Source organism: Streptomyces sp. NPDC000345 (genome assembly GCF_042898825.1).
Lineage (GTDB): Bacteria > Actinomycetota > Actinomycetes > Streptomycetales > Streptomycetaceae > Streptomyces.
The window spans coordinates 677814-735107 of record NZ_JBIAZE010000001.1 but is presented as its reverse complement, the minus strand read 5'-3'; the positions used below and the strand labels follow the sequence as shown (position 1 = coordinate 735107).

At 71.9% G+C, this 57294-nt stretch carries 49 protein-coding genes and 2 pseudogenes (2 of these 51 running past the window's edge); 32 read left to right on the top strand and 19 right to left on the bottom strand.

The genetic code is table 11. The features are described 5' to 3' along the window. On the top strand, positions 1 to 1253 hold the final stretch of the coding sequence (locus tag ACFY30_RS03370; protein ID WP_390843478.1) for an SDR family NAD(P)-dependent oxidoreductase. 5419 nt of this gene lie to the left of the window's left edge; 1253 of the gene's 6672 nt are visible here — the last part of the coding sequence; the start codon falls outside the window, past its left edge; its stop codon occupies positions 1251 to 1253. A gap of 28 nt (positions 1254 to 1281) precedes the next feature. Here the strand turns inward: ACFY30_RS03370 and ccrA are convergent, their stop codons facing one another. Next, the gene (ccrA, locus tag ACFY30_RS03365) at positions 1282 to 2604 is read right to left on the bottom strand and encodes a crotonyl-CoA carboxylase/reductase (RefSeq protein WP_390843477.1); all 1323 of its coding nucleotides are present in this window, start codon (positions 2602 to 2604) and stop codon (positions 1282 to 1284) included. Positions 2605 to 2919: 315 nt separating this feature from the next. Between ccrA and ACFY30_RS03360 the strand changes: the two genes are divergently transcribed. Both ACFY30_RS03360 and ACFY30_RS03355 read left to right on the top strand, forming a co-directional pair. Further along, entirely contained in the window at positions 2920 to 3801 is an 882-nt protein-coding gene (locus ACFY30_RS03360) for an alpha/beta hydrolase (protein ID WP_390843476.1), read from the top strand. Positions 3802 to 3834: 33 nt separating this feature from the next. Next, positions 3835 to 5085 (top strand): glycosyltransferase, encoded by a 1251-nt coding sequence (locus tag ACFY30_RS03355; RefSeq protein WP_390843475.1) that lies wholly within the window; start codon positions 3835 to 3837, stop codon positions 5083 to 5085. Here ACFY30_RS03355 and ACFY30_RS03350 read toward each other — a convergent pair whose 3' ends face one another. The 5 genes from ACFY30_RS03350 to ACFY30_RS03330 form a co-directional block, all read right to left on the bottom strand. Then, complete coding sequence (locus ACFY30_RS03350) at positions 5086 to 6024, bottom strand: DUF389 domain-containing protein (protein WP_390843474.1); 939 nt, start codon at positions 6022 to 6024, stop codon at positions 5086 to 5088. It abuts the gene before it with no gap. Between the two features lie 16 nt (positions 6025 to 6040). Further along, entirely contained in the window at positions 6041 to 7009 is a 969-nt protein-coding gene (gene coaA, locus ACFY30_RS03345; RefSeq protein WP_390843688.1) for a type I pantothenate kinase, read from the bottom strand. Between the two features lie 205 nt (positions 7010 to 7214). Continuing rightward, a complete protein-coding gene (locus tag ACFY30_RS03340) occupies positions 7215 to 7622 on the bottom strand; it encodes a hypothetical protein (RefSeq protein ID WP_390843473.1) in 408 nt (135 codons plus the stop codon). Between the two features lie 338 nt (positions 7623 to 7960). Next, a complete protein-coding gene (locus tag ACFY30_RS03335) occupies positions 7961 to 8671 on the bottom strand; it encodes a DUF6193 family natural product biosynthesis protein (RefSeq protein ID WP_390843472.1) in 711 nt (236 codons plus the stop codon). Between the two features lie 4 nt (positions 8672 to 8675). Beyond that, on the bottom strand, positions 8676 to 13319 hold the full coding sequence (locus ACFY30_RS03330) for a ricin-type beta-trefoil lectin domain protein (RefSeq protein WP_390843471.1): 4644 nt from the start codon (positions 13317 to 13319) through the stop codon (positions 8676 to 8678). A 768-nt stretch (positions 13320 to 14087) separates the two neighbouring features. Here ACFY30_RS03330 and glmS point away from each other — a divergent pair. Then, a complete protein-coding gene (glmS, locus tag ACFY30_RS03325; RefSeq protein WP_390843470.1) occupies positions 14088 to 15935 on the top strand; it encodes a glutamine--fructose-6-phosphate transaminase (isomerizing) in 1848 nt (615 codons plus the stop codon). Here the strand turns inward: glmS and ACFY30_RS03320 are convergent. After that, positions 15909 to 16097, bottom strand: a complete 189-nt coding sequence (locus tag ACFY30_RS03320; RefSeq protein ID WP_390843469.1) for a DUF397 domain-containing protein — start codon at positions 16095 to 16097, stop codon at positions 15909 to 15911. The genes glmS and ACFY30_RS03320 overlap by 27 nt on opposite strands. An 8-nt stretch (positions 16098 to 16105) precedes the next feature. Beyond that, positions 16106 to 16282, bottom strand: a pseudogene (locus ACFY30_RS03315) (Scr1 family TA system antitoxin-like transcriptional regulator); the annotation flags it as partial. A gap of 12 nt (positions 16283 to 16294) precedes the next feature. On the opposite strand from ACFY30_RS03315, the gene ACFY30_RS03310 reads away from it, so the two are divergent. The 3 genes from ACFY30_RS03310 (at position 16295) to ACFY30_RS03300 (ending at position 17679) form a co-directional block, all read left to right on the top strand. After that, a complete protein-coding gene (locus tag ACFY30_RS03310) occupies positions 16295 to 16672 on the top strand; it encodes an ATP-binding protein (protein ID WP_390843687.1) in 378 nt (125 codons plus the stop codon). A gap of 80 nt (positions 16673 to 16752) precedes the next feature. Then, a complete protein-coding gene (locus ACFY30_RS03305) occupies positions 16753 to 17016 on the top strand; it encodes a hypothetical protein (RefSeq protein WP_390843468.1) in 264 nt (87 codons plus the stop codon). A 279-nt stretch (positions 17017 to 17295) separates the two neighbouring features. After that, positions 17296 to 17679: a hypothetical protein gene (locus tag ACFY30_RS03300; RefSeq protein ID WP_390843467.1), complete on the top strand. Its 384-nt coding sequence runs from the start codon at positions 17296 to 17298 to the stop codon at positions 17677 to 17679. 46 nt (positions 17680 to 17725) lie between these two features. Here ACFY30_RS03300 and ACFY30_RS03295 read toward each other — a convergent pair whose 3' ends face one another. Both ACFY30_RS03295 and ACFY30_RS03290 read right to left on the bottom strand, forming a co-directional pair. Continuing rightward, the gene (locus ACFY30_RS03295; protein WP_390843466.1) at positions 17726 to 18235 is read right to left on the bottom strand and encodes a lamin tail domain-containing protein; all 510 of its coding nucleotides are present in this window, start codon (positions 18233 to 18235) and stop codon (positions 17726 to 17728) included. Positions 18236 to 18303: 68 nt separating this feature from the next. Further along, positions 18304 to 19041, bottom strand: coding sequence for a TioE family transcriptional regulator (locus ACFY30_RS03290; protein WP_390843465.1), 738 nt, complete (start codon positions 19039 to 19041; stop codon positions 18304 to 18306). Between the two features lie 104 nt (positions 19042 to 19145). Here ACFY30_RS03290 and ACFY30_RS03285 point away from each other — a divergent pair, with 104 nt between their 5' ends. The 5 genes from ACFY30_RS03285 to ACFY30_RS03265 all read left to right on the top strand — a co-directional run bounded on the left by ACFY30_RS03285 (position 19146) and on the right by ACFY30_RS03265 (position 24467). Continuing rightward, complete coding sequence (locus ACFY30_RS03285) at positions 19146 to 20321, top strand: erythromycin esterase family protein (protein ID WP_390843464.1); 1176 nt, start codon at positions 19146 to 19148, stop codon at positions 20319 to 20321. 141 nt (positions 20322 to 20462) lie between these two features. Next, on the top strand, positions 20463 to 20993 hold the full coding sequence (locus tag ACFY30_RS03280) for a transposase (RefSeq protein ID WP_390843463.1): 531 nt from the start codon (positions 20463 to 20465) through the stop codon (positions 20991 to 20993). Between the two features lie 106 nt (positions 20994 to 21099). Continuing rightward, complete coding sequence (locus tag ACFY30_RS03275; protein ID WP_390843462.1) at positions 21100 to 21456, top strand: hypothetical protein; 357 nt, start codon at positions 21100 to 21102, stop codon at positions 21454 to 21456. A 108-nt stretch (positions 21457 to 21564) separates the two neighbouring features. Then, a complete protein-coding gene (locus tag ACFY30_RS03270; protein ID WP_390843461.1) occupies positions 21565 to 22263 on the top strand; it encodes an ABC transporter ATP-binding protein in 699 nt (232 codons plus the stop codon). Beyond that, positions 22260 to 24467 (top strand): hypothetical protein, encoded by a 2208-nt coding sequence (locus tag ACFY30_RS03265; protein WP_390843460.1) that lies wholly within the window; start codon positions 22260 to 22262, stop codon positions 24465 to 24467. The genes ACFY30_RS03270 and ACFY30_RS03265 overlap by 4 nt, the downstream gene beginning before the upstream one ends. Positions 24468 to 24886: 419 nt before the next feature. Here the strand turns inward: ACFY30_RS03265 and ACFY30_RS03260 are convergent, their stop codons facing one another. Together ACFY30_RS03260 and ACFY30_RS03255 are read right to left on the bottom strand one after the other, a co-directional pair. Beyond that, entirely contained in the window at positions 24887 to 26617 is a 1731-nt protein-coding gene (locus tag ACFY30_RS03260; protein WP_390843459.1) for a M16 family metallopeptidase, read from the bottom strand. A 6-nt stretch (positions 26618 to 26623) separates the two neighbouring features. Next, positions 26624 to 27580 carry a hypothetical protein gene (locus ACFY30_RS03255; RefSeq protein ID WP_390843457.1) on the bottom strand — a complete coding sequence of 319 codons (957 nt, stop codon included), beginning with the start codon at positions 27578 to 27580 and terminating at the stop codon, positions 26624 to 26626. A 93-nt stretch (positions 27581 to 27673) separates the two neighbouring features. Between ACFY30_RS03255 and ACFY30_RS03250 the strand changes: the two genes are divergently transcribed. The 6 genes from ACFY30_RS03250 to ACFY30_RS03225 all read left to right on the top strand — a co-directional run bounded on the left by ACFY30_RS03250 (position 27674) and on the right by ACFY30_RS03225 (position 33433). Beyond that, positions 27674 to 28045, top strand: a complete 372-nt coding sequence (locus ACFY30_RS03250; RefSeq protein ID WP_390843456.1) for a holo-ACP synthase — start codon at positions 27674 to 27676, stop codon at positions 28043 to 28045. A gap of 25 nt (positions 28046 to 28070) precedes the next feature. Beyond that, the gene (locus ACFY30_RS03245; protein ID WP_390843455.1) at positions 28071 to 29507 is read left to right on the top strand and encodes an NAD(P)H-hydrate dehydratase; all 1437 of its coding nucleotides are present in this window, start codon (positions 28071 to 28073) and stop codon (positions 29505 to 29507) included. Between the two features lie 610 nt (positions 29508 to 30117). Next, on the top strand, positions 30118 to 31284 hold the full coding sequence (gene alr / locus ACFY30_RS03240; protein ID WP_390843454.1) for an alanine racemase: 1167 nt from the start codon (positions 30118 to 30120) through the stop codon (positions 31282 to 31284). 92 nt (positions 31285 to 31376) lie between these two features. Then, the gene (locus ACFY30_RS03235) at positions 31377 to 32633 is read left to right on the top strand and encodes an alpha/beta fold hydrolase (RefSeq protein WP_390843453.1); all 1257 of its coding nucleotides are present in this window, start codon (positions 31377 to 31379) and stop codon (positions 32631 to 32633) included. Further along, positions 32599 to 33111, top strand: coding sequence for a tRNA (adenosine(37)-N6)-threonylcarbamoyltransferase complex ATPase subunit type 1 TsaE (tsaE, locus tag ACFY30_RS03230; protein WP_390843452.1), 513 nt, complete (start codon positions 32599 to 32601; stop codon positions 33109 to 33111). The genes ACFY30_RS03235 and tsaE overlap by 35 nt, the downstream gene beginning before the upstream one ends. Positions 33112 to 33253: 142 nt before the next feature. Further along, positions 33254 to 33433, top strand: a complete 180-nt coding sequence (locus ACFY30_RS03225; protein ID WP_390658171.1) for a hypothetical protein — start codon at positions 33254 to 33256, stop codon at positions 33431 to 33433. 210 nt (positions 33434 to 33643) lie between these two features. On the opposite strand, the gene ACFY30_RS03220 is transcribed toward ACFY30_RS03225, so the two are convergent. Beyond that, entirely contained in the window at positions 33644 to 34192 is a 549-nt protein-coding gene (locus tag ACFY30_RS03220; protein ID WP_390843451.1) for a hypothetical protein, read from the bottom strand. A gap of 166 nt (positions 34193 to 34358) precedes the next feature. On the opposite strand from ACFY30_RS03220, the gene tsaB reads away from it, so the two are divergent. From tsaB to ACFY30_RS03200, 4 genes and pseudogenes are all read left to right on the top strand, one after another. Beyond that, positions 34359 to 35012 carry a tRNA (adenosine(37)-N6)-threonylcarbamoyltransferase complex dimerization subunit type 1 TsaB gene (tsaB, locus tag ACFY30_RS03215; RefSeq protein WP_390843450.1) on the top strand — a complete coding sequence of 218 codons (654 nt, stop codon included), beginning with the start codon at positions 34359 to 34361 and terminating at the stop codon, positions 35010 to 35012. Beyond that, positions 35009 to 35548 carry a ribosomal protein S18-alanine N-acetyltransferase gene (gene rimI, locus ACFY30_RS03210; RefSeq protein ID WP_390658174.1) on the top strand — a complete coding sequence of 180 codons (540 nt, stop codon included), beginning with the start codon at positions 35009 to 35011 and terminating at the stop codon, positions 35546 to 35548. The genes tsaB and rimI overlap by 4 nt, the downstream gene beginning before the upstream one ends. Beyond that, the gene (gene tsaD / locus ACFY30_RS03205) at positions 35541 to 36632 is read left to right on the top strand and encodes a tRNA (adenosine(37)-N6)-threonylcarbamoyltransferase complex transferase subunit TsaD (RefSeq protein ID WP_390658175.1); all 1092 of its coding nucleotides are present in this window, start codon (positions 35541 to 35543) and stop codon (positions 36630 to 36632) included. The genes rimI and tsaD overlap by 8 nt, the downstream gene beginning before the upstream one ends. Next, a pseudogene (locus tag ACFY30_RS03200) lies at positions 36629 to 36880 on the top strand (hypothetical protein); the annotation flags it as partial. The gene tsaD and the pseudogene ACFY30_RS03200, both read left to right, overlap by 4 nt. A gap of 351 nt (positions 36881 to 37231) precedes the next feature. Here ACFY30_RS03200 and ACFY30_RS03195 read toward each other — a convergent pair. The 3 genes from ACFY30_RS03195 to ACFY30_RS03185 all read right to left on the bottom strand — a co-directional run bounded on the left by ACFY30_RS03195 (position 37232) and on the right by ACFY30_RS03185 (position 42386). Beyond that, positions 37232 to 38191, bottom strand: coding sequence for a hypothetical protein (locus tag ACFY30_RS03195; protein WP_390843449.1), 960 nt, complete (start codon positions 38189 to 38191; stop codon positions 37232 to 37234). 358 nt (positions 38192 to 38549) lie between these two features. Further along, positions 38550 to 40004, bottom strand: a complete 1455-nt coding sequence (locus ACFY30_RS03190) for a M48 family metalloprotease (RefSeq protein WP_390843448.1) — start codon at positions 40002 to 40004, stop codon at positions 38550 to 38552. Between the two features lie 69 nt (positions 40005 to 40073). Next, the gene (locus ACFY30_RS03185; RefSeq protein ID WP_390843447.1) at positions 40074 to 42386 is read right to left on the bottom strand and encodes a glycoside hydrolase family 3 N-terminal domain-containing protein; all 2313 of its coding nucleotides are present in this window, start codon (positions 42384 to 42386) and stop codon (positions 40074 to 40076) included. A 161-nt stretch (positions 42387 to 42547) separates the two neighbouring features. On the opposite strand from ACFY30_RS03185, the gene ACFY30_RS03180 reads away from it, so the two are divergent. The 6 genes from ACFY30_RS03180 (at position 42548) to ACFY30_RS03155 (ending at position 50371) form a co-directional block, all read left to right on the top strand. Next, complete coding sequence (locus ACFY30_RS03180; RefSeq protein ID WP_390843446.1) at positions 42548 to 43606, top strand: LacI family DNA-binding transcriptional regulator; 1059 nt, start codon at positions 42548 to 42550, stop codon at positions 43604 to 43606. Positions 43607 to 43719: 113 nt separating this feature from the next. Continuing rightward, positions 43720 to 45093, top strand: coding sequence for an endo-1,4-beta-xylanase (locus ACFY30_RS03175; protein WP_390843445.1), 1374 nt, complete (start codon positions 43720 to 43722; stop codon positions 45091 to 45093). A 115-nt stretch (positions 45094 to 45208) separates the two neighbouring features. Then, positions 45209 to 46270 (top strand): LCP family protein, encoded by a 1062-nt coding sequence (locus ACFY30_RS03170; RefSeq protein WP_390843444.1) that lies wholly within the window; start codon positions 45209 to 45211, stop codon positions 46268 to 46270. A 220-nt stretch (positions 46271 to 46490) separates the two neighbouring features. Then, entirely contained in the window at positions 46491 to 46847 is a 357-nt protein-coding gene (locus ACFY30_RS03165) for a YciI family protein (protein ID WP_390843443.1), read from the top strand. A gap of 46 nt (positions 46848 to 46893) precedes the next feature. Next, positions 46894 to 48162, top strand: a complete 1269-nt coding sequence (locus tag ACFY30_RS03160; RefSeq protein ID WP_390843442.1) for an RNA polymerase sigma factor — start codon at positions 46894 to 46896, stop codon at positions 48160 to 48162. A 163-nt stretch (positions 48163 to 48325) separates the two neighbouring features. Further along, on the top strand, positions 48326 to 50371 hold the full coding sequence (locus ACFY30_RS03155) for a cell wall-binding repeat-containing protein (protein ID WP_390843441.1): 2046 nt from the start codon (positions 48326 to 48328) through the stop codon (positions 50369 to 50371). On the opposite strand, the gene ACFY30_RS03150 is transcribed toward ACFY30_RS03155, so the two are convergent. Continuing rightward, on the bottom strand, positions 50349 to 51545 hold the full coding sequence (locus tag ACFY30_RS03150; protein WP_390843440.1) for a methyltransferase domain-containing protein: 1197 nt from the start codon (positions 51543 to 51545) through the stop codon (positions 50349 to 50351). The genes ACFY30_RS03155 and ACFY30_RS03150 overlap by 23 nt on opposite strands. A gap of 419 nt (positions 51546 to 51964) precedes the next feature. Here ACFY30_RS03150 and ACFY30_RS03145 point away from each other — a divergent pair, with 419 nt between their 5' ends. The 4 genes from ACFY30_RS03145 (at position 51965) to groL (ending at position 55995) form a co-directional block, all read left to right on the top strand. After that, entirely contained in the window at positions 51965 to 52861 is an 897-nt protein-coding gene (locus tag ACFY30_RS03145) for a polysaccharide deacetylase family protein (protein ID WP_390843439.1), read from the top strand. 14 nt (positions 52862 to 52875) lie between these two features. Continuing rightward, positions 52876 to 53769, top strand: coding sequence for a polysaccharide deacetylase family protein (locus ACFY30_RS03140; RefSeq protein ID WP_390843438.1), 894 nt, complete (start codon positions 52876 to 52878; stop codon positions 53767 to 53769). Between the two features lie 169 nt (positions 53770 to 53938). After that, positions 53939 to 54247 carry a co-chaperone GroES gene (gene groES / locus ACFY30_RS03135; RefSeq protein WP_039652762.1) on the top strand — a complete coding sequence of 103 codons (309 nt, stop codon included), beginning with the start codon at positions 53939 to 53941 and terminating at the stop codon, positions 54245 to 54247. A gap of 122 nt (positions 54248 to 54369) precedes the next feature. Beyond that, on the top strand, positions 54370 to 55995 hold the full coding sequence (gene groL / locus ACFY30_RS03130; RefSeq protein ID WP_390843437.1) for a chaperonin GroEL: 1626 nt from the start codon (positions 54370 to 54372) through the stop codon (positions 55993 to 55995). A gap of 132 nt (positions 55996 to 56127) precedes the next feature. On the opposite strand, the gene ACFY30_RS03125 is transcribed toward groL, so the two are convergent. Both ACFY30_RS03125 and ACFY30_RS03120 read right to left on the bottom strand, forming a co-directional pair. Next, a complete protein-coding gene (locus ACFY30_RS03125; protein WP_390843436.1) occupies positions 56128 to 56835 on the bottom strand; it encodes an ester cyclase in 708 nt (235 codons plus the stop codon). A gap of 196 nt (positions 56836 to 57031) precedes the next feature. Beyond that, positions 57032 to 57294, bottom strand: the final stretch of a protein-coding gene (locus tag ACFY30_RS03120) for an SDR family NAD(P)-dependent oxidoreductase (protein WP_390658194.1). 511 nt of this gene lie beyond the right edge of the window; 263 of the gene's 774 nt are visible here — the last part of the coding sequence; its start codon lies beyond the right edge, outside the window; its stop codon occupies positions 57032 to 57034.

The following is a 57294-nucleotide window of genomic DNA, read 5'->3' as shown; positions in this document are numbered from 1 at the left end:
TCGGCGTCGACCTCGCCGCCCCCCGCCTGCTGCGCGGCGCCAGTCTGCGCGAACTCGGCCGGGCGGTGCTGGAACAGCTCGGACTCGACTCCGCGGAACCCACGGCTGCCTCCGCACCCGCGAGGGACGACACGCCGGCGGCCCGGCGGTCCGCCCCCGCGCTGCCCAGCTCCCTGGGGGCCAGGGACGCCGCGGAACGGCTGGTCGCGAGCGCCTGGGCGGAGGTCCTGCCCGAGGGGCCCAAGGACATCCGTGAGGACTTCACCACCGCCGGCGGGGACCGGCGTGCCGCCGCGGCCATGGCGGACGTCATCCACCGGCGCCTGGGCAACGACACCCAGCTGAGCCTCACGGCCGACGCCGTCCTCGCCCACCGCACCGTCGCGGCCATCGCCGAACTGATCCGGCCGGTGGTGAACCGGACCGGCCCGTCCGCCGTCACCACCCTGCGCCCCGCGGGCACGGGGTCACCGCGGCCCCCGCTGTTCACCTTCCACCCCGCCGGCGGGCCGACCTCGGTCTATCTGCCCCTGACGGGCCTGCTGCCGGAAGGGCAGCCGGTGTACGGGATGGAGCGGATCGACGAGCTGAGCACGATGGAGGAGAAGGCGGCCCACTACCGCACGCTCATCCGGGACATCCAGCCGGAAGGGCCCTACCACCTGCTCGGCTGGTCCTTCGGAGGCTGTCTCGCCTACGAGGTGGCCCGCCAGCTGACCCAGGAGGGGCAGGGCATCGGATACCTCGGGCTGATCGACACCATCCTGCCCGCCGCCCTGCAGCAGCGGGAGTCACCGGAGTTCCTGCTCGAACGCTTCGGCCGTTTCGCCGAGTACATCGAGAAGACGTACGGTCACCGCCTCGACCTGCCCTACGAGGAGCTGGCGGCCACCCCGGACGACCAGCAGATCGACGTCATCATGCGGCTCGTCGCCGACGCCGGCCTCGACATGAGCCCGGGGATCATGGAGCACCAGCGGACCTCGTACGTCGATGCCCGCGTCGGCGAGCGGTACGCTCCGCGTCCTTACGACGGGCATGTGGTGCTCTACCGCGCCCAGCAGCCGCAGAAGCTCACCACCGCGCTGGATCCGCGCTACCTGCGCCAGGACGCCGACCTCGGCTGGGCGCCCCTGTGCCCGTCCCTGGAGATCGTCCCCGTGGGCGGCGACCATCTGTCGGTGATCGACCCGCCCCACGTGCAGACCATCGCGCGGCACCTCATCCGCGCCCTGGGGTGGCCGGCCGAGTGATCGGCGCACCGCGCCTGTTCCGCGGGGCTCACCTGCGGAACAGGCGCAAGCGCTCCTCACCGATGCGGGCCCGCGCCTGCGGGTCGGTGACGCCGAGGCCCGGGCGCGGAGCCAGACACAGCACCCCGACCTTGCCGATGTGCTCGTTGGCCTGGACGGTCCGGGTGGCCGCCCCGACCTCCGCCAGCGGATACGTCGTCGACAGCGCGGGAACCACGCCGCCCAGCGCGATGAGCCGGTTGACCTCGCACTGCTCGTGCAGGTTCGCGCCGTGGCTGCCGATGATCCGCTTCAGCCGCATCCACAGGTACCGGTTGTCGTAGGTGTGCTCGTAGCCGGTGCTGGAGCCGCAGGTGACGACCGTCCCGCCGCGCCTGGCCAGGAACACGGACGCCGCGAAGGTCTTCCTGCCGACGTGCTCGAACACGATGTGGGGGTCGTCGCCGACCGCCTCGCGGATCGCCCTGCCCATCCGCTTCCAGCCCTCGGGCCGCTCCAGGAGCGTGTCGTCCCCGCCGAGCACCTCCTGGCGGTTGATGACGGCCTCGCAGCCCAGCGACCTGAGCAGGCGCGCCTTCTCGTCGGAATTCACCACGCCGACCGGGATACCGCCGCCGTTGCGCACCAGTTGGACGGCGTAGGAGCCCAGCCCGCCGGTCGCGCCCCAGACGAGCACGATGTCGCCCTGCTTCATCCGCGCCCCGCGGTCGCTGACCAGCATGCGGTAGGCCGTACTGGCGCACAGCGGGTTGACGGCCGCTTCCTCCCAGGTCAGCGCGGGAGGCTTCGGCATCAGCTGACTCGCCCGGACGACGGCGTAGTGAGCCAGGCCGCCGAAGTTCGTCTCGAACCCCCAGGCCTTCTGCCCGAGGCCGAGCATGCCGTCGCGGTGGGTGTCGGGATCCTGCTCGTCGACGTAGGCCGGCGAGATCGAGACGTGGTCACCGACCTTCCATTTCCGTACGGACGATCCCGTGCGGACGACGACGCCCGCGGCGTCGGACCCCACGATGTGGTACGGCAGATCGTGCCGCGCCTCCCATCCCCCGGCCTGTCCCATGGCCTTGAGGAACTGGAAGGTGGGCAGCGGCTCGAACATGGCCGTCCAGACCGTGTTGTAGTTGATCGCGCTCGCCATCACGGCGATCAGAGCCTCGTCCGGGGCGAGTTCCGGCATGGGAACGTCCCCGACGCTCAGGGACTTGCGTACGTCCTTGTCCTCGACGCCCTCGAACATGTTGACGTCGGCGGCGCGCACACAGGCCGCCGGGAAGTGGTCCGGGAGAGGGAGGGATTCGAGGGCCGCTGCGTCCGCACCCGCGATGACCGCTTCGGACAGGGGCGATGTCATTTCGGCTCCAATCTCGCTGACGTCTTGCGTCTGTTCCACGAGAACCGCTGACCTGCCGCCCCGCAACCGTGGCTGTGCCGTATGGGCGATTGCCCTGCCGGCGCCCGGTGAACGGTGTGTCCGCTGGTGATGACCAGCATATTTCCGACATGCTCTGGCGAGCTTATTCCCTCCTGAGGAGTTCCGCAGCCCATGAAATTCTTCGTGGTGTGCCTCGGGCTCGTCGCCGCATTGTTCTCCACCGAGGCGAATGCGGCTGAGCTGAGGCCGGACGGCACGCCTGGGCCTGCTGGTGCAGGCGCTCGTATCACTGCCGTGAAAAAGATCGACGACCGCGTGCGCGACCTCACGGTCAGTTCACCGGCCATGGGGAGGTCCATCCCCGTCCGCGTCATTCTCCCCGAGAGCTGGAGAAGGGAACCGCACGCCACCTACCCCGTTCTGTACATGCTCCACGGCGGTGACGACGACTACACGTCGTGGACACGAGAGACGGACGTGGAAAAGCTGTCGCAGAACTCCGACGTGCTCATCGTCATGCCCGACGCCGGAAAAGCCGGTTACTACAGCGACTGGTTCGACGGTACGCACCGCTGGGAGACATTCCACACCAGCGAACTCGTACGGCTCATGGAGAAGAAATACCGGGCCGGCTCCTCACGAGCCGTCGTGGGACTTTCCATGGGCGGATTCGGCGCACTCAATTACTCGGCACACCACCGCGGACTGTTCCGGTACGCGGCGGCGATGAGTTCCTACGTGGATCTCAACGACCCCGGTGTGCGTCTGGCCATCGGACTCGGCTCCGGGCGGGACGGCGTCGACGTCAAGAAGGTCTGGGGCGACCCGGTGCGGAACTTCCGCGTCTGGCAGGCCCACAACCCCGCCGCCATGCCGGGTGCCTTCCGCGGGACGCACGTCCATCTGTCCGTGGGCAACAGCGTGCCCGGACCGCTGGACCGGGGCCGCCCGATGGATGTGCTGCTGGCGAGCGTCCTGGGCGAGGCGGCCCTGCCGAAGCAGACCGTGAGATTCGCGTCGTCGCTCCGTGCGGCGGGCGTCGACGTCTCGACGCATCTGTACGCGCCGGGGACGCATTCCTGGCCGTACTGGCAGAAGGAACTGCACCGCATCTGGCCCGTGGTCATGACGTCGCTCGGACAGCGCGCGCACACCGGTGCCGGGCACGGCGGCTGAGCGGAAACGAGCGCGGAGAGGAGAGGCGTCGGCATGGGGCGGACCGTGGTGATCTTCGCCGCCGGATCCCGGGGTGACGTCCAGCCCTGCCTGGCGCTGGGCCGGGCCCTGACCCGTGGGGGCGACACGGTCAGGGTCCTCGCCAGCGGGCGCTACCGGCCGCTTGTCGCCGGGGCGGGACTGGACTTCCACGCCCTCCCCGCCGACCCGGCGGAGATCATCGAGTCCGCCGAGGGCCAGGAGCTCCTCGCCGGCCGCAGCAACCCGGTGGCCTTCGTCCGCCGGATCGACCGGGTCCTGCGTCCGCACATGATGCCGATCCTCGACGAGACGCGGGCCGGCGCCCGGGGAGCCGACCTGGTGCTGGCACCCACCTTCAGCTTCCTCGGCGTTCACCTGAGCGAGTACCTCCACGTCCCGCACGCCGTCGTCCACTTCCAGCCGAGCCAGCCCACCAGGGCCTTCCCGCACCCGTTCGCACCGGCCGCCCGGAGGCTGGGCTCGTTGGGCAACCGGTTCAGTTTCGACGCGGTCGACCTCGGGTCCTGGTTCGTGTGCCGGAAGTACGTCAACGTGTGGCGCCGCAAGAGCCTCGGCCTCCCGGAGCTGTCCCTGGCGGCCCCTTTCCGGCAGGCCCGGCGGGCCCCCGTGCTCTGCGCGTTCAGCCCGGCGGTCGTGCCGAGGCCGCCCGACTGGGGGCCGAACGTCCATGTGACCGGCTTCTGGCACCACGACCAGCCCGAGTGGGAGCCGCCACGGCACCTGCTCGACTTCCTCGCCGACGGGCCCCCGCCCGTCTACATCGGATTCGGCAGCATGCGCACCGGCGACCCCGCGGCGACCGACACCCTCCTGCGGACGGCCCTGCGGCGCGCGAAACTGCGCGGGGTGCTGGCCGGGGATCCCGCCACCAGCGAGGACGACATCCTGGTGGTCGGCGACACGCCTCACGACTGGCTGTTCCCGAGGATGGCCGCCGTCGTGCACCACGGCGGGGCCGGCACGACGGCCTCGGCCCTGCGGGCCGGAAAGCCCTCGCTGGTCTGCCCGTTCTTCGGCGACCAGGCCTACTGGGCCGCACGGGTGCGCGGGCTCGGCGCCGGGCCCGCACCGCTGCCGGTCCGTGATCTCGCCGTCCCCGAACTCACCCGGCGCCTGCGCGCCCTCACCCGGCACACGCCCTACGCCGACGCCGCGCGCCGGATCGGCCGGGTGCTGCGGGCCGAGAACGGCACCGCCCGCGCCTGCCAGGTCCTGAACCGGTACGGGGCCCGCACCGGTTGATCAGGAAGCCCTCGAACGGCCCCGCTGCCTCGACCAGAGCCACTTCTGGGTCAGGAGTGTCAGGGTGCCGGCCAGCATGATGCCCAGCAGGTTCAGGAGCAGTTGCTCCGAGGAGCGCAGGGTCTGGTTGGTGTCCCCGTAGATCAGGGCGACGGCCGCGTTGGCGGCGGCCGGGACCGTGGTCACCGAGATGGCCACGCCGACCAGGGCGCCCGACTTCGAGGACGTGAGCGAGAGCGTGCCGGCGGCTCCCGCCAGGAGGGCCACGACGAAGGAGAACCAGTCCGGGGCGTAGATGAACCCGGTGTTGGGGCGGTCGGCCTCCAGCTGCCCCTCGGTGAACAGACCCACGGCGTCCATGAAGAGGCTGAACCCGGCCGTCGCCAGCATCGCCACGGCGAAGCCCACCAGCAGGGCGACCAGGGAACGCAGCGCCAGCCGCGGGGCGCGCTGCACGATCGCCGTGCAGACACCGGCCAGGGGGCCGAACTCCGGGCCGACGGCCATCGCGCCCACGATCAGGATCGCGTTGTCGAGGACCACACCGCAGGCCGCGATCATCGTGGCCAACGTGATGAAGGACAAGTAGGTGACGGAGAGCGTCGACTCCTCGTGGGTGGCGTCGGTGAGGTGCTCCCACAGGACCGCGTCCGCGCCCTCGCCCGGTGCCTCCGCCTCCGCGTGGTCGGCGCGCCGGGAGAGGGACAGGTCGATGTTCTCGACGGCGATCGATCCGCTCTCGTCCAGGCCCAGCGCCTGCAGCCCGGAGAGGAGTTCGTCGCCGGCCTCGCGGGCCACGTCGCACAGGACGACGTCCCCCGCGGGGTTGCGGGCGGCGCCCTCCATCACCACCAGGTGGGTGGTGCCGACGGTCTTGTCGATCAGGCGGACCACGTCGTCGGTCCTGTCCGACGGTGTGATCAGGCGCAGATGCAGCATGGGGGCAGGGTAGCCGTCAGAGTTTGCGCAGTCTCAGGCGCTGCACCTTGTGGTCGGGGCCCTTGCGCAGGACCAGGGCGGCCCGGCCGCGGGTGGGGGCGATGTTCTCGACGAGGTTGGGCTTGTTGATGGTGCGCCAGAGGGTGCGGGCGTAGTCGAGGGCCTCCTCCTCGGAGACCTGGGTGTACTTCCTGAAGTACGAGTCCGGGTTCTGGAAGGCGGTCTGGCGCAGTTTCCTGAAGCGGCTGAGGTACCAGCGCTCGATGTCCTCGACGCTCGCGTCGACGTACACGCTGAAGTCGAAGTAGTCGGCGAGGCCGACGCGGGTGCGGCCGTCCTTGCCGGGGAGTGCCGGCTGGAGGACGTTCAGGCCCTCGACGATGAGGATGTCGGGGCGGCGGACCGTGAGCTTCCGGTCGGGGACGATGTCGTAGATCAGGTGCGAGTAGACGGGGGCGGTGACCTCGTCCTTGCCCGCCTTGATGTCGGCCACGAAGCGGGTCAGGGCCCGGCGGTCGTAGGACTCGGGGAAACCCTTGCGTGACATCAGGCCGCGGGCCTCCAGCTCCCTGGTGGGCAGGAGGAAGCCGTCGGTGGTCACCAGTTCCACCCGGGGGTGTTCGGGCCAGCGCGAGAGCAGGGCCTGCAGCAGACGGGCGACGGTCGACTTGCCCACGGCCACGGAACCGGCGACTCCTATGACGAACGGGGTGCCGGACTGGGAGCCCCGTTCGCCGAGGAAGGTGTTCAGCGCACCTCTCAGGCCGTCCGTGGCGCCCACGTAGAGATTGAGCAGCCGGGACAGCGGGAGGTAGATGTCCCGCACCTCGTCCAGGTCGATGACGTCACCGAGGCCGCGCAGCTTCTCGACCTCCTCGGCGGTGAGCGGCAGCGGCGTCTTGTCGCGCAGCGCGCTCCACTCGCGACGGGTGAGGTCGACGAAGGGAGTCGCCTCCGGCCTGGGCCGGTGGGCGCTCCGGGGCATCGGGGAGACCGGTGAGATCACAGTCCATTGTTAACGGAGTTTGAACGGGGTGGCGGGGTGGGGTGCGTCACGCCGGGCGGCGGTGCCGCGCCCCTCCGAGGGCCTGACCAGCCCGGATGTCCCTTTTGTGTCGCAGGCCGGGTGCTGCGGCCCCGGTCCCGGGGGTGCCCCTGTGGCAGGGGGCACCCTCAGCGCGTCCTCCCCGTCAGTCGACTTCGCCGTACTCCATGGGGAAGTCCGGGGGCCAGGGCTGGGAGAAGTCGAACAGGGACGGGTCCTCGAACTCGCGGTCCGCCTCGCGCCACGAGGGGTTGCCGGAGACGACGAAGCTGTCCCCGTCCGGTTCGATCATCCAGGTGAAGCACGCATCGTCCGCGGGGAGGTCATGACGCTCCTTCAGCACCGCGAACTCCGCCTCCGACGCCCTGCGGACGTGGATCCCCTTCTCATAAATGGGCTTGAGCAGCATGAGTTCCACATGCCCGAAGTACACCTCGACGCGGGTGTCCGTGTTGTCGACGGCGGTGGCGTCGCTGCGCAGCAGCAGTTGCCGGTGTGACGCCGAGAAGCTGACCACCCGGAACAGACGTCCCTCTCGTACGAAATCTGGCATTCTCCGTGCTCTTCCTGTCCTCGGGGTCTTCGGGTCACTGGGCCCGGTCCGGCCGCGGCCGGCGGGGTGAGGCCCTGTCCGGCGGTGCTGGCCGCGACGGTCCGTGCTGGGCCTCGGTCACTGTGCAGATCCACCCGCAGGCGAACCCCTGACGCACGCACGGCAACGGCGGCGAACACCCCCAGTGTCCGCCGCCGTTGCCGTCAACTACTGCCGTCAAGCCCCTCAGAAGCCTCGACGGGACGCACCTGATTGGGCTTCCGATTTGCTGGAGCGTTGGGAAAATCGCGGGCGGATGCCCATGCCCGCGAAAGATCGCTGCAACAAAGGATGCCACCTCATTTCAAATCTGGGCCTCTATCAAGAAATTCGGCGGCGGCTACGACCGCCTCCGTCAACGTGCCAGCGTCGAAAGACGAACCAGATACTGAAGTATCTTCGACGCGATAGCGGCCGGCATCCAGAGGCTTGATGTGAATCTCGCGCGATCCCTGCACTCCAAGATTCGTACTGAGCCGCAAAGTCCCATGACTCAGATTCGGGAACAGTCGACGGAAGCGATACTCGCCGTGAGCGGCCTCTACAAGAGGTCGCTCCTCTTCGAATATCTTCGAGTTCAGGAGCCAGTCCCACTGGGCCGGGACCGGATCACCCGCCTCCCGCGCCTTGGCGAGTCGCGTCAGCGTCATGAAAGGAAAGTTCTCTGCGAACTCGCCTACCGACATCCCATCACGCCACGCCACCGACCCGGCAACCAGATCAGCGAGATCATCGGTGGCACCTTCCGCCCAGACGAACCGGCCCTCTTGGATACCGACGAAGAATGTTCTTGTGGACTCGCCGAGCCACACCAAGACCTTTCCACGACTTGAATCCACCTGCGCGGTGGAGATCACGCCCGACCCAACCTCGGATTGACTGCGCACTCCGGCCAAATCGAGGCCGACCTCATCTGCCGCTTCGGCCATGGCCGAAGATAGCGAGCCAGCATTTTGAATCTCCGGATAGAGATCGAAGTTGATCATTCCCATCAGTGCTACACCGTCCACAAGCTCAATCTATGTAGGGGCGAATTCTGCCGAACGAACCCCAGTCAGGCTCCGGCACTGAGAATTCAACGAGAGAACCGCCCTTGCCCGGCCGGTAGAACTTTATACTGTCCCACGAACGTCCACCATGAACCACAGACCTTGCAATCATGCCCATCTCGACATCTGTGGCATATGGGTGCCCCGGGGTAAGCCCGTCCCTCGCAGCGTCAACGAAAGACCCAACTCCCTTCATGTTTACGTGAAGGATGTTTCTGGTATCCCTGATCGCCGCCTCTACCGGCCCTTGCCAGCCTTCCAGTTTCCCGAAATGCTTGTAGCCCAGTTTTTCGGCCCACTCGTAAGTGCCTTCAGCCTTCTGGCCCAGCGCAACGTTGCAATTGTGAACGAGTACTGGAGTCTGTCCAGCCAGCACATAGTACGTGTGCAGGTCGTCGACGGTGAGGTCGTAGACCGTACGCGGGGTCAGGCCCGAGCGGTCGTGCAGCGCGGTCACCGAGCGGACGGAGCCGTCCGGGGTGCGCAGGCGGTCGCCGACGCGCAGGTCGGAGACCAGCGTCCATCCGCGGTCCACCACGTAGAACTTGTGGCCGACGGTGCTGGCAAGCCTCTCCCCGTCGGCGACGGTGATGTCCACCAGCCGTCGGGTGTCGTGCTTGAAGGTGCCGATGACCTGCCGGGTCCGCATCTGGCCGGTAGCCGGATCCGTGGCCTTGACGAGGTCCCCCACGCCCACCTGGCTGACGGGCCGGCGTGAGCCGTCCGCCATCAGCACCTGGGTGGTCCCGGGGAAGCTGTTCGCCCGGCAGGCGGTGTACAGGTCTTCGTAGGCGTTGATGGTGTTGTTGAGCTTGGCGAGGGTCCCGGGGTCCAGGTTGAGGGCCTTGAGGGCCTTGAACGCATCACGGACCCCGACGCCGGTCTTCATGGCGGCGTCGAGAGCCCGGATCCCTTCGAAGACCTTTCCCAACGCCTTACCCGGGATGAAGTTGCTCAGTGCCCAGGCGCAGCCGCTGGCGCTGCCGTGCCAGCAGTCGACGAAGTCCTGGACCAGGACTGCCTTGATGAGCTGGTAGGTGAGGGTCTGCTGGATGAGTTCCAGCTTGGAGAAGTAGCGGGTGACGTCCTTCTTCAGCCCTGGGATGCGCTTGCTCTCGATGAGCAGCGTGTCCTGCGACGGGCAGCCGTCGGCGCTGGCCGCGGTGTCGGGATTAATACAGAGGAAGAAGTCGACCGTCGCGGTGAAGGTGACCGTGAACGTGGTGGTGCAGCCTTCGAAGCCGACCGTGATCTCACAGGGTTCGTGCTGCTTGGCGTCAGTGATCTCGATGCTGTCCTCGTCGACCACGTACCACGTGCCGCCGACTCCGGTTCCCGCGCCGGTCGAGACCTGCTTGTTCGCTGCGTTACGCGCTGCTTCCTCAGCTGCCTGCTCTGCCTCCTTGGCATACTTCACTGCGTCCTTGGCCGCTTGTTCGGCTTCGGTGGCTGCGGCGTCGGCGCGTTCGGCTGCTGCGCGGGCGTCCTTTGCGGCCTGTTCGGCTTCCGCGGCGGCCGCGTGGGCGGCTTCGGCGTCCAGGGCTGCCTGGTCGGCGCTGGCGCGGGCCTCCTTGGCGTATCCCTCGGCGCGGCCCGCAGCCTTGTCGGCGGCGGCTGCGTCCTCGGTGGCCTGGCGGTCGTACTCGACCGTGCGGGCAAGGGAGGCTGACGCCTTCGACGCCGCTGCCGCGGCCCCGGCCGCGTAGCCGAGGGCCTCCTTGGCGTAGCCGCGGGCCTCGGCAGCGTGTGCGGCGGCGTCCGCGGCGTACTGGTACGCGATCTTCGCGTCGCCCTTCGCCTGTTCGGCGAGGTTCTTGGCCGCGTCGGCCTCCGCCTGCGCGTTCTTGGCGTGGGCGTCCGCTACGGCCTTCTGCTGGTCGGCGATCGACTTCGACGCCTGGCCCGTCAGCACCACCAAACTCGCAGCCGAGTCGGTGTCGACGTACGGCGAGCCGAGCTGAATCGCGTCGTTGGCCGGCTTGGCGACCTGCGCCGCCGCCTTCCCGGCGTCGACGGCGGCCTGGGCGGTGACGTGGGCGAAGCCGGCGGCCTTCGCTGCCGCCGCCGTGGCCTTGGCGGCCTCCGCCTTCGCGCCGTCCGCCTCGGATCTGGCGGTCTTGGCGTGCGCCTTCGCCGCATCGGCCAGCTCGACCGCGGTCTTGGCCTCGGACGAGGCGTGCTCGGACGCCTTGATGGCATCCGCCACGGCACTGGTCGCGGTCCTCACCGCGGCGTCGGCCTTCAGCTTCGCGGCCTGGGCGGCATCGGCGTCGGAGCGGGCGCGCTTGGCGGCCGCTTCGGCCCGGGTGGCCGCGGCGTCCGCCGCTTCGGCCGCCTTCGTGGCGGCGTCGGCCTCGGAACGGGCCCGGCCGGCGGCCGCTTCGGCGTCGTCCGCGTGCTTGTCCGCCTCCCCGGCGGCGGCACGGGCGGCCTGGGCCGCGTCGCCTGATTCCAGAGAGTCGGCGTAGGCCTCCTTGGCATCCGCCTTGGCGCGGGCGGCGTCGGCCTTCTGTTCGGCGTCCCAGGCGTCGTCGCGTTTGGCCTTGGCGTCGTCGCGGGCCTTGACCGCGTCATCGCGCCTGCTCTCGGCGGTCTTCTCGGCCGCTTCGGCTTTTTCCTTGGCGTCCTTGGCGTTCGCCGCCTCGGCTTGGGCGTTCTGCTTGTGCTGATTGGCCTCGGCCTGCTTGGCGGCGGCGTTCTGCTTCTCCGCCTGGGCCGTCTTCTCCTCGGCCTCGGCCGCGAGCCGCTTGGCGTGAGCGTCGGCGGCAGCCGCCTTCGCGTCGGCTTCCGCCTTCACCGCGACGGCCAGCTTGGCCTCGGCGGTCTCCTTGTCCTTCTTGGCGTTGTCCCGGTGCAGCCTGGCCGCGTCCGCCGCGGCCTTCGCCTGCAGCTCGGCCTGGTGCGCGGCCTCCTTGCGGAACTCGGCTTTCGACTGCGCGGCCTGGGCCAGCGCCCGCTGTGTGATCGTCGCGCTGTCCCCGCCGGAGGCGCGGGTGGCGGCCTCGGCGGTTTCAGCCGCCTTCACCAGAGCCTGCAGACCGGCCACAGCACCCTTGGTGACCTGGGCCTTCTGCTGGCCGACCAGCAGACCCCGGCCACGCGGGGCACCGTTGGCGTCCGCGATCCTGTAGGCGGCCTGCTCAGCGGTGTCGCTCGCGGCGGCGGCCTTCTGGGCGACCGCCAACTGCGCCTTCACGGCCGCCAACTGCTTCGCCGCCTGCGTCCGAGCGGCCGCGGCACCCGCCTTGGCCTTGTCGAACTGGGCCTTGTCCGGATAGCTCAGGCTGTCAGCGCCCTGGTGGCCCTTGGGGACGATGCGGAACTTCTGCGGGTTGGTGCCGTTGCACGTCCACAGCCACGAGTCCTGGCCGTTGTCGAAGGTGTGCAGATCAAGACACTTGCCCGTGACCACGTTGCGCAGCTCGCCCGACGCCCGCACGTCGAACTCCCACGCCGAGGCCTTGGCGTCGTCGCACGACCAGATCTGGATCTTCGTGCCGTTGGCAGAGTTGCCGTTCTGCACGTCCAGGCACTTGTTGGAACCGAGGTTGGAGAGGGCATAGCCGTTGCTGGTGCCGTAGAGCTGCCACTGCTGCGCCGCGCTGTTGTTGCAGGTGTAGAGCTGCACAGGGGTGCCGTTGGTCTTCTTGCCGCCGGCGACGTCGAGACACTTGCCCTGGGCCGCTTCGATCTGGATCACCATCGGTGAATCACCGATCCAGCCAAGGCCGCCGGGAGACCAGTGGTCCTGCCAGCGCGCCAGGTGATCGGCGATCCACGACTGGCCGAGCAGATCGGCCATCGACTCCGCGCCCTTGGCCAGCGCTGCCGTGGCGTCCCGGTTGGCGCTGAGGATCTGGTTGCGCTGGGCGGCCTGTGAGGTGATTTCCTGCTGCCACTCCTGCGCGGCGATGTCCTCCACACCACGCAGGGCCTTGTCCGGGTCGATCGGGTCCCGCCAGGCGCAGGACGCGAAGCGGGTCTTCATGTCCTCGACGGCGATGCGGTACTCGGGCGTGCCCGGCTCGGGGGCGGTGCGGGGGAAGCCACCGGAGGCCAGGAAGATGCGGTCGTCATCCGCACCCTTGCCGTGGAAGCTGTCGAACAACGCCTCGAAAGCCCGCGCCTCTTGGTACTGCCGCTGCCGTTCCTCGGACGTGAGGGACGGGTCGTAGGGCTTGTCGCCGTAGAGCGGAGTGCCGAGATCCTTGACGGCCTTGACGGTCTTGTCGTCGGCCTCAGGAGTCGGGTCGTAGAAGTTGAACTTCTGGTTCCAGTCGGGAAGGCCGCCGGCCCACTTGCCCAGACCGGTCTGGTCGTAGAAGTCCTCGCCGTTGTGCACGCCGGGGACCCAGTGGAAGGTGGTCTCGTTGAATCCTCCCGGGGTCTCCAGCCCGTCGAGGGGCTTCTCCCACGCATCCCTACGGGCGTGCAGGCGCTCCCAGGTGGCCTTCCAGTCGGCCCTGTCCTTTTCGTGCTCGCGACGCAGTGGTCCGTCGAACGAGCCGTCCAGGGTGGCCAGCTCGCGCAGCTTCTGCGGTGTCTGGTTGAGGGCGTCCTGGGCGAAGCCGTACATGCGCGGGGCACCAAGGCGTACGGCGTCGGCCATCAGGCACTGGTCGAACCGCAGCTGTTCGTCCGCCGTGGTCTCGAACCAGTCGTCCGGCTGGTCGCTGGACCGGGCCGTGGCGTCACCCGCGAGCTGCGCCGCGAGATCGGGCTGTACGGCGAGCGTGGCCAGCATGGCGACCGCGCTCGACTGAAGAATGATGCGGGCGAAGAGCCCATGTCTTCCCGGCCTTCTGGTCAGGAAGCCCCGTGGTCTGGAACGCAAGAGCGTGTCCCTTTCATCGCAAGGAACCGACCGGGAGCCTGCGGATGGAGGCTCAGGCGGCGTCGTGAACTGGCGAGTTGGCCGTGCTCGGTGTCAGGAACACCAGGAGCAGGTCGGCGTGGGACGCGCGGATTGCAGGTACTGCGGCACAGAAGGTCCCTCCCCCGTAGCGACACCGTTCCCCCGGTCGCTGAATGACGCGCGCGATGGACGGATTGGTCATGATCCGGTCATGCGCGGGCGCAACCATAGGCATACGCCGACAGGTCGGGACAAGGGGCGGCTACCGGGTCGGACGGGGTTGGCATGAAACGTCCTACCGACCGCAGGTTCCGGAGCGCGCGATTCCCTCACATGGTGGGCAAATCTGTGAGGTGACTGTGTGTGAATCGTGTAAGTGTGGTGATCGGTGCCGACCAAAGATGGCCGATTTTCGACGGTCCCGCCTGGCTGCCCATCCCCGTACGCGCACCCGCTGGGAATTTCCGAATTCGGGCACGTGGAGGCGTGTTCGGGCGGCTTTTCGCGCCTAGGCTGCCGCGCATGTGCGGAATCGTGGGATACGTGGGGTCTCAGTCGGCGCTCGAGGTCGTGATGGCCGGGCTGAAGCGGCTGGAGTACCGGGGATACGACTCGGCCGGTGTCGCCGTGCTCGCCGACGGCGGGCTGGCCGCCGCCAAGAGGGCCGGCAAGCTCGTCAACCTGGAGAAGGAGCTCGGGGCGCGGCCGCTGCCGACCGGGACGACGGGGATCGGGCACACGCGGTGGGCCACGCACGGCGGGCCGACGGACGCCAATGCGCATCCGCATCTCGACAACGCGGGGCGGGTCGCCGTCGTGCACAACGGGATCATCGAGAACTTCGCCGCGCTGCGGGCCGAGTTGGAGGAGCGGGGCCATGAGCTGGCCTCCGAGACCGACACCGAGGTCGTGGCCCATCTGCTCGCCGAGGAGTTCTCCGCCACCGCCGACCTCGCCGAGGCCATGCGGCTGGTGTGCCGGCGGCTGGAGGGCGCGTTCACGCTGGTCGCGGTGCATGCCGACGAGCCGGACGTCGTCGTCGGGGCGCGGCGGAACTCGCCGCTCGTGGTGGGCGTCGGGGAGGGCGAGGCCTTTCTCGCCTCGGACGTCGCCGCGTTCATCGCCCACACCCGGTCGGCGATCGAGCTGGGGCAGGACCAGGTCGTCGAGCTGCGGCGGGACGGCGTGACGGTGACGGGTTTCGACGGGCGTCCGGGGGACGTCCGGTCGTATCACGTCGACTGGGACGTGTCGGCGGCGGAGAAGGGCGGCCACGACTACTTCATGCTCAAGGAGATCGCCGAGCAGCCGAAGGCGGTCGCCGACACGCTCCTCGGGCGGATCGACGCCTCCGGCTCGCTGACCCTCGACGAGGTGCGGATCAGCGACTCCGAGCTGCGGGAGGTGGACAAGGTCGTCATCGTCGCGTGCGGTACGGCCTTCCACGCCGGCCTCATCGCCAAGTACGCCATCGAGCACTGGACGCGCATCCCGTGCGAGGTCGAACTGGCCAGCGAGTTCCGGTACCGGGACCCGATCCTCGACGCGCGCTCGCTCGTCATCGCCATCTCCCAGTCGGGCGAGACCATGGACACGCTCATGGCGCTGCGGCACGCCCGTGAGCAGGGGTCCAGGGTGCTGGCCATCTGCAACACCAACGGGTCGACCATCCCCAGGGAGTCGGACGCGGTGCTGTACACGCATGCCGGGCCCGAGGTGGCCGTCGCCTCCACCAAGGCGTTCCTGACGCAGCTGGTCGCCTGCTATCTGGTGGCCCTGTACCTGGGGCAGGTGCGGGGCACCAAGTGGGCCGACGAGATCCGGGCCGTCATCCGCGACCTCGCGCGGATCTCCGGTGCGGTCGAGGAGGTGCTCGGGACCATGGAGCCGGTACGGGAGCTGGCGCGCTCCCTCGCCGGCAAGGACACCGTGCTGTTCCTCGGCAGGCACGTCGGGTATCCGGTCGCGCTGGAGGGAGCCCTGAAGCTGAAGGAGCTCGCCTACATGCACGCCGAGGGCTTCGCGGCCGGTGAGCTCAAGCACGGGCCGATCGCCCTGATCGAGGAGGACCTGCCGGTGGTCGTGGTCGTTCCCTCGCCGCGCGGCCGGTCCGTCCTCCACGACAAGATCGTCTCCAACATCCAGGAGATCCGGGCCCGCGGTGCGCGGACCATCGTGATCGCGGAGGAGGGCGACGAGGCGGTCGTCCCGTACGCCGACCATCTCGTACGGATCCCGGCGACGCCCACGCTGCTGCAGCCGCTGGTGGCGACCGTGCCGTTGCAGGTCTTCGCCTGCGAGCTGGCCACCGCCCGCGGTAACGAGGTGGACCAGCCGCGGAACCTAGCGAAGTCCGTGACGGTCGAGTAGGCCCGTCAGGAAGGCGTCGAAAGCCTCGGCCGGGAAGGTGAGCGTCGCCCTGGCCGGGGCTTTCGTGTCGCGTACGGCGGTGTGGGTGGGGGTGGTGGCGATCTCCACGCAGTCGTTGCCGTCGCCGCCGCCTGAGTAGGACGACTTCCGCCAGTTGTCCATGGGGTGCCTCACAACTCTTTCGCCAGCTTGTGGATGAACTCGCGCGACTGTTCGGGGCTGAGTGACGCGGCCTCTACCCTACGGAAGCCTGTTCGGCAGGTGATGAGCTGAGCTTCCGAGTCGAGGAGGACCGTGCCGAGAGGTGTGTCCCGTACGACCGTGTCCAGCTTGGGTACGGCACCGCCGACGCCCTCCACATCCCCAACGTCCCCCGAGCCGTCACCGTTTCCCGTCGCACGCTCCGCCTGATCCTCCCCCTCCATGACCTCACCGCCTTCGTCGACACCGCCGAACTCCTCACGGCCGAGCTGGTCTCCAATGCCGTACGGCATCAGAAGGGGCTCGCTGTCCTGAGGGTGCGGTGGTCCGGCGATGTGCTGCAGATCGGGGCCTGGGACGCGGACCCGGAGCCGCCCGAACCACCCGCCAGGTGCGAGGAGTTGGACGAGGAGGCCGAGAGTGGGTGCGGGCTCGCGATCGTCCAGGCCTGCTCCGACCTCTGGCACTGGCAGCCCATGTCCAGATGCGGCAGCCGGGGAAAGTACGTCTGGTGCGAGCTGGGTGCGACGGCGTGAACGTTTCCCCGCTACTCGAAAGGGTGAACGCTCTCGGATCACCCGGTCAGCCGACCCTCCGCTCCACCTAGGTTGCGCACATGGTCACATCCACCCATGAGGGGTCCCACCGGATCTTCCAGGACCATCCGGAGGTCCTCGGCCCCGTCTTCGAGGTGTTGGGTCTTCCGCCGCCCGTGAAGGCGGACATCGAAGCGATCACTCCTGACGCGACGGAGATCAAACCCCTGGAACGCCGTGTCGACACGGTGCTGAGGGTCGAGCCGTCCGACGGACAGGGCTTCCTGCTCGCCATCGAGGCCCAGACCAGGAAGGCTCCCGACAAGGGCGTCAACTGGGCCTAACTACGTGAGCTATCTGCACGCGAAGTTCGACCTGCCGGTACTGCTCGTCGTCATCTGCCGCAACCGCCCCACCGCCGCCTGGGCCGCCGGGCCCTTCGAGTGCCGCGTCGGCCCCTGGAAGACCCAGGTGACCAGTCCCTTCGTACTGGGGCCGGACACCGTCGCGCGGATCACCGACGAGTCGGAGGTCGCGCGTCAGCCGGCGCTGGCGACGCTCAGTGCCATCGTGCACAGCGAAAGCCAGGACATCGCGGCCATACTGGACTGCTGGCCCGCGGAATGCGGACGTTCGACAAAGCCACGGCGACGTACTGGTCGGAACTGCTGGAAGTCGGTCTGGAGAACACTCCGGCCCGCGAAACGTGGAGGGAACTGGAGAAGATGGTCGTCACGTTCTTCCCGGGCAGGGGCACTGTCTTCGAGGAGGCCTACCTGGACGGTCAGGCCAAGGGTCTAGCCGAGGGGCGAGCCAAGGGTCTAGCCGAGGGTGTCCTGCGGATCCTGGAGGTGCGCGGGCTTCCCGTCTCCGGCGAGGTGCGCGAGCGTATCGCCACCTGTTCCGACCTCGCCCTCCTCGACGACTGGCTCGTTCGGGCCGGCACGGTCGAGCACGTGGAGGAACTCTTCACCGGCGAGGACGGCGAGAGGTCCGACCCGGAGTGAGCGCGGGGGTCGCGGGACGCGGCCCCCATGCCCGTCGGACCCTCGGTCAGCCGTGGTAGTTGATGTAGCCGTTGCCGTCCGCGTCGTTCGCGCGCTTGGTGTAGGAGTGGACGTCGGCGCGCGCCCCGGTCGGCTTGACCAGGTAGATGGTGTCCTTGTCGTTGTTCCAGATGAAGTTGCAGTTCTGGCGGTAGACGACGTTGCCCGCGTCGGAGTCGGTGCCGCGTCCGCCGCGCAGCTTGACGTAGTCGCCGGGCTCGAGCTTGTGGTTGGTGGGGAACGTGAACCTGTTGCCCGCGGCGTCCTTCACGACGTAGCCCTTGAGGTTCACCGTCGTGGTGCGGGAGTAGTTCTTGATCGTCAGGTACTCGTCCTTGGTGTTGCCGCCCGAACACCGGTTGGAGTCGCTGCCCGGGGCGTCGTACTGGACGCCCTTGACCTTCAGCGCGGACGTGTACTCGGTGGCCTGGGCCGGACCGGCGGCCGACACGGCGAGCAGGCCGGCGGCGGCGGACGCGGTGGCCGCGGACAGGGCGCGACGCATGGATATGCGCATGAGGAATCCCCCCTCAGTGGTGCGATTGGAGCGCCTGGAGCATATCTGAGGTGATGACGGCGTGTTCATCATGTGTCCATGTTGTGAAGAGCGTTGGGGGTGGGGTCGGGTGGGCCGCCGTTCACGCAGGCGCTGAGGTGGGTCGCCGCGGTGAGCATGGCGAGGCCCCGCGAGGTCAGCCGTCGCTGCCACTCGTCCAGTGCCTCGGCCAGTGGCCCCGTGCCGCCGGCCGTGCGGATCCGCCGCACCACGGTGGCGATGTGGTCCAGCGGATAGCCGCCGCGTCGGAGCAGATGGGCGAGTTCGGCGTCACGGATGTCCGCCGGGTGGTACAGCCGGTGACCGGTGGCCGGGTCCCGTGCCGGGGTGAGGATCCCGGCGGCTTCCCAGTTGCGCAGGGTCGCCGGGGTGACACCGAGCCGGTGGGCGAGTTCACCGATGGTCCGTGTGCCGTCGGCCGACGGGGCCGGGGCGGCCCCGGGCTCCGCCGTCAGATGATCCACCGCCCTCCTCACCGCGTCGAGGGTGGCCCGGTCGCGGAGCAACTGGTGGTGGCCGCGGTCGACGACCGTCAGGGCGTCGTCGAGGGCGCCCCGGTGGACCGCGTTCATGATCTCGCCGGCGGCCGAATGGCCGTAGGCCGGGACGAGGGCGAGGAACGCGCGGAGCGCGGCCGCGTGCGCCTCGGTGTAGATCCGGTAGCCGCTGTCGGTCCGCCCGGCGGGCGGGATGAACCCGTCCCGCTCGTAGTTGCGGACCGCCTGGGTCGAGATGCCGTGCTCGCACGCGAGGTCGGCAGGGCGCATGGTGGCTCACTCCGGTTTGAGACTTCCCGGCCGGGACGGGCAGGTCACGGCTTCGGACGGCTGCACAAGTTTCCACCGGCTTTTCAAAGTTACGCTGGAGGCTCATGAGTCAGGACATCCGAGACTTCGTGACCCCGTCGTGCGAACTGCTGGCGCTGGGTGAACCGACCCACCAGGAACCGGCCTTCGCCGCCGTCCGCAACCGACTGTTCGCACAACTCGTCGACCACGGCTTCCGGTCGATCGCCCTGGAGAGCGACCGGGTGGCCGCGCTCACCGTGAACGACTTCGTCCAGGAAGGGGGCGGCACCCTCGACGCGGCGATGGCCGAAGGCTTCTCGCACGGCTTCGGGGAACTGGACCCCAACCGCCGGCTGGTCGCCTGGATGCGCGAGTTCAACGAGGGCCGCCCCGTGGAGGAACGGCTGGCCTTCCACGGCTTCGACGCCCCGATGGAGACCATGAGCGCCCCCAGCCCCCGGCCCCACCTCGAACACGCCCGCGCCTACCTGGGCCTCGACCTCGACCTCGCGAGCCTCGCCGGCGACGACGAACGGTGGAGCCGTACCGAGGCGGTCATGGACCCGGCCATGTCGCCCGGCGCGACGCCCGAGGCCGACCGCCTGCGGGTGATCGCGGACGACATGCTCACCACGCTCCACGCGCGCGCACCGCAGCTGATCGCGGCGACCTCGCGCGCCGAGTGGCACCGGGCCAGGATCCACCTCACCGCCGGTCTCGGACTGCTGCGCTACCACCGGCAGTCGGCCCGGCGGATCGAGCAGGACGCCCGGATCACCCTCCTGGGCGCCACCCGGGACGCCCTCATGGCCCAGAACCTCCTCGACATCCGCAGCCTCGAAGCACGGCGGGGCGCGACCCTGGTCTTCGCCCACAACCGTCACCTCCAGCGAAGCCTGAGCACCATCCCCGTGGGGGAGGCCGACCTCGACTGGTTCGGTGCCGGAGCCGTCCTGGGGGCGCTGGGCGTGCCGTACACCTTCGTCGCCGGCAGCCTGGGCCGAAGCGAGGCGCTGGGGCTGCGGGAGCCCGGGCCGGACACGTACGAGGGCGTCCTCCAACGCCGGATCACCACCTGGGGGCTGACCGCGCCGGACACGATCCCCGCCGCCCGCACCCGCACCGACACCACCCCGCCCCAGGGCTACTTCCCCCTCGACCCGGCCACCCTGGACGCCGCCGACGCGGTCCTGCACATCGCCGACGGCGCGCACGGGTACGGCTCTCACGGGGACGGCACTCACGGGGACCGGCTGTGACACCCGCGCACCCTGTCCGCGGTCGTGGAGGGGCCGGAGAGGGGAGCCGCGGGTGACCGACGGGAACCGCTCTCGTGCTCTGAACCGGAAGGTGCGCCGGGTTTCCTGCGCCCTGTGGTGCGATCTGGTAGATCGTCGTGCATGACGCGAGTGCAACTGACGGATGAGGCATGGGAGTTAATCGAGCCGTATCTGCCGATCGGCAGATACGGTCCGTATCCCGAGCGGCTGCGGCAGCAGTTCGAGGGCGTGATCTGGCGGTTCACGACGGGCGGCCGGTGGAGGGAGATGCCGACCGAGTTCGGCGCCTGGTCCACCGTCAACGGTCGCTTCCGGCAGTGGCGCGACGCCGGTGTCTTCGAGGCGGTGCTCGAGGGGTTGACAGCCGAGGCCGCCAAGCGCGGCGAGGGGGACTCGTCGCCGGTCAGTGGGGGTTTCGGCACCGCCCGCGCCCACGCCGCCGGGATGCCGCTTGGTGAAGACGTGCTCGTCGCCCTCGAGAAGGCCGCCGCTGAGGAGGGGAAGGCCCGGTCGAAGCCTGGCGGGCATCGCCACCCGCCAGGACAGGACACCCCAGAGCCACTTCACCGGCCTGCATCTCCGCGCCTGCGTGATCCGGATCAACTACCGCACGCGAACCACACCTTGATCACAACTGCATACAGGCCATAGACGAGGCCATGAGAACCAGTACAAGATCATCGCGTTCGGGCAGGGGGAGCCACCACCTGCCACGGCCGGCGTGCCGTTCGGTATGCCCATGCACAAGGAACGTGAAGTGAGATTCACCAAGTCCGGCGTAATAGCCGGTGTCACCCTGGCCGCCACTCTCGCCACAGCCGCCCCCGCGGTGGCCGGCATCTACATCGAGCGTGCGGACCGGGGTTGGGTCTACACGGCCGGCAGCAACAACGCCTACGCGGCCACGCACGACAGCAGCTGTGACGGTCAGGACGTCGCCGCCCAGTACTACCGCGACGCAAGCCCCGACACCCTGCGCACGTTGTGGAACGGGTCGGGTTGCAGCAGCAGCAACATGAGCGGCGAAGGCAGCTGGATCTTCCAGATGCGTTTGCGCGAGCAGTACGTCGCCAGCACGGACTACTACAGCTCCTGGTACTACGACTACAACTGATCGCGCGGCGCGTTCCGCGCCAGAAGGGGCGGAGACCTGGGGCTCCGCCCCTTCTCTCTGCCCTCGCACGCTGCCGCTTCGCACCGACTTCCCGAAGGACCCCACCTCGTGACGCCTCCCACCGCCTCGCCCGCCGTCCGGTTGCACGGCCTGACCCACCGCATCGACGACAGGCTGCTCTTCGACGGCCTGGCGCTGGAGGTGGAACGCGGCAGGTCGCTGGCGATCCTCGGACCCTCAGGGTGCGGCAAGAGCACCCTGCTCTCGGTGCTGCTCGGCCTGACCCCGCCGGACGCCGGTACCGTGGAGATCGCGGGCGCCGAGATCACCGGGATGAGCCCGAGCCGCAGGGCCCGCCACCGCCGGGACCACATGGGGATGGTCTTCCAGTTCGGTGAACTGCTGCCTGAACTCTCGCCCTTGGAGAACGTGGCCCTGGCCGGACTCCTCGCCGGGCTCTCCCGCAAGCAGGCCACCGAGCGCGCCCGCGACCTCCTGGGCCGCCTCGGCGTCCCCCTCGCCGCCCGCACCACTGCCCAGCTCTCCGGCGGTGAACGCCAGCGCACCGCGGTCGCCCGCGGCATCGTCAACCGCCCCGCGGTGCTGCTCGCCGACGAACCCACCGGCGCCCTCGACGAACACAACCGTGAGAGCGTCGCCGACCTGCTGTTCTCCCTGCCCGCCGAGTACGACTGCGCGCTCGTCGTGGTCACCCATGACCGTCAGGTCGCCCGTCGCGCAGACCGCCGGCTGCTGATGCGCGACGGCGGTCTGCTGCCCGACGAGCGGATGGAGGCCGTACGGTGAGGCACCTCGTCCTGGTTCGCCACCTGCTGAGGGTCGGTCGTGCCGCCGGTGCGCGCACCGCGGGCGGCGCGACCCGTGCCCTCACGCTCTGCCTCGCCGTGGTCTGCCTCGCGGTCGGCGCCGCCTCCCTGGTCCTGACCGACGCGGTCTACGACCACCGGCAGGCGGTCTCCGAGGCACGGAACCCGATCCCCGCCACCGGCCCGGCGGAGCCCGTGCTGTTGTGGGCGACCGCCGGTGACTCGGTATCCGATCTGCAGGTCTCGGTCGTCGTCCTCGAACCGCTCAAGAAGGACGCCCCGCTCCCGCCCGGCCTGGTGGTCTGGCCGGAACCGGGTGAGGCGTTCCTCTCCCCGCACCTGCGCGCATCCGGGGCCGCTGAGGGCGTCACGACGCGTTACGGCAAGGACGCCGGCGATATCGCCTCCACCGGTCTGGCCTCGGCCTCCGAGGATCTGGTCTACGTCCGCCCGAGGCACGCCCTCGCCGCCAACCCCGGTGTGGTGAAGGCCAGTGGTTTCGGCCCGGCCGGTGCGACGCACCTCATCGGTGAGGCGGCCACGGCCCAGCCGGCCGACCGGTTCCTGGGGCTCTCGGTGTTCTTCCTGCTCCTTCCGGCCTGCGGACTGATGGTGATCGCCGTCCGGACCGCCGCCGCCGGACGCGACCGCCGCCAGGCCCTCCTCGACGCGCTCGGCGCGGGTCCTGGTCCCCGTCTCGTGATGTCGGTGGGGGAGTGCCTGGTCCCCGTGGTCTGCGGAGCGCTCCTGGCCGAAGGCCTCTTCCTCACCCTCGGCTGGTCGGGTCTGGTCCTGCCCCACGTCGACTACCAGCTCAGCCCCCTGCTGACCGGTGGTGTCCAGGGCGCCCTCGCAGGATGCGCGGCCGGCGCGGCCCTCACCGTGACCGCCGCCGCCGTCCTGTTCGACCAGGCAGTCGCCCGCCGCTCCGGCGGCACCCGTCCCTCCACCGTCGCCGGCGAATCCGTCCTGATGCACCGCGCTGCTCTCGCCTTCCCCGTGTTCCTGGCGACGGCGGTCTGGGGCCCGCTGCTCCTCGGGGACGGGCCGTACGCCCTGCTCGTCCCCTTCTTCCTCGGCTCCCTCGGCACCTTGGCGAGTCTGCCCGCCGTCCTCGGCGTGGTTCTCGCCCGGGCCGGCGGCCTGGTCGGCACCCTGGGCGCCCGCCTGGGCCGCTCCGCACTCCTGGTGTCCGGACGCCGTGTCGAGGCCCATCCCGCCGGCGCGGTGCGCCTGATCACCGGCATCGTGCTGGCCATCGGCGTGGCCGGGGTCAGCGACATGTGGGTGTTCCGCGTGGACGATTCGGTACGCGCCGCCCTGGCCGCGCACGAACGACTCGGCAGGATCAGCGCCACGATCGAGTTCGACCGCGGCACCACCCAGGACCGGCTCGACGCCTTCCTCGCGTCGGCACGCCAGAAGGACCCCTCGCTGCGGTTCCTCGCTGTGGGCGACATCAAGGTCGAAGGCAACACACCGACCCAGCTGGTGACGGGTGACTGCGCCGCACTGTCGGCCGCGGACACCCAGTGCCCGGGTACCGGTGAGGCCGCGGTGGAGGCCGGCGGCACAGACCTTCTCACCCAGCTCACCACGCCGATGGCGGGAATCCGGGTCGAAGCCGTGGAGGGCCGCGTCACCCCGGATGCCGCCGGCTCTCTCCTCGTCTTCACCGCGGACCGAAGCCCACTGGACCTCGTCATCCTGAAACAGACAGCCCATGCCGAACTCCCGGGCCGCAAGCAGGTGGAATCCTTCGGATTCCAGTACGCCGGCGGCATCGCCCGGATGGAGAGCCAGCGCGCCTGGATCCCCTTGTACGGAGTCACCGGCGTCGCCGTCACCGCAATCGGCCTGCTCCTCGCCGGAATCGCCGAGGTCCGTGCGGCCGGCCGCGCCCTCGCCCCACTCGGCGTGCTGACCGGCCGCCGCCGTTTCCTCGGCGGCGTCGCGGGCTGGCTGGTCCTTGGCCCTGCCCTGCTGGCCGTGGCGCTCGCCACTCTGGTGACCACCCTGCTCGGATTCCCGCTGACCCAGCCCAAGTGGGGCAGCGGGGACATTCCCTACGCCATGGTGTGGGCCGCGGCCGCCGTCCTGACCTCTCTCGCCGCGGCCGCCACCCTGTGGGGCTGGCGCACCGCGGCGAAGGAGAGCCACCGCTGGCACCCTGCCGGGGACTGAACATGCGGGCTGTGGCGTTCCGCGCGTTCCCGCTCGTCGTGCTCCAGGAACTCAAGCGTTGCTGGTCGGCCGACGTTCGGCAGGCCCGTCAGGCGGTCTCGGGCGGCGTCGCGGTGTCCGCAGGTCCGGTGCCGGCCGGCCCGAAGTGCCGCGCGATCAAGGGCGCGGCGCCCTCTTTGCGGCGGCTGACGCCCCAGAGGGTGTCGTCGCCGATCGAGGGGCAGCCGCGGAAGCAGCGCTCTCTGTGGGCGCGGTGGCAGGTCGCAAGGCGGAGAAGGGCGTCGACGCGATGGGGGTCCCCCGCGCGAGTGCGGCCGAGCGTGGGGGAGTCGGCAACCGACGACCACGCCGCTGGGGCACCTCCTCCGGGGGAGCGCGTGCCGGCCCCCGCGTCCGCGACGTGATCCGAAGGGCAGTCCCTAACCGCGTCTGCGCCGGCGGGCCCGGTACAGGCCCACCGTCACCGCCACCAGCGGCAGCCACATGATCCAGACACCCGTCACGGCGTCCCATTCCGGGTTCTTCGCGCCCGCCTCGTCGGCCGTGATGACGGCGCACAGCAGGCCCCAGCAGGCGGCCAGCAGGCCGACCGTCCACAGGGCGAGCGTCCAGGCCCAGGTGGACCGGCCGGTGCCGCCCCCGGCCCGGCCGCCGGAGGCCTCCCGCTTGCGCGGCTGCGGGATGCGGTCGGGCTCACGGGCCGGCATGCGGACCACCGCCCGCGGCGGAACCGCCGCGTCCACGGCGGCCACGCGCTCCGGGGTCAGGCCCCGGTAGAGGGTCGGTTCGACACTCACCGAGAAGCCGTCGTGGCCGGTGAGGCAGCGGGCGCCGTCCGGGCGGGTGGTCATGGCTGCCGTCGCGTCGTAGCGCACGGTCACCGGTCCGCGCGGGGTGAGCAGGCTGACCCCTTCCGTGCCGATGACGAGGGTGACCTTGTCGTCCTCCAGCGACTGGTGACGCGTACCGCTGACCGACGTCTGGGAGAACTGCGGGGCCAGGGTGAAGCCCGCCCAGTCCACGCCCCGGCCCGGCACCTGCAGCAGCGCGCCGTTCCAGGCCTCCCGGGCGACCTCGCGCAGGTCCGCGAGGGTGACCGCGTTCAGCTCGGCCCGGTGCTGGGCGGGGCTGAGGATGCGGTGGCCGAGGAGCAGGCTCAGCGCGTACGAGGGGAGCGAGGCGGCGGCGAGGTCGGGGGCGTCGTACATCTTGAGCAGCTTGCCGCGCACGGAGTCCAGTTCGGACTGCTCGATGCGGCCCGCCCGCAGGCGCGCCAGCGTGTCGACGAAGCCGCCGACGACCGCGTCCTGCTTCTGCGGGAGCGCGTCGGCGTACGCGGTCAGCGTGGCGTACTCGGCGTCGCGCGGCGAGTAGTCGGCCTCCGCCGAGTAGGAGTAGCCGCCCTCCTGGCGCAGGTCCTGGAAGAGGGCCCGGCCGAGGACGTCCGCGAAGACGGAGGCGGCCGTGGAGCGGCGGACCACGGAGGTCAGGACGACATGGCCGTCGTCGCCGTGGATGTAGGCGGGGGTGACCGGCAGGGCGCTCGTCGGGGCGGGCGCCGGGAGGCGGGAGCCCCGCGGGAGCGTCAGGTCCAGGCCGTCCGGGACATGGTCGCTGGTGATCCACAGCACCGCGTTGTCGCGGGTGAAGCGGGTCGCCGCCCAGTCGCGGACCTGGTCCGCCGTCAGGCTCCAGGTGCCCAGTTCGCTGTAGCTGGACAGCCCGTAGCTCTGGGCGCCGTAACGCCACAGCGGCATCTGGTGGTTCGGGCCGCTGCCCCGGCCCGCCGCCTCCGTGCGGAGGATCTCCTTCTCCGTCTCCAGCCGGTCCATCGGCAGGTCGCGGAGCGCCGCGCACACGGTGTTGAGATACCTGACGACCTCCTCCTCGCTGCCGGTGACGTGGAAGAGGGTGTACGCGTTCGCCGTCGCGCCGTTGTAGTGCAGGTCGGACAGGCCGAGGCGGTGCAGGGCGAGGTGCTCGACGAGATGGGTGATCCCCGCGGTGGCCAGGGTCTCGTCGGCGCGTCCCACGCGGAAGAACAGGCCGGCCGTCACCTCGTTGGCGGAGGACGGCGCGTACAGGGTGGGGATGCCGCCGGTCGTCGTGTGGGAGACCAGGCCGTCGAGCACGTGCAGTTCGGTCGTCATCGGTGGTCAGGCCCCCAGTGCGGACTTGCGGTACTTCAGGAACGCGGCCTTCTGGTCGTTCGCGTACCACCACGGTGACTCGGTGGCGCGGTCGCCCAGGAAGGCGAAGTGCGGGGCCGCGTCGGCGAAGTGGCCGCCGAGCGAGAAGGCGAACGCGAACGCGTTGTGCGCGCCGATCGAGTTCCAGTCGGGGCGGTGGGCCGGGTGCAGCACGGAGACCTGGGCGGCGTTGCGGAGGTCGTCGCGGACCGGGACGCCCCGCATGTAGGCGGTGGCCTCGGAGCCGTCCAGTTCGAGCCAGTGCTCGATGTGGGCGAGCGCGACCAGGGCAGCGGAGTTCGAGCCGTCGGGGGCTGCGGTCGCGCACTCCCGGGCGAAGCCGTGCGCCGCCTCCCAGGAGCCGCTCCACTTCGGACACAGCTGCTGGAGCAGCTGGACCTGGGCGCGGTAGTGGTGCGGGTGGTGGGCGGAGAGGCGGTCGTAGCGGCGGCGGGCCTCCGCGTGCCCCAGTTGCAGACCGCGCGCGGTCATCAGACGGGCCGTCCAGGCGGGGGCGTATCCGGGCTGCTCGGCGCAGACCTCGATGAGGATCTGCTCGGCCTTGCGCAGCCAGCCGTGGAACTGGTCGAACTGGTCGCTGGAGACGTACTTAGCCCGGGCGCCGCTGCGGATGTCCCAGCCGATGTACACGTACCGCTCGGCGAGGGCGGCGCGGGGCAGCGGGTCGCCGGGGTGGTCGGCGACCGCCCGCTGCAGCAGCACTTCGGTGCCGTCGATGCCGGCGAGGGCGGCGACGGCGGAGGAGACCTGGTCGACCGAGTCCAGGCCCGCGAAGTAGGCCTGTACGGCATCCCAGTCGTCGGACCGGGCGGCCGTGCGCAGGGGGATCAGCTCCGGTGTGTTGTCGAACAGGTCGAAGGTCGGCCCGTTCGTGGGTATGACGCTGCCGCCGCTGCCGCTCATTTCTCCGCCCCCTGGTGCTGATCAAGTCGCCGCAGGCTAGCACCAGGCTGTGACAACGATGAGAGGGGCGGGGCCGCCTTTAAGGTGCTCGGCATGAGCATCATCGGGGTCGGTATCGACGTGGCCGAGATCGAACGGTTCGCGGCGTCGCTGGAGCGCACGCCCGCTCTGGCCCAACGGCTTTTCGTGGAGAACGAGTTGCTGCTGCCCAGCGGGGAGCGGCGCGGGGTCGCCTCCCTCGCGGTGCGGTTCGCCGCCAAGGAGGCCCTGGCCAAGGCGCTCGGCGCCCCGCCCGGGCTGCTCTGGACGGACGCCGAGGTCTACGTCGAGGACAGCGGACAGCCTCGGCTGCGGGTGCGGGGGAGTGTCGCGGCGCGGGCGGCCGAACTGGGCGTCCAGGCCTGGCACGTGTCGCTGAGTCATGACGCGGGCGTGGCTTCGGCCGTGGTGATCGCCGAAGGGTGAGGGGGGTCGGTGTGAGACTGGCGGCATGCGTACTGCCTATTGCGTGGACACTGTCAGGGCTGCCGAGCGGGAGCTGATGGCCCGGCTTCCGGAAGGCGCACTCATGCAGCGGGCCGCCGCCGGGCTTGCCGCCGCCTGCGCCGAGCTGCTGGGGCGGGTGTACGGGCGGCGGGTCGTGCTGCTGGTGGGGAGCGGGGACAACGGGGGTGACGCCCTGTACGCCGGGGCGCGGCTGGCCCGGCGCGGGGCCGGGGTCACCGCCGTTCTGCCGGCTCCCGGGCGCGCTCACCCCGGCGGTCTCGCGGCCCTACGGCGGGCCGGGGGAGCGGTCGCGGGGGCCGGCGCCGGCGAGGACCTCGTCGAACGGGCGGACCTCGTGGTCGACGGCATCGTGGGGATCGGCGGCAAGGGCGGACTGCGGCCCGAGGCCGCGGCGCTGGCCGCCGCCGCCGAGCGGTCCCGGGCCGCCGTCGTCGCCGTGGATCTGCCGAGCGGGGTGGAGGCGGACAGCGGAGAGGTGCGCGGAGCCGCCGTACGGGCCGACCTGACGGTCACGTTCGGGGTGCACAAGCCGGGGCTGCTGGTGGATCCCGCGCGGGAGTACGCGGGGGTGGTGCGGTTCGTCGACATCGGGCTGGGCGGCGTACTGCCGGACGAGCCCGAGCTGGAGGCGCTGCAGCACGCGGACGTCGCCGCGCTGCTGCCGGTGCCCCGGGGGGAGAGCGACAAGTACCGGAGGGGCGTGGTCGGGATCGCCGCCGGGTCCCCGCGGTATCCGGGGGCGGCCGTGCTGGCCGTCGCGGGAGCGCTGCGGGGCGGGGCGGGGGCCGTGCGGTACGTCGGGCCCGCCGGGGAGGCCGTGCTCGCCCGCTTCCCGGAGACCCTCGTGTCGCACCAGGGGCCGCACCGGGCGGGGCGGGTGCAGGCGTGGGTGGTGGGGCCGGGGGCCGGGGACGACGCCGCCACCGTCGCGGAGGTGCTGGCGACGGACGTACCGGTGCTGCTGGACGCGGACGGGCTGCGGCTCGCCGAGCGGGAGACCGTACGGGGGCGCGGCGCGCCGACGCTGATGACCCCGCACGCCGGGGAGGCCGCGGCCCTGCTGGGAGTCGCCCGCGAGGAGGTCGAGAGCACCCGGCTGGCGAGCGTGCGGGAACTGGCGGCGCGGTACGGGGCGACCGTGCTGCTGAAGGGGTCGACGACCCTCGTCGCCGGGCCCGACGGCGGGCCGGTGCGGGTGAACGCGACCGGAACGCCCTGGCTCGCCACCGCCGGCAGCGGGGACGTGCTGTCCGGACTCGCCGGGTCACTGCTGGCCGCCGGCCTGAGCGCACGGGACGCGGGCAGCGTGGGCGCCTATCTGCACGGCCTGGCCGGCCGGTTCGCGGCGCAGGGCGCACCGGTGGGCGCGCACGACCTGGCCGAGGCGATCCCGGCGGCGTGGCGGGACGTACGGGACTGAGGGGCGTGGTCCTGGCCGGGGGCCCGGACTGGTGGCGCTCGCGGTTCCTGGCGGGGGCCCGGGACTGGTGGGGCCCCCGGTTCCTGGCCGGGTCGGCATCGCGCCGGTGGGGCCGCCTTTCCTGGCGTGGGGTTGGCGTCGCACGGGTGGAGGCCGTGGTGCGTGATGCGGGTTGGCATTGCGCCGGTGGGGGCGTCGTTCTCCGGCCGGGGTGGCGTCGTATGGGTGGGGGCCGTGGTGCGTGGTGCGGGGTGGTATTGCGCTGGTGGGGGCGTCGTTCTCCGGCCGGGGTGGCGTCGTAGGGGTGGGGGCCGTGGTGCGTGGTGCGGGGTGGTATTGCGCTGGTGGGGGCGTCGTCTCCGGCCGGGCTGGCCTCGCACGGGTGGGGGCCGTCGTCCCCGGCCGGGATGGCTCCGGACCGGTGGGGCTGTCGTCCCCGGCCGGGTTGGCGTCGCACCGGCGAGGGCCGTCGTTCATCGGCCGGGGTGGCGCCGGACCCGTGGGGGCCGTCGATCCCCGCGGGAGGTGGCTTCCCCCAGAGGGGGGACCCCGGGTGGGCACCGGCCCGGTACTTGAGGGGCCGTCCGGCGGCTCTGAGACACTGGGCGCGATGAGTGAGACTGCCATGCCGCCCGCCGCCCCGTCGCGCGCCCGTGCCGAGATAGACCTGGCCGCGCTGCGGGCCAACGTGCGGACCCTGCGCGCCAAGGCACCCGGGGCGGCGTTCATGGCCGTGGTCAAGGCCGACGGATACGGGCACGGTGCCCTGCCGTGCGCCCGGGCCGCCGTCGAGGCCGGAGCCACCTGGGTGGGGACCGCCACGCCCGAGGAGGCCCTCGCGCTGCGCGCCTCGGGCGGGCTGCCCGCGGACGTGCGGATCATGTGCTGGCTGTGGACGCCGGGCGGGCCCTGGCGGGAGGCCATCGAGGCCGACCTCGACATGTCCGTCAGCGGGCTGTGGGCGCTGGAGGAGGTCGTCCTCGCGGCGCACGCGCTGGGCCGGCCCGCGCGCGTACAGCTCAAGGCCGACACCGGGCTGGGCCGCAACGGCTGCCAGCCGGGCGACGACTGGGCCCGGCTCGTCGCCGGCGCGCTGGAGGCCGAGGAGGCCGGGCTCGTCCGGATCACCGGGCTGTGGTCGCACTTCGCCTGCGCCGACGAGCCCGGGCATCCCTCCATCGCCGCCCAGCTCGGCCTCTTCCGCGAGATGGTCGCGTACGCCGAGCAGCGGGGCGTACGTCCCGAGGTGCGGCACATCGCCAACTCGCCGGCCACGCTCACCCTCCCGGAGACCCACTTCGACCTCGTCCGCCCGGGCATCGCGATGTACGGCGTCTCGCCCGCCCCCGCCCTCGGCTCCTCCGCCGACCTCGGACTGCGCCCGGTGATGACGCTGACGGCCTCGCTGGCCCTGGTGAAGCAGGTCCCGGGCGGGCACGGCGTGAGCTACGGCCATCACTACGTCACCCCCGGCGAGACCACCCTCGGTCTCGTCCCGCTGGGCTACGCGGACGGGATCCCCCGGCACGCCTCCGGGAACGGACCGGTCCTGGTGGCGGGCAAGTGGCGTACGGTCGCGGGCCGGATCGCGATGGACCAGTTCGTCGTCGACCTCGGCGGCGACGAACCGGGGCCCGGCGCGGAGGCCGTGCTCTTCGGGCCGGGCGACCGCGGTGAGCCCACCGCGCAGGACTGGGCGCAGGCGGCCGGAACCATCGGCTACGAGATCGTCACGCGCATCGGATCGCGGGTTCCCCGCGTCTATGTGAACGAGTGACGAAGCGGGTAACCCGCGGGTAGGACACATCGTCGTCAGCCGACGGGCCGTGACCGCGGTATCGGTCACCCGGTGGACAAGAGGAGCGGTACGTGAGCGAGAGCAGTGCGGAGGCAGTGGCGGAGGCCGCCTCGGCGGCCGTCGCCGTCGCCTCCGCCACGGGGGCGGCCGGGGGCTGGCGCCGGGCGACCGGTATCGCCGGCGCCGCGATAGGCGTGATCGCCGCGGGTGCCGCGGCCGGGGTCGCCGTGGAGCGGATGACCGTGGGGCGCGCGATGCGGGCGAAGGCCCGGCTCGCGCTCGACGCGGCGGGGCCGTACGGCGCCCTGCGCGGCACACCCGGCAAGGCCGTCGCCGACGACGGCACCGAGCTGTACTACGAGGTCGACGACGTGGAGCCGCAGGGCGGGCCGGCCGGGCGGCGCCGACGGCTCTTCGGGCGCAAGGCGCCCCTCCCCGTCACCGTCGTCTTCAGCCACGGCTACTGCCTCACCCAGGACTCCTGGCACTTCCAGCGGGCGGCGCTGCGGGGCGTCGTACGGACCGTGCACTGGGACCAGCGCAGCCACGGGCGGTCCGCGCGCGGCGCGGCCCAGCTCGACGACGGGGTGCCGCTCACCATCGACCAGCTGGGACGCGACCTGAAGGCCGTGATCGACACGGCCGCGCCCGAGGGGCCGATCGTGCTCGTCGGGCACTCCATGGGCGGTATGACGGTCATGGCGCTCGCCGCGCAGTACCCGGAGTTCATCCGGGATCGGGTCGTCGCCACCGCCTTCGTGGGAACGTCCTCCGGCCGGCTCGGCGAGGTCAACTTCGGGCTTCCGGTCGCGGGCGTCAACGCGGTGCGGCGGGTGCTTCCCGGGGTGCTGAAGGCGCTCGGGCAGCAGGCGGCGCTGGTGGAGAAGGGGCGGCGGGCCACCGCCGATCTGTTCGCGGGGATCATCAAGCGGTACTCGTTCGCGTCCCGGGACGTGGATCCGGCCGTGGCGCGGTTCGCCGAGCGGATGATCGAGGGGACGCCCATCGACGTCGTCGCCGAGTTCTACCCGGCCTTCACGGATCACGACAAGACCGAGGCGCTCACCCACTTCGCCGACATGCCGGTGCTCGTGCTGGCGGGCATCGGCGACCTCGTCACCCCGAGCGAGCACAGCGAGGCCATCGCCGACCTGCTGCCGGACGCCGAACTGGTCCTCGTACCGGACGCCGGGCACCTGGTGATGCTCGAACACCCGGAAGTGGTCACCGACCGCCTCGCCGACCTGCTCACCCGCGCGGGTGCCGTCCCGGCAGGGGCTACCGTGGGGGGCTATGGAAGCACCAGCAGCACCGCACGACCCGGCTGAGACCGAGCTGACCGTCACCTCCCCGGAACAGATGCGTGAGCTGGGCCGCCGTCTGGCCAAGCTGCTGCGCGCCGGTGACCTCGTGATGCTCAGCGGGGAGCTCGGCGCGGGCAAGACGACGCTGACGCGCGGGCTCGGCGAGGGGCTCGGGGTCCGGGGTGCCGTCACCTCGCCGACCTTCGTGATCGCCCGCGTGCATCCGGCCCTCGGGGACGGCCCGCCGCTCGTCCACGTCGACGCGTACCGCCTGGGCGGCGGGCTCGACGAGATGGAGGACCTCGACCTCGACGTGTCCCTGCCCGAGTCCGTGGTCGTCGTGGAGTGGGGCGAGGGGAAGGTCGAGGAACTGACCGACGAGCGGCTCCAGGTCCTCATCCACCGCGCCGTCGGGGACACCACCGACGAGGTGCGGCAGGTGACCGTCACCGGGCTCGGCGAGCGGTGGGCGGCGGCGGACCTGAGCGTCCTGGCGGCGTAGGCCGGGTCCTTCCGCGGGGTGAACGTTTCCGACAGGACGTCGGCAAAATGTTGCATTCGGGGTCTTGTGCGTGGTCACATGGTATCCAGTCCGTGGTTAGGTCTACCTAACTAGGTTCCGCCCCGCCCCCCGGGAGGCGCCCATGCCGGCCACCGAGCCCCAGGCCCCCAAGGCCCAGCCGCCGCGGCCCTTCACCCTCGCGGGGGCGTCCATGCGCGAGCTGCTGGAGTCGTGCGCCGCGGCCGACGCGGTGTCGAGACCGCCGCGGCTGCCCGACCCGGCGCCGGTACGGAAGCGGGTCGACCACCCCAGGGCGGCGTAGGAGGACCGGCGCATCACCGCGACCCGGCTGCCCGGGTGTCGGAAGGTTCTGCGGGCCGGCACCCGCTGCCCGGTGGTTCGGCGGGCCGGCACCCGCTGCCCGGTGGTTCGGCGGGCCGGCACCCGCTGCCCGGGTGTCGGAAGCTTCGGCGGACCGGCACCCCCTGCCCGTTGGTTCGGCGGACCGGCACCCGCTGCCCGGGTGAGGGGGTCAGCGGATCACCACGATCCGCTGGCCGATCGTCGCGAAGTCCCACATCGCGTCGCCGTCCGCCCGCGACTGCCGGATGCCGCCCGTCGGCACCGTCGAGTCCGGCGCGGGCCGGGAGCCGTCCACCGCCGCGCTGAAGCCGATGGTCACGTCGTTGACGGTGGCGAAGCGGACGACGTGTTCCACGGGGGTGCCGTCGGTGCCGGTGGCCGTGCCCGAGCGGGAGGTGACGGCGTAGGTGCCGGGGGGCGGGTCCACCCTGCCGGGGGCGACCGGGAACGTGCGCTCGACGTTGCCGGCCATGCCGACCAGCCACACCCGGTTGTCGTCCAGTGAGTACACGACCCGCCGGCCGCGTCCGGAGCCCGTCGGCAGCGCCGTGGGGTGGGCCCTGTCGCGGGGCGCCTTCGCGGCCGCGGTGGAGGCGCCCGCGTGCGGCCGGGCCAGGCCGGGGGGCACGTTCGCCGACGCCTGGTAGGTGAGGACCCCGACCGTCGCGAGGGCCGCCGCCGTGAGCCCGGCGACGCACGTCGAGCTGCTGACTGCCACCAGCGATCACCTCATCGTCATCGTCGTCGTCGGCGCGCCCACCGTCGCGCCCACCGTCGTAAAACGGTGCAATCCGCGCATCTCGCGCTTCCCGGCGACGTTAGCAGCCGTCGCGGGCCCGACCTGGACATCCGACACAGGCGCCGGGGAGCCGTAGGCTGTTTGCGTGCTCTTGCTCGCTCTGGATACCGCCACTCCCGCCGTCACCGTCGCGCTGCACGACGGCACGGACGTCATCGCCTCCTCGAGCCAGGTGGACGCGCGCCGGCACGGCGAGCTGCTGCTGCCCGCCGTCGACCGGCTCCTCGCCGAGGCGGGCCGCAGGCTCGACGCCGTCACCGCGATCGTCGTCGGCATCGGCCCCGGCCCCTACACCGGACTGCGCGTCGGCCTGATGACCGCCGACACCTTCGGGCTCGCGCTCGGCGTCCCCGTGCACGGGCTGTGCACCCTCGACGGCCTCGCGTACGCCTCCGACATCGACGGCCCTTTCGTCGTGGCGACCGACGCCCGCCGCAAGGAGGTCTACTGGGCGCGCTACGCCGACTCCCGCACCCGCGTCACGGAGCCCGCCGTCGACCGGCCCGCCGACATCGCCGAGCAGGTGGCCGGACTGCCCGCCGTCGGCGCGGGCGCGCTGCTGTACCCGGACACCTTCCCGAGCGCGCACGAGCCGGAGCACGTGTCGGCGGCGGCGCTGGCCTCCCTGGCCGCCGAGCGGCTGGCGGCGGGCGAGGAACTCCCCGCCCCGCGCCCGCTGTACCTGCGCCGGCCCGACGCCCAGGTCCCCAAGAACTACAAGGTGGTCACCCCCAAGTGACCGAAGCCGTGACGCCGCGTCTGCGCGAGATGCGCTGGTGGGACATCGATCCCGTGCTGGAACTGGAGAAGGACCTCTTCCCCGAGGACGCCTGGTCCCGGGGCATGTTCTGGTCCGAACTGGCGCACTCCCGGGGGCCCGAGGCGACCCGCCGCTATGTCGTCGCCGAGCAGGGCGACGGGCGCGTCGTCGGCTACGCCGGCCTCGCCTCCTCCGGAGACCTCGCCGACGTCCAGACCATCGCCGTCGCCCGCGAGCAGTGGGGCACCGGCCTCGGCAGCCGCCTGCTGACCGAACTGCTGCGGGCGGCGACCGCCTTCGAGTGCGCCGAGGTGATGCTCGAGTGCCGGGTGGACAACGTCCGGGCGCAGAAACTCTACGAACGCCACGGCTTCGAACCGATCGGCTTCCGGCGCGGCTACTACCAGCCCGGGAACGTGGACGCGCTGGTGATGCGCCTCACCGACCCCTCGGCATCCGCGGCCCAAGCAGGACCAGAAGCACAAGAAGACCAAGGAACCGACTCCCATGGCTGACGAACCCCTCGTCCTCGGCATCGAGACCTCCTGCGACGAGACCGGCGTCGGCATCGTCCGGGGCACCACCCTGCTGGCCGACGCCATCGCCTCCAGCGTCGACGAGCACGCCCGCTTCGGCGGGGTCGTCCCCGAGGTCGCCTCCCGCGCCCACCTGGAGGCGATGGTCCCCACCATCGACCGGGCGCTGAAGGAAGCGGGGGTGAGCGCGAAGGACCTCGACGGCATCGCCGTCACGGCGGGTCCCGGTCTGGCCGGCGCCCTGCTGGTGGGCGTCTCGGCGGCGAAGACGTACGCCTACGCCCTCGGCAAGCCCCTCTACGGCGTCAACCACCTCGCCTCGCACATCTGCGTGGACCAGCTGGAGCACGGCCCGCTGCCCGAGCCGACGATGGCGCTCCTGGTGAGCGGCGGGCACTCGTCCCTGCTGCTGTCCTCGGACATCACCTCGGACGTCCGCCCCATGGGCGCGACCATCGACGACGCGGCGGGCGAGGCCTTCGACAAGATCGCGCGCGTGCTGAACCTGGGCTTCCCCGGCGGGCCGGTCATCGACCGCTACGCCCGCGAGGGCGACCCGGCGGCCATCAGCTTCCCGCGCGGCCTGACCGGCCCGCGCGACCCGGCGTACGACTTCTCCTTCTCCGGCCTGAAGACGGCCGTCGCCCGCTGGATCGAGGCGAAGCGCGCGGCCGGCGAGGAGGTCCCGGTGCGGGACGTGGCGGCTTCCTTCCAGGAGGCGGTGGTGGACGTGCTGACCCGCAAGGCCGTTCGCGCCTGCAAGGACGAGGGCGTCGACCACCTGATGATCGGCGGTGGCGTCGCCGCCAACTCCCGGCTGCGCGCCCTGGCCCAGGAGCGCTGCGAGGCGGCGGGCATCCGGCTCCGGGTACCCCGCCCCAAGCTGTGCACGGACAACGGCGCGATGGTGGCCGCCCTGGGCGCCGAGATGGTGGCGCGCAACCGGGCGGCGTCGGGCTGGGACCTCTCGGCGGACTCCTCCCTCCCGGTGACGGACCCGCACGTCCCCGGCCGGGACCACGACCATGTGCACGAGGTCGCCAAGGACAACCTCTACTCATGACGGTCGCACTGATGTGGGAGGCCCGGGCGGTGGAAGGCCGCGGCGGCGAACTCCTCGCCTGGGCCGAGGCCCAGCCCCTCCCGGAACGCCCCCTGCGCCGCGAGACCTTCCGCGCCCCCCAGGACCGCGTCCTGGTCATCACGTGGTGGGACGCGGACCCCGACGCCACCGGCCTGCCCGAACTCCCCGAACCCGCGGCGGATCTGGTGACCCGTCCGGTCCACCGCTGGCGCTTCGAGCCGGTCGAGCGTGCCTGGTACGCCGTCCGCTGCGTCTTCCGGCACGGACCGCTGGGCGTCTACGAGGAGCGCGTCACCCTGTGGACCGCCGACTCGCCCGACGAGGCGATCGCCCGCGCGGAGACGGAGGCCGCCGCGTACTGCGAGGCGCTCGACGAGGTCGAGTACGTCCGCTTCGCCGAGGTCTACGCACTGGGCGGGGCGCCCGGACAGGGCGCCGAGGTCTTCTCGCTCATGCGCGAGAGCACCCTGCCGCCGGGGGAGTACGTGACGCGGTACTTCGCCACCGGCGCGGAGCGCACCGCCGAGCCGGGCCACGGGCCCGGTCCCCGCGTCCGCCGGCGGTGACGGCCGCGGCCGTCACGGCTGGGGGGCCGACAGGGTCCACACCGAGGTGACCAGGGCCGTGCAGGAGAGGGCGACGGCCACGGTGCCGGTCAGGGTCGCGTGGGTCATGACGAGTCCCACGACGGTGCCGAGGGCGGCGCCGGCGGCGGCGGTCCGCAGTCCCGCGTGCCAGGCAGGCACGGGGTGTACGGCGGCGCCCGGCGGGAGGACGAAGGCGTCCCGCAGGTCCGCGCGCACGGTCTCGTCGTCGTGGAAGAGCACGGCGGCCGGGGGACGCTCCCGCAGCCGCCCGAGGGGGACCAGGCGGGTGCCGTCGGGCAGCACGGGCACGGCGGGGCGGCGGCTGCCGGGGGGCGCGCCGTGCACGGTCACGGGCAGTTCGGCCGGCGGTTCGTGCAGGGCGGGATGCCACATGACCCGCTGCCAGTGCCGGCCCTCGGGTGCGCTCAGCTCCAGCCAGGTCGCCGTCGGGGCACGCCAGGACGCCCGGCGGGTGCCCACCCGGACCCGGGCCGTCATCGGGCGGCCGGGGCGGCGGGCGGTCAGCCGGAAGCGCAGGCCGCGCCAGAGCCAGACGAGGGTCAGAGGGAGGGCCACCGCGGCGCCCAGGAAGACCGGAACGACGAGGTCGTCCTCCTCCGCCGTCTCGTCCGGGTCGGCCGGGAAGCCCCGGGGGTGGTCGGCCGCGGGGTCGTAGGCGACGGGGAAGTCCTCGCCCTTGCCGTAGCGGCCGGTGTCGTAGACGCCGAAACGCTGGACGTGGAGGTGTCCGTCGCCGTCCGTCCAGCGGACACGGACGTCCTCTTCGTCGCCGATGCCGTCCTCGACGATCACACCGGCCGTGCGGGCCGTGGCCCGGTCACGGGCGTCCAGGTAACGTCCGGCGTGCACGCCCAGCCAGGCCGCGAACAGGGCGTAGCCGAGGACGGTGACGGCCACGCCGAGGAGCCCCGTGCGCAGGGGGTGTCTCATGCGGGCGCCTCCTTGGGGCGGGTGTGGGTGCGGGCGGCGAGCGGGTGGTGGCCGAGGAGGGTGGTGGCCGTGTCGAGGAGGCCCGTGCCCGGGGGGTGTCTCATGCGGGCGTCTTCTCGGGGCGGGTGTGGGGCTGGTGTCGGGTGTGGGTGCTGAGCCGGTGGGCGAGCGGGTGGTGGCCGAGGAGGGGTGACGGCCACGCCGAGGAGATCCGCGCGCGGGGGGTGTCTCATGCGGGCGTTTCCTCGGGGCGGGCGTGGGGGGTGGCGTCGGGTGGGGGTGGCGGGCCGGGTGGCGGGCAGGGTGTGGCCGAGGGCGGTGACGGCCGTGCCGAGGAGCCCCGCGCGTAGGGGGTGTCTCATGCGGGGGTCTCCTCGGGGCGGGCGTGGGGGAGCAGGGCGCGGGGCCCGGACGGGTCGGCGGCGGACACGGCCTCGCCGAGCAGTTCGCGCAGGTCGACCGTCCGGCCGTCCGGGGCGGTCAGGACCGTCGTCATCCAGCGGGTCGCCGGGGTCCACCCGGATGTCTCCAGCACCTCGGCCAGCGCCCCGGCCACCGCCGCGGCATAGACCGTGCGGGCCAGTTGTCCGTGTACCGCAGGGGGTGCCCACCGCAGCCCGGGCTCCAGCCGGCGGGCGAGCCGCTGCCAGGTGCCGTCGGCGAGCGAGTCCAGGGCCGCCGCGACCGCGGCCGCCGGGGTGTCGTGGCCGGTGGCCCGGAACAGCAGGGCCGTGCCTGTGCCGTCGTCGAGTCCGCGCAGTTCGTCGGGGTCGAGGCCGAGCAGCCGTACCGGCTCCACGTCGTCCTCCTCCTCGCCGTCCTGGAGGGCGAGACGGTGGACGCACCAGCGGGCGGTCTCCGCCGCCTGCCGCAGCGGGACCGGCCCGCCGCCGTACGTCCCCGTGCCCGGAAGCGCGGGCAGGGCGGCCAGGCGGGTCGTCACGGGCGGGTGGTCGGCCGTGTCGTACGGGTCGAGCGCGTCCTCGTCGGCGGCGGTACGGGCGGCGCGGCGGGCCACGTGCGGGTCGGCGAGAGCGGTGTCGAGGGCGTCGTAGAAGTCCGCGGGCCAGGCGTCCCGTTCGGCCAGCCCGGCCAGCCAGGTCTCGCCGAGACCCTCGAAGACGGCGTGCAGCGCTACGGTCCGGCGCAGGGCCGCCCCCGTGGCCTCGGCCCCGGCGACGCGGGCCGCGTCGGCGTCGGCGGCCGTCTCCGCCTGCCAGAGGACGGGCCGGGAGGCGCGCAGCAGCGGGGCCGCCAGGGGTGCGAGGGGGCGGACGCGGCCCTCCAGGCGGTGGGCGAGGCGGGAACGGGCGTACCGCAGGAAGGTGTCGCCGCGGCTGCCGGTGTGGCGTTCGTGGGCCAGTTCGTGGGCGATCACGGAGGCGAGCTCGGCCTCCGTGAGGGTGCGCAGCAGGGGCAGACCGAGGAGCAGGACGTGGGAGCGCACCCCGGCGACCCGGACCCGTCCCAGGGATGCCTGGACGCCCGGCACGATCCGCACGAGCAGGGGTGCGCGGAAGCCGAGCCGCTCGGCCACGTCCCGGACGAGCGCGGCCAGTTCGGGTTCGTCGCCGGGGTTCACGGCGCGCCCGGGCAGCGGTCCGCGTTCGCGTGCGACGGCGCCGGTGATGCCGAACCAGAACAGCAGCACGGGGGCGAGGGGCGACCAGTCCGGGCCCCACAGCAGGGCGCCGGCGAGCAGAGCCGTGCCGACGGCGGCGGCGGGGAGCCCGCTCAGGGCCAGCAGGGCGGCGCCCAGCAGCCAGGGCCGGGCGGTGTGCCGCGGGGGCGGCTCCGGTATGGGGGTGTCCATGGGCGGTGGTTCCCGTCGCGCGGGTGGGTGTCGGCGGATTCTGCCACGCCGACACCCGCCTGCCGCACCTCAATTACGCGAAACCCGCACGTCGCACCGCAGCCGCCGCCCCGCCCCGGCCTCCCGCACCGCCCCCGTCAGCCGCACCCGGGCCACCTTCCGCACCTCGGCGCTGGACGTCCCGAGCCGCAGTTCCAGGTCCCCCGGTTCGATCACCCGGCGTCCCGAGCGGTCGGTGAAGGCGGACAGGTCGGCGTGGAAGCCGAAGGTCACGCGGGCCGACGCGCCGGGCTCCAGCTCCAGCCGCTGGTAGCCGATCAGCCGTACGTCGGGACGCGTCACGCTCGCCACCGGGTCGTGCAGGTACAGCTGGACGACCTCCGCACCCGCCCGGTCCCCGGTGTTGCGGACGGTCACCGACACGTCGTACGAGCCGTCCGTACCGATCTCCTGGTCCGGGCCGCCGGTGAAGTCCTCCCAGACGAAGGTCGTGTACGAGCGGCCGTGGCCGAAGGCGTACAGCGGGGTCGGGTCCAGGCTGCTGACCTGGCCCGCCAGGCCCAGCGGCGGCTGGAGGTAGGTCCAGGGCTGGCCGCCCGGCACGCGCGGCACGCTCACCGGGAGGCGGCCGGAGGGGTTGACGCGGCCCGACAGCACGCCGGCCACTGCCGGGCCGCCCTCCTCCCCGGGGAAGAAGGCCTGGACGACCGCGCCCAGCCGCCCGTGCCAGCGGCCGAGTGCGTACGGGCGGCCGGTGAGGAGGACCAGGACCACCGGGACGCCCGTCGCGATCAGCGCGTCCAGCAGGTCGCCCTGGACGCCCGGCAGGTTCAGGTCGGCCACGTCGCAGCCCTCGCCCGAGGTGCCCCGGCCGAACAGGCCGGCCCGGTCGCCGAGGACGGCCACGCACACGTCGGCCTCCGAGGCGCGGGTGATGGCCTCCGTGAATCCGGACGGGTCCGGGTCCGAGACCCCGCAGCCCTCGGTGAACGTCACCTTCGCGTCCGGGAGTTCGGTCCGCAGGGACTCCAGCAGGGTCGGGATGCCGATGCCCGTGTCCACCTCGGGGTGGTGGGTGAGGACGTGCGACGGGAAGGAGTAGCAGCCGAGCATGGCGAGCGCGTCCGCCGCCCTGGGGCCCACCACCGCGATCCTCGTGTCGGGGGCGAGGGGGAGCAGGCCGTCCGGGTTGTCCAGCAGGACCACCGACTCCTCGGCCAGCCGGCGGGCCAGCGCGCGGTTCGCCGGCGGGTCGAGGTCGACCGGCTCGGGGGTCTCCGGCTGCCAGTCCTCGTCCAGCAGGCCCAGCTCGCACTTCTGGAGCAGCACGCGGCGGGCCGCCCGGTCGACCAGTTCCTCCGGGATCTCGCCCGCCCGGACGGCCGCGACCAGCGCCTCGCCGTAGTGCTTCACCGTCGGCAGCTCGACGTCGATGCCGGCCTCCAGCGCGAGGCGTGCCGTCTCGGCCGGGGTGCCGGCCACCCGGTGCAGGGTCTGCAGGAAGGCGATGCCGAAGTAGTCGGCGACGACCGTGCCCGTGAAGCCCCACTCGTCGCGCAGGAGCCGGGTCAGCAGCTCGGGGTCGGCGGAGGCGGGCACGCCGTCCCGTTCCGTGTAGGCGGCCATCACCGAGCGGGCGCCGCCCTCGCGCAGCGCCATCTCGAAGGGGGGAAGCGTCACGTCGGCGAACTCGCGGGTGCCCGCCCGGACCGGGGCCAGGTTGCGGGCGCCCGCGGAGGAGGCGTACCCGGCGAAGTGCTTGAGCGTGGCGACGACGCCCGCGGACTCCAGACCGCGGACGTAGGCCGTGCCGACCGTGCCGACCAGGTACGGGTCCTCGCCGATGGTCTCCTCGACCCGCCCCCACCGCGGGTCGCGGACGACGTCCAGGACGGGGGCCAGTCCCTGGTGGACCCCGACCGCGCGCAGGTCGCGGCCGATCGCCCGGCCCATCTCCTCCACCAGCGGCGGGTCGAAGGCGGCGCCCCAGGCGAGCGGGACCGGATAGGCGGTGGCCTGCCAGGCGGTGAAGCCGGCCAGGCACTCCTCGTGGGCGACGGCCGGGATGCCGAAGCGGCCGGCCTCGGTGATCTGGCGCTGGGCGCGGGCCAGGGCGCGGGCGCCGAGCGCCGGGTCCACCGGGGCCGTGCCGAAGGAACGGGTCAGCTGGCCGAGCCCCCGGGTGATCAGCTCGGCGAAGTCGACGGCGACGTCGGCGGTCATGTCGTGCTGGTGCGGGGCGACTCCCTCGCCGTCCGTCGCGGCGCCGACCCACACGCCGTACAGCTGGGCGGTCCTCTCCTCCAGGGTCATCCGGGAGAGCAGGTCGTCGACACGGGTGGCGGCGGGCAGAGCGCGGTCACGCCAGGGGGCGGTGGTCATGAAACTCCTGTCAGGGCGCCGGTGATCCACCAGGTGGGCAGTGCGACAGAGCGTTCTGTGGACAAGATTACGAATGTTTCGAGCTGCATTCCGAATGTTCCGGGAACCTATGGCTTGGCAGTAGCTTCGTCAAGAGGCCGCGCGGGGATACGATCGCCGCCATGACACCCTCGGAGCCCGCAGAAACGCGGACGGAAACGCGGCCGGCGCAGACCGCCACCCTCGCGGAGATCGCCCGCGAGGCCGGCGTCTCGGCGCCGACTGTTTCGAAGGTCCTCAACGGCCGCGCCGATGTCGCCCCCGCGACCCGCACCCGCGTCGAGGACCTGCTGCGCGCCCACGGCTACCGGCGCCGGCGCGCCGAGGCCACCCGCTCACCCCTGATCGACCTCGTCTTCCACGAACTGGAGAGCGCCTGGGCGATGGAGGTCATCCGGGGCGTGGAGAACGTGGCGCGGGACGCCGGGCTGAGCGTGGTGCTGAGCGAGAGCGCAGGCCGGCTCACCCCCGGCCGGACCTGGGCCGACCAGGTCGCCGCCCGCCGCCCGCACGGGGTCGTGCTGGTGCTGTCCGGGCTGGACGAGTCCCAGCGCGCGCTGCTGACCAGCCGCTCCATCCCGTTCGTGGTGATGGACCCGGCCGGTGACCCGGGCGCCGACGTGCCGTCCATCGGGGCCACCAACTGGCAGGGCGGGCTGGCCGCCACCCGGCACCTGGTCGAGCTGGGGCACCGGCGGATCGGGGCGATCAGCGGGCCGTCGCAGATGATGTGCAGCCGGGCCCGGATCGACGGCTACCGGGCGGCGCTGGAGACGGCGGGGCTGCCGGTCGACGCCGGCCTGATCAAGACCGGGGACTTCCACCACGAGACGGGCTACCGGCTCGGCCGTGAGCTGCTCGACCGGCCCGACCGGCCCACCGCCGTCTTCGCCGGCAACGACCTGCAGGCCCTCGGCTGCTACGAGGCCGCCCGTGAACTGGGGCTGCGCATCCCGGAGGACGTCAGCGTGGTCGGCTTCGACGATCTGCCGGTGGCGCGCTGGGTGGGGCCGCCGCTGACGACCGTGCGCCAGCCGCTGACCGAGATGGCGGAGGCGGCGGCCCGGCTGGTGCTGGAGCTGGGGCGGTCCTCCGCGCGGGAGGCGCCGGCGGCGACGCGGGTCGAACTGGCGACGAGTCTCGTGGTGCGGGCGAGCACGGGGGCGCCGCCGCTCCCGTAGGTCTCCTGGGGCGGGCGTGGCTGGAAGGTGACGTATTGACGAGTGGGGTGGACGCCTCCACACTCCTCCGAAGTCAATCGGTTGCACGACCGAAACTTTCGGAGGCACCCGCAATGAGATCCTCCAGCTCGTCGTACCGTTCCCTCCGCGCACGTCTCGCCGCCCTGCTCGCCGGAGCGGCCACCGTCGGTGCCCTGCTCACGGCGGGCGCGCCCGCCGCCCATGCCGCCGACACCCCACTGCGCGACCTCGGCGCCGCCCAGGGCAAGGTCATCGGCACGGCGGTCACCGGTTCCAAGCTGACCGGGACCTACGGCGACATCGCCGGGGCGCAGTTCGGCTCCCTGACCCCCGGCAACGCCATGAAGTGGGGCTCGGTGGAGCCGACCCAGGGGAGCTTCAACTGGGCCGAGGCCGACCAGATCGTGGCCTTCGCCGAGGCCCACGGCCAGCAGGTGCGCGGCCACACCCTGGTCTGGCACAGCCAGAACCCGAGCTGGCTGACCAACGGCAGCTGGACGTCCGCCCAGCTGAGCACGCTCCTGCAGAACCACATCAGCACCGAGGCCGGCCGCTACCGGGGGAAGATCGCCGCCTGGGACGTGGTCAACGAGCCCTTCAACGAGGACGGCACCTACCGCTCCACCCTCTGGTACAACGGCCTCGGCGCGGACTACATCGCCAACGCCCTGACCTGGGCGCGGGCCGCCGACCCGGCCGCCAAGCTGTACATCAACGACTACAACGTCGAGGGCGTCAACGCGAAGAGCACCGCCCTGTACAACCTGGTCAAGTCGCTGAAGGAGCGCGGGGTCCCGATCGACGGGGTCGGGCTCCAGGCCCATCTGATCCTCGGTCAGGTGCCCTCGACGCTCCAGCAGAACATCCAGCGCTTCGCCGACCTCGGCGTCGACGTGGCGATCACCGAGCTGGACATCCGGATGGCGCTGCCCGCCGACAGCACCAAGCTCGCCCAGCAGAAGGCCGACTACAAGGCGGTCACCGCCGCCTGCGTCGCGGTCGCGCGCTGCGTGAACCTCACCGTCTGGGGCTTCGCCGACTCGGACTCCTGGGTGGACGGCACCTTCCCGGGCTACGGGGCGGCGACGCCGTACGACGCGAACTACGCGCCGAAACCGGCGTACTACGGCATCGCCGAGGCGCTCGGGGGCACGACCACGCCGCCGCCCACCGGGGCGTGCACGGCGGCGTACGGTGTGGGCAGCCAGTGGAACACCGGGTTCACCGGGAACGTCACGATCTCCTGCTCGGGGGCCTCGCTGTCCTCCTGGAAGGTGACCTGGACGTACGGCGCCGGCCAGCAGATCACGCAGGCGTGGAACGCGACCTGCACCCAGTCCGGGGCGGCGGTGTCGTGCGTGAACGCCTCGTACAACGGGTCGGTGCCGGACGGGGGTTCGGTGAGCTTCGGGTTCAACGCGAGCTGGAGCGGGAGCAACCCGGTGCCCACGGTGACACTGGGCTGAGGCGAAAGGGGCCCGAGGTGACGACGCGCTGAGAATCGTGAGATTTTCACGAGAAATGCCGCCGCCGCGCCCGGTCCTAACAGTCCGCTAATAAACCGGACCTACGTTCCTCCCCGTGACGCGACACGAGGAGCACGGCGAAGACGGCAGAAGAGCGGGCCGGCGGCCGGGAGTGCTGAAGGCCGCCGGCCTCACGCTGGCCGCCGCCCTGGTGCTGGGCACCGGGACGGCGGGCTGGGCCTACTGGCACCTCAACGACAACATCAAGAGCGTCGACATCGACGGCGCGCTCGGCGACAACCGCCCCGCGAAGTCGGTCACGACCCCCACCCCCTCGGGCTCGGCGTCCGCCTCGGCCTCCCCGCCGCCCACCGGGGCCGTCAACATCCTGGTCCTGGGCTCGGACTCGCGCAGCGGCGAGGAGAACCAGGAACTCGGCGGCGGCGACAGCTCCGGCGCCCGCTCCGACACGGCGATGGTCGTGCACATCGACGCGGGCCGGACCGGCGCCACCGTGGTCAGCATCCCGCGCGACACCCTCGTCACCCGCCCGTCCTGCCCGCTGTCCTCCGGCGGCACGTCGGCGGCGGCCTACGGCGTGATGTTCAACTCCGCCTACTCGCTGGGCGGGCCGGTGTGCGCGGTCAAGACCGTCGAGGCGGTCACGGACGTTCGTATGGACCACTGCGTCGAGGTCGACTTCTCGGGCTTCGCCAAGCTGGTGAACGCGCTCGGCGGGGTCACCGTCACCACCGACGAGGACATCGACGACGACGACAGCCACCTCCACCTCGCGGCCGGCACCCATCATCTGAACGGCAAGCGGGCCCTCGCGCTCGCCCGCACCCGGCACGGCATGGGCGACGGCAGCGACCTCGGCCGGATCAAGCTCCAGCAGAAGCTGGTCAAGGCCCTGCTGGAGCAGATCGCCGCCACGAACCTGCTGACCAGCCCCGGCAAGCTCTACGAGGTCGCCGACGCGATCACCGGCAGCCTCACCACCGACACCGGCCTGGACTCCCTCGCCGAACTGACCGAACTCGGCCGGAGCCTGGAGGGCCTGACCGCCGACCACGTCGAGACGGTCACCATGCCGGTGGTCACGGCCCCTTCCGACCCCAACCGGGTGGTGGCCCAGGAACCGGCGGCGACCAAGCTCTGGAAGTCGCTGAAGTGAGTCACGGCCGACCCCCGCGGGAGGCCGGGGTGATGCACCGAGAGGGTGCCCGGCCTGCGGAAACGCCGGCCGGGAAAATCTCCCCGGAAAATTCCGGCGCGGGTGTCGATCCCGCCGTCTCCCGTTCGACGCAGGGGTGAGAGGCGGGGAGAGGCCCCGCCCGCGAGACTCGGCACCGTACGCGTGCACCGCACGAGTCTTCCGTCCCGAGGGAGTCACCATGCCCCGTTACCTGTCGCTCGTGAAGATCGACGAGGCCTCCGCCCCCGCCGAGGGCCCCAGCCCCGAGCTGATGCAGCGGATGGGCGAACTGATCGAGGAGGTCACCAAGGCGGGCGTCATGCTCGACACCGCCGGGCTCACGCCGTCCGCTCAGGGCACCCGGGTGCGCTGGGAGGGCGGGCAGATCTCCGTCACCGACGGGCCCTTCACGGAGTCCAAGGAGGTCGTCGGCGGCTACGCGCTCATGCAGTGCAAGGACATGGCCGAGGCGATCGAGTGGACCAAGCGGTTCCTGAAGGTGCACGAGGACTTCTGGACCGTGACCTGCGAGGTGCGGGAGATCGCGGAGGGCTGAGGGTTCCGCTTGGCCGGGTGGCGCACGGGGTGTTCGATGGTGGGTTGTGGAACAGCAGCCCGCCCTCGCCCCCCGCGCCTCCGCCGCCATCGAGACCGTCTTCCGTCTGGAGTTCCCCCGCGTCGTCGCCGCCGTCACCCGGGTCGTCCGGGACGTCGGCATCGCCGAGGAACTGGCGCAGGACGCCCTGGTCGCCGCCCTGGAGCAGTGGCCGGGCGACGGCGTGCCCGACAACCCGGGCGCCTGGCTCACCACCACCGCCCGCCGCCGTGCCGTCGACCTGGTCCGCCGCCGCGAGAACTACGCCCGCAAGCTCCAGGAGATCGGCCGCACCCTGGAGACGACGGCTCCCGCGCAGGAGCCCCCCGGCCCCGACGACATCGACGACGACCTGCTCAGGCTGGTCTTCACCACCTGCCACCCGGTGCTGTCCCCGGAAGCCCGCACCGCCCTGACCCTGCGCCTGCTCGGCGGCCTCACCACGGCCGAGATCGCCCGCGCCTTCCTCGTCCCCGAGCCCACGGTCGCGCAGCGCGTCGTGCGGGCGAAGCGGACCCTGGCCACGAAGAACGTCGCCTTCGAGGTGCCGTACGGCCCCGACCGCGAGGCCCGGCTCGGCTCGGTCCTCGACGTGATCTACCTGATCTTCAACGAGGGGTACGCGGCCACCGCGGGCGACGACCTGCTGCGCCCGGCACTGTGCGAGGACGCGCTGCGGCTGGCCCGGCAGCTGGCCGCGCTGATGCCCAAGGAGCCCGAGGTGCACGGCCTCGTCTCCCTGCTGGAGTTCCAGGCCTCCCGCACGGCCGCCCGCACCGCCCCCGACGGCACCCCCGTCCTCCTGCCGGACCAGAACCGCCGCCGCTGGAACCGCATGCTCGTGGCCCGCGGCATCACCGCCCTCGACCGGGCCGGCGCCACCGCCGGCGGCGCCCCGGGCCCGTACGCCCTCCAGGCCGCCATCGCCGCCTGCCACGCGCACGCCCACACCTACGAGGACACCGACTGGGCCGCCATCGCCACCCTCTACGGCCTCCTGGCCGCCCGCGCCCCGTCCCCGGTCGTCGAGCTCAACCGCGCGGTCGCCGTCTCGATGGCCGACGGCCCGGCCCCCGCCCTGGAGATCGTCGACACCCTGGCCGCCGCACCGGCCCTGCGCGACTACCACCTCCTGCCCAGCGTGCGCGGCGACCTGCTGCTGCGCCTGGGCCGTACGGGGGAGGCGAGGGCCGAGTTCGAACGGGCCGCTGAGCTGACGGGCAACGCCCGGGAGCGGCAGCTGCTGCTGGCGCGGGCCGAGTCCTGTGACGCGTAACTCTGTTCCCCGCAGGCGCTGTTGAGCACTAAAGTGATCGAGTCGCTGTGGAACGGCTGTGCGGTCGACGGGGGAACCTCTCAGGGAGAGACGCCGACCCGGCCTGCTCGCGGCACTTTCTGACTATGTGATCCGTGATCCGTGATCCGTGGGGGTCGACAACTTGAGACTGTTCACGCGCCGCCGTGCCGCGGCGCTCGCCACCGCGGCGGCGCTCGCCGCCGTGGGCACCCTGGCCGCCGCACCCGGCGCCGCCGCCGACGACGCCGGGCCCTGGCCCGGCACCGAGGGCGGGATCCTCAACGACGGCGGACTGCTGCTCGACCCGGCCACCGGCTCGGGCACCCAGATCCCCCACGTCGACTCCTACGCCGCCTGGGCCCCCGACGGCAGCCGGGTGATCTCCGCCTGGAGCCAGGTCTCCAGCGTCCGCCCCAACGGCACCGGGAAGATCACCCTGCCCTGGGCGGAGGGGGTGCGCTCCAGCGCCGCGTACGAGGACCTGGCCTTCTGGTGGGGCGGCCGTTACGTCGTCTTCGCCACCGGCGGCCAGATCGTCTACGGCCCCTCCGACGGCTCGTGGGCACCCCGTCCGCTGCTGACGGCCTCCCAGGAGCCGGCCACGGTCTGCGACAGCGAGCCGAGCGTGAGCTCCACGGGCCTGCTCGCGTTCGAGCGCCGCACCGGCAACTGCACCGGCACGCCCGGCGTGTACGTCTTCGACGGCACCGCGCAGACCGTCCGGCGCGTCCTCGCCGACGCCGAGCAGCCGGCCTACTCCCCGGACGGCACCAAGCTGGCGTTCGTCCGCAAGGACACCGACGGCAACCCGCAGGTGTTCACCGCGAACGCGGACGGCACCGACGTCAAGCAGCTCACCACCGGCCCGCGCTGGTACGCCAACCCGTCCTGGTCGCCGACCGGCACGCGGATCGTCTTCGACGCCCACACCTCGCCGTACAGCAACGACGTGCACACCGTCGAGTACGCCGACACCGCCACCGGTGCGCTGACGGCCGTCACGGACGCCTCGCGCAGCAGCTCCGTCAACAACCCCAGCTGGCAGCCCCTGCGCAGGAACGGGGTCGGCCGGGTCTGGGGCGCGGACGCCTACGCCACCAACATCGCCTCCTCCCGCTGGACCTGGAACACGCTCGGCGAGAGCGTGCCCGGCCTGATGAACGCCAAGTCCGCCGTGCTGGTCAACCGGGACGACGCGGCGTACTCCGTCACCGCGCCCGCCCTGGCCGGCAAGAAGCAGGGCCCGCTGCTGATGACCCCGAAGTCCGGGCTGTCGTCGGCGGTGAAGAAGGAGCTGAAGCGGGCGCTGAAGCCGGGGAGGACCGTGTACCTCGTCGGCGGCACGTCCGTCCTCAGCGGCACGGTCGCCACGCAGCTGAAGTCCCTCGGCTACGTCCCGAAGCGGGTGTCCGGCGCGGACCGTTACGCGACCTCGGTCGCCGTGGCGAAGGCCGTCAGCACCACCCCGAAGTACGTCTTCCTGGCCGGCGGCACCGAGTACCGCGCGGCCCTCTCCGCCGCGGCGGCGGCCGGCTCCGACGGCGGCAGCAGCGCCGGCGGTGTCGTCCTCACCAACGGCACGAAGCTGACCGCGTCGGTGAAGTCGTACCTCAACAGCCTGAACCCCGACAAGACCATGATCATCCCGGTCGGTTCGGCGGCGAAGTACGCGCTCACCCACACCGGTTTCTCCCGGTGGCCGTCGACGTACTCCTACTACCCGGTCTCGGGCAGCACGGACGCGGCGATCTCGGTGAACCTCGCCAAGTTCTGGTGGTCGGCACCGAGCCAGACCGCGCTCGCCTTCACCGGCCAGTGGCGTGACGGGGTGTCCGCGGCCGGCGCCATGAACGTCTTCGGACCGCTCCTGTGGACCACCCGCCCCGCCCTCTCCGCCGAGGTCAAGAGCTACCTGCTGCGGGAGTCCGCGAGCACCGGCTTCACGGTCGCCTTCGGCAACACCGGCGCGGTCACCCCGCAGTCGCTGGACACCGTGGGCGCCTCGATCAGCGCGGGCAGCAGCTACTTCGACTACCGCCCGTACTACAACGGCGTCATCCCCGCGAGCACCCGGGCCACGACCTTCGCGCTGCGCACCAACGACGGCCAGGCCGCCACGGTGGAGCGGACGGGCCCGGTCGGGGCCGACCCGAACCTGGAGCCGCTCAGGACGGCCCACCGGCAGTAGCGACCGTCCGTGCGGGGGCCCCGACGAGCATCGTCGGGGCCCCCGCCACGCGGGTCAGGAACACGGTCGCGGAGTTCGGCCCGTGCCCCTTGGGCAGCACCTTCCTGCGCAGTTCCTCCGGCTCCACGGCCGACCCCCGCTTCTTCACGGTCAGGATCCCGACCTCACGCTCGCGCAGCAGCGCCTTCAGCTTCTTCACGTTGAAGGGGAGCTGGTCGGTGATCTCGTAGGCGGAGGCGTACGGGGTGGGGCGGAGGTCGTCGGCGGTGACGTACGCGATGGTCTCGTCGATCAGCCCGCCGTCCAGGTCCCGTGCGACCTCGGCGACGAGATGGGCGCGGATGACGGCGCCGTCGGGCTCGTAGAGATAGCGGCCGAGCGGCCGGACGGCCGGATCGGGCAGCCCGGTCCCGAGCAGGGTCCGCGGCCCCGGCAGCAGTGTCGCCCGTACGGCCCCCGGCTCGGTGCCGAACCACAGCACCGCCTCCTTCACGTCCCCGCCGTCCGAGACCCACTCGGCCTCGGCCTCGTCCGGGACCGCCTCGTGCGGAACGCCGGGCGCGATCTTCAGAGCGGCGCGGGGAGCGGAGCGGGCGGCCGACACGGCCCAGGAGAGGGGCGGGGAGTAGGCCTCGGGATCGAAGATCCGCCCACGCCCCCCGCGCCGCGCGGGATCGACGAACACGGCGTCGTAGCCGCTCGTGTCCACCTCCGTCACGTCCGCCTCCCGTACGTCGACCAGGCCGGCGAGCCCGAGCGCGTCCGCGTTGGCCCGCGCGGCCGCGGCCGTCAGCGGATCGCGGTCGACGGCCAGGACCCTGATCCCCGCCCGGGCGAGGGCGATGGCGTCCCCACCGATCCCGCAGCACAGGTCGGCGACGGAGGTCACCCCGAGCTTCCTCATCCGCTCGGCCCGGTACGCGGCCACGCTCGCCCGCGTCGACTGCTCGACCCCGTGGGGCGTGAAGAACATCCGCCCGGCGTCCTCGGCCCCGAACTTCGCCACCGCCCGCTGCCGCAGCCGGGCCTGTCCGAGCGCCGCCGACACCAGCTCGGCGGGGTGCTCGCGGCGCAGCCGCGTGGCGACGGCGAGCTCGTCGGCGGGGGCGGTCCCCCGCACGGCGTCGAGGAGGGCGCGGCCCTCGGGGGTGAGGAGCGGGGCGAGGTCGTTCACGGGGTCATTGTCGGTCAGGGGAGCCCCGCGTGGGGCCGCCGGCCGCCGCACGCCGCCGCGGCCGCTGTCCGGCAGCCGTTCCTCCTGTGGTCCGGTCGGTGGACGGGGCGGCTCCGGCGGCGGTGTCGGGGCGGGTCCCGGGGCCGGGGCTGGGAAGATCCGGCGCCATGGGATCTGTCGTACAAAATGACAAAAATGATGCTGACGGGCAGGGGGCGGGTTCCGGGAGGGAGGGGGCCGCTGCGGGCGGGACGGCCGGTGGGACGACCGGTGGGACGACCGGGGCGACCGGTGGGGCCGGGCGGACCGGGGAGCGGGGGCGGGGCGACGGGGGCCGGTGGGCCGGTGTGCGGGCGTGGGGTGACGGGGGCCGGCGGGCCGGAGTGCGCGGGCGCGGCGGTGGGGGCCGGCGGGCCGGGGTGCGGGGTGGCATCGCGCTGCTGGCCGTGACCGCGATCGTGGCGGGCTGCGCGGAGGGCGGTGACCCGGCCGGCGCCGGAACCGACCCCGACCCCGCCCCCGGCCAGCAGGCCGGAGAGGCCGCGCCCCAGGTCCGCGCCCTCCACTCCTACGCCGACCGCCTCCGCGCCGAACAGACGGCCAGGGTCGCCGCCGCCCGGCGCTGGGGCCTGAGGAAGGTCCCGCTGACCCCGCCCGCCCCGCCCGCGAAGAAGTCCGGGATCACCACCCGGGACGGCTTCGAGGTGCGCGACCACGAGGAACTCGGACTCCCGCCCGTCTTCACCACCATCCCCACCAGGGACAGGGTCGTCTTCCTCACCATCGACGACGGCGCCGAGAAGGACCCGGGGTTCCTGCGGATGATGCGCGAACTGAGGATCCCGTACACGGCCTTCCTCAGCGACTACCTCATCCGCGACGACTACGCGTACTTCAAGAAGATGCAGGCCGCGGGAGTGACCCTGAACAACCACACCCTCCACCACCCCTACCTCCCCGGCCTGTCCTACCGGCGGCAGCGCGAGGAGATCTGCGGCATGCAGAAGGTGATCCGCGAGCGGTACGGCAGGAGCCCCGCCCTCTTCCGGCCGCCCTACGGCAACTACAACCGCGACACGCTGGTCGCCGCGAAGTCCTGCGGGGTGAAGTACGCCCCACTCTGGGACGAGGAGGTCTTCGCGGACCACTGGGAGTACCGCGAGTGGGACCGGGACCTCCACCCCGGCGACATCGTCCTGAGCCACTTCCGCGGCCGGGGCGACTGGAAGGGCACGATGCCCGACATGGTCCGCCGGTTCCTGAACAAGGTCACGGAGAAGGGGTACGCGGTGGCACGCCTGGAGGACTACCTGTGAGGACGCGGGGGCCGGTGGCCGTACTGCTGGCACTGACGGTGACCGCACTGGGCGGCTGTGCCCAGTCCGTCGACCCGATCGAACGGCTGGGCAGGAAGGCGGCGGAACGGGTGCGCCCGCAGGCCCCGGCCACCGGACAGGCCCACCGCCGCCGGGCCCCGTCGGCGGCGGCCCCCGCACCCGCCCGGTCCTCGGGACCGCTGTCCGGCAGCCCCGCCCGGGCGGCCCTCCCGCCGGTCGTCGACCACATCCCCACCCGCGACAAGGTCGTCTTCCTCACCTACGACGACGGCGCCGAACGCGACCCCCGTTTCGTCGACATGGTCCGCGAACTCCGCCTGCCCGTCAGCGTGTTCCTCACCGACAGCGTGGTCGGGCCCGGCTACGGCCACTTCGCCCGCCTGCGCTCGGTCGGCGCCACGCTCCAGAACCACACCCTCGACCACGCGGCCCTGCGCGGCCTCCCCTACGCCGGACAGCGCGCCGAGATCTGCGGCCAGCAGGAGAAACTCCGCTCCCGCTTCGGCCTGCGCCCCCGCCTCTTCCGCCCGCCCTATGGCACCTACGACACCACCACGCTGCGCGCCGCGGCCGACTGCGGCATCGCGGCCGTCGTCCTGTGGCGCGCCGCCATGGGCCCGGCCGACCTCACCTACACCCACGGCACGCCGGACCTCCGCCCCGGCGACATCATCGCCGTCGACCCGGACGAGACGGCCGGTCCGGGCCTGCGGGAACGGACGGCACGCCTGCTGCGCCGGGTGCGGGAGCGGGGGCTGACGGTGGGCAGGCTGGAGGACCATCTCCTGGGACTCCTCAGCGCCGGCCGGCGGCCTCCAGCCCGTCCGGCGGTCGGGGAAGAGGGCCGTTCAGGGCCGAAAACCCCACCGACGCGCCGCGGGCATTAGCAGTCCGCTTGACCGAGTGCTAATCACGGTCATAGTCTCGGCTCTGGCACTCCCCACTGGAGAGTGCCAACAACGCGACGGGCAGGTCCGGCACCCGCGACGACGGATCGACCTGGTCGCCACCTCAGACAGTTAACCCCGTGAGATCTCCGAAGGGGGAGGTCGGATCGTGACGACCGCCAGCTCCAAGGTTGCCATCAAGCCGCTCGAGGACCGTATCGTGGTCCAGCCGCTCGACGCCGAGCAGACCACGGCCTCTGGCCTGGTCATCCCGGACACCGCGAAGGAGAAGCCCCAGGAGGGCGCCGTCCTCGCCGTGGGCCCGGGCCGCTTCGAGAACGGCGAGCGTCTTCCGCTCGACGTCAAGGTCGGCGACGTCGTCCTGTACAGCAAGTACGGCGGCACCGAGGTGAAGTACAACGGCGAGGAGTACCTCGTCCTCTCGGCTCGCGACGTCCTCGCGATCATCGAGAAGTAGTTCACCCGAGCACTTTTGATGCTTGACGCTGCGCCCCTGGCCCCCGCGACCACACAAGAAGCCGGGCGCCCGGGGCGCAGTGCCTTTTTCACCCACAGATTTCCGAGAGGGCTCCCGCTGTCATGGCGAAGATCCTGAAGTTCGACGAGGACGCCCGTCGCGCCCTCGAGCGCGGCGTCAACAAGCTGGCCGACACGGTCAAGGTGACGATCGGCCCCAAGGGTCGCAACGTCGTCATCGACAAGAAGTTCGGCGCCCCGACCATCACCAACGACGGCGTCACCATCGCCCGCGAGGTCGAGATCGAGGACCCGTACGAGAACCTCGGCGCGCAGCTGGTGAAGGAGGTGGCGACCAAGACCAACGACATCGCGGGTGACGGCACCACCACCGCCACCGTGCTCGCCCAGGCGCTGGTGCGCGAGGGCCTGAAGAACGTCGCCGCCGGTGCCTCCCCGGCCGCCCTGAAGAAGGGCATCGACGCCGCGGTCAAGGCCGTCTCCGACGACCTGCTCGCCACGGCCCGCCCGATCGACGAGAAGTCCGACATCGCCGCCGTCGCCGCGCTGTCCGCCCAGGACCAGCAGGTCGGCGAGCTCATCGCCGAGGCGATGGACAAGGTCGGCAAGGACGGTGTCATCACCGTCGAGGAGTCCAACACCTTCGGTCTGGAGCTGGACTTCACCGAGGGCATGGCCTTCGACAAGGGCTACCTGTCGCCGTACTTCGTGACGGACCAGGAGCGCATGGAGGCCGTCCTGGAGGACCCCTACATCCTCATCAACCAGGGCAAGATCTCCTCGATCGCCGACCTGCTGCCGCTGCTGGAGAAGGTCATCCAGACCAACTCCTCCAAGCCGCTGCTGATCATCGCCGAGGACCTGGAGGGCGAGGCGCTCTCCACCCTCGTCGTCAACAAGATCCGCGGCACCTTCAACGCGGTCGCCGTCAAGGCTCCCGGCTTCGGTGACCGCCGCAAGGCGATGCTGCAGGACATGGCCACCCTCACCGGCGCCACCGTCATCTCCGAGGAGGTCGGCCTCAAGCTCGACCAGGTCGGTATCGACGTGCTCGGCTCCGCCCGCCGCGTCACCGTCACCAAGGACGACACCACGATCGTCGACGGCGCCGGCAAGACCGAGGACGTCCACGGTCGCGTCGCCCAGATCAAGGCCGAGATCGAGAACACCGACTCCGACTGGGACCGCGAGAAGCTCCAGGAGCGCCTCGCCAAGCTGGCCGGCGGCGTGTGCGTGATCAAGGTCGGCGCCGCCACCGAGGTGGAGCTGAAGGAGAAGAAGCACCGTCTGGAGGACGCCATCTCCGCGACCCGCGCCGCGGTCGAGGAGGGCATCGTCTCCGGTGGTGGCTCCGCTCTGGTCCACGCCGCGAAGGTCCTCGAGGGCGACCTCGGCAAGACCGGCGACGAGGCCACCGGTGTCGCCGTCGTCCGCCGCGCCGTCGTCGAGCCGCTGCGCTGGATCGCCGAGAACGCCGGCCTGGAGGGCTACGTCATCACCTCCAAGGTCGCCGAGCTCGAGAAGGGCCAGGGCTTCAACGCCGCGACCGGCGAGTACGGCGACCTGGTCAAGGCCGGCGTCATCGACCCGGTCAAGGTCACCCGCTCCGCCCTGGAGAACGCCGCCTCCATCGCCTCCCTCCTCCTGACGACCGAGACCCTGGTCGTCGAGAAGAAGGAAGAGGAGGAGCCGGCCGCCGCGGGTCACGGCCACGGCCACGCCCACTGATTCAAGGCGCCCGCACCACCCGGCACCACCGATGCCCGGCCCCCGCAGACACGGGGGGCCGGGCATCGGCGCGTCCGCGGACACCGCGGGTGATCCTCAGACGGGACCCCGCCCGCCCCGACGGCTTCGCCGTCAGGTCTCCAGTGCGTCCAGGGCGCCCAGTTGCGCCATCAGGCCCAGTCGGTCGTACTGCCACCAGGCCTCGGCGATCTTGCCGCTCCGGTCGAAGCGGTGGACGGTCGTCCCGGTCATGGTGACCTGCCTGCCGGTGGCCGGGAGGCCCATGAACTCGCCCTTGTGGGCGCCGCGCCAGGTCCACCTGCTGCACACACGGTCGTCCTGGGCGAGCTGGTCCTCGATGTCGAAGGAGAAGTCGAAGCCGCCGCGCCACCTCTCCACGTCGCGGCGCATCGCGTCCATCCCGATGGTGTCCTGCTCGTTGGACGGATCGTGGTCGTGGTAGTCCTGGGCGAGCAGGCCGTCGAGCGGAGGCAGCTCCCCGTGCAGGGCCACCGTCTCGAAGAAGCGCCGCGACGTCTCCGCGTACAACTTCTCGTCCCGGACGACGTCGAGATCCGTGAACGTCGGCATCTCGTCGCACAGGGCCACCAGATCCCGGAAGACCTTGTCGGTCTCGGGCAGGTTCGAGTTCCGCATCGCCTCCTCGTACGACGGGAACTCCACGATCTCGATGAAGTGCGACGCGTCCGAGCGGTCCTTGCCGACCACCGCGTGCGTCGCCGTGCGCTTCCCCTTGGTCTGTTCGACCCATGTGTCCATCAGCCGGTTCATCTCGTCGAACCGACTGGTCTTGCAGTCGATGAGCTGTACGAACGTCATGACGCCGCCTCCGGCCCCCCTGGGTCCGGTCTTCTGACACGCCCATCTTCCCACCGGAGCGGCGACGTCACCCGCTTGCCGGCGAGGCCCGTTCCCCTACTGCCGAGCCCCGTCCGCCTCCTGCCGAGCCGTACGTCCCACACCTTCACAAAGCCGTACGTCCGTCAACCACCTGAGGGCCGTACGCCGATCGCCCCTACCGGGGGCCGTACTTCCGTCCGGTCCTGGAGCTGATCCCGCCCAGCAGCGAGCGGGGCGTCACCTTCACCAGGCCCATCAGCGCCTTGTAGCGCGGGTCGGGAATCGACAGCGACTTCCCGCGCGCCAGGTCGTGCAGCGCGGCCGCGACCAGCTTGTCCGCGTCCAGCCACATCCAGCCCGGGATGTTGTCCGTGCCCATCCCGGCCCGCTCGTGGAACTCGGTCCGCACGAAACCCGGGCACAGCGCCATCAGCCGCA

Coding starts and splice junctions, on each gene's coding strand:
- tsaD (WP_390658175.1), top strand. CDS start 35,541: ATGGCTGACGAACCCCTCGTCCTCGGCATCGAGACCTCCTGCGACGAG.
- ACFY30_RS03165 (WP_390843443.1), top strand. CDS start 46,491: ATGCCCCGTTACCTGTCGCTCGTGAAGATCGACGAGGCCTCCGCCCCC.
- ACFY30_RS03225 (WP_390658171.1), top strand. CDS start 33,254: ATGCCGGCCACCGAGCCCCAGGCCCCCAAGGCCCAGCCGCCGCGGCCC.
- ACFY30_RS03180 (WP_390843446.1), top strand. CDS start 42,548: ATGACACCCTCGGAGCCCGCAGAAACGCGGACGGAAACGCGGCCGGCG.
- ACFY30_RS03190 (WP_390843448.1), bottom strand. CDS start 40,004: ATGGACACCCCCATACCGGAGCCGCCCCCGCGGCACACCGCCCGGCCC.
- ACFY30_RS03285 (WP_390843464.1), top strand. CDS start 19,146: ATGAGTCAGGACATCCGAGACTTCGTGACCCCGTCGTGCGAACTGCTG.
- glmS (WP_390843470.1), top strand. CDS start 14,088: ATGTGCGGAATCGTGGGATACGTGGGGTCTCAGTCGGCGCTCGAGGTC.
- ACFY30_RS03340 (WP_390843473.1), bottom strand. CDS start 7,622: ATGCCAGATTTCGTACGAGAGGGACGTCTGTTCCGGGTGGTCAGCTTC.
- ACFY30_RS03185 (WP_390843447.1), bottom strand. CDS start 42,386: ATGACCACCGCCCCCTGGCGTGACCGCGCTCTGCCCGCCGCCACCCGT.
- groL (WP_390843437.1), top strand. CDS start 54,370: ATGGCGAAGATCCTGAAGTTCGACGAGGACGCCCGTCGCGCCCTCGAG.
- ACFY30_RS03305 (WP_390843468.1), top strand. CDS start 16,753: ATGGTCACATCCACCCATGAGGGGTCCCACCGGATCTTCCAGGACCAT.
- ACFY30_RS03330 (WP_390843471.1), bottom strand. CDS start 13,319: ATGGCCGACGCCGTACGCCTTGGTGCCCCGCGCATGTACGGCTTCGCC.
- ACFY30_RS03290 (WP_390843465.1), bottom strand. CDS start 19,041: ATGCGCCCTGCCGACCTCGCGTGCGAGCACGGCATCTCGACCCAGGCG.
- ACFY30_RS03280 (WP_390843463.1), top strand. CDS start 20,463: ATGACGCGAGTGCAACTGACGGATGAGGCATGGGAGTTAATCGAGCCG.
- ACFY30_RS03195 (WP_390843449.1), bottom strand. CDS start 38,191: ATGAGACACCCCCTGCGCACGGGGCTCCTCGGCGTGGCCGTCACCGTC.
- ccrA (WP_390843477.1), bottom strand. CDS start 2,604: ATGACATCGCCCCTGTCCGAAGCGGTCATCGCGGGTGCGGACGCAGCG.
- ACFY30_RS03245 (WP_390843455.1), top strand. CDS start 28,071: ATGCGTACTGCCTATTGCGTGGACACTGTCAGGGCTGCCGAGCGGGAG.
- ACFY30_RS03355 (WP_390843475.1), top strand. CDS start 3,835: ATGGGGCGGACCGTGGTGATCTTCGCCGCCGGATCCCGGGGTGACGTC.
- tsaE (WP_390843452.1), top strand. CDS start 32,599: ATGGAAGCACCAGCAGCACCGCACGACCCGGCTGAGACCGAGCTGACC.
- ACFY30_RS03300 (WP_390843467.1), top strand. CDS start 17,296: ATGCGGACGTTCGACAAAGCCACGGCGACGTACTGGTCGGAACTGCTG.
- ACFY30_RS03250 (WP_390843456.1), top strand. CDS start 27,674: ATGAGCATCATCGGGGTCGGTATCGACGTGGCCGAGATCGAACGGTTC.
- ACFY30_RS03350 (WP_390843474.1), bottom strand. CDS start 6,024: ATGCTGCATCTGCGCCTGATCACACCGTCGGACAGGACCGACGACGTG.
- ACFY30_RS03295 (WP_390843466.1), bottom strand. CDS start 18,235: ATGCGCATATCCATGCGTCGCGCCCTGTCCGCGGCCACCGCGTCCGCC.
- ACFY30_RS03175 (WP_390843445.1), top strand. CDS start 43,720: ATGAGATCCTCCAGCTCGTCGTACCGTTCCCTCCGCGCACGTCTCGCC.
- ACFY30_RS03255 (WP_390843457.1), bottom strand. CDS start 27,580: ATGAGCGGCAGCGGCGGCAGCGTCATACCCACGAACGGGCCGACCTTC.
- coaA (WP_390843688.1), bottom strand. CDS start 7,009: ATGCCCCGGAGCGCCCACCGGCCCAGGCCGGAGGCGACTCCCTTCGTC.
- ACFY30_RS03320 (WP_390843469.1), bottom strand. CDS start 16,097: ATGGACAACTGGCGGAAGTCGTCCTACTCAGGCGGCGGCGACGGCAAC.
- ACFY30_RS03125 (WP_390843436.1), bottom strand. CDS start 56,835: ATGACGTTCGTACAGCTCATCGACTGCAAGACCAGTCGGTTCGACGAG.
- alr (WP_390843454.1), top strand. CDS start 30,118: ATGAGTGAGACTGCCATGCCGCCCGCCGCCCCGTCGCGCGCCCGTGCC.
- ACFY30_RS03260 (WP_390843459.1), bottom strand. CDS start 26,617: ATGACGACCGAACTGCACGTGCTCGACGGCCTGGTCTCCCACACGACG.